48 protein-coding genes and 1 pseudogene are annotated in these 57,671 nt (G+C 66.2%); 25 read left to right on the top strand and 24 right to left on the bottom strand.

The annotated features are described in order from the left end of the window. The first annotated feature begins 322 nt into the window (after nucleotides 1–322). A complete protein-coding gene (locus tag AB0J29_RS26770; RefSeq protein WP_364791870.1) occupies nucleotides 323–913 on the top strand; it encodes an NlpC/P60 family protein in 591 nt (196 codons plus the stop codon). 162 nt (nucleotides 914–1,075) lie between these two features. After that, a pseudogene (locus AB0J29_RS26775) lies at nucleotides 1,076–1,306 on the top strand (hypothetical protein); the annotation flags it as partial. Between the two features lie 28 nt (nucleotides 1,307–1,334). On the opposite strand, the gene AB0J29_RS26780 reads toward AB0J29_RS26775, so the two are convergent. Further along, complete coding sequence (locus tag AB0J29_RS26780) at nucleotides 1,335–2,210, bottom strand: UTP--glucose-1-phosphate uridylyltransferase (protein ID WP_364791873.1); 876 nt, start codon at nucleotides 2,208–2,210, stop codon at nucleotides 1,335–1,337. A gap of 352 nt (nucleotides 2,211–2,562) precedes the next feature. Between AB0J29_RS26780 and AB0J29_RS26785 the strand changes: the two genes are divergently transcribed. The 3 genes from AB0J29_RS26785 to AB0J29_RS26795 all read left to right on the top strand — a co-directional run bounded on the left by AB0J29_RS26785 (nucleotide 2,563) and on the right by AB0J29_RS26795 (nucleotide 8,085). Next, nucleotides 2,563–4,032, top strand: coding sequence for a DNA polymerase IV (locus AB0J29_RS26785; protein ID WP_364792080.1), 1,470 nt, complete (start codon nucleotides 2,563–2,565; stop codon nucleotides 4,030–4,032). A gap of 96 nt (nucleotides 4,033–4,128) precedes the next feature. Further along, nucleotides 4,129–4,632 (top strand): hypothetical protein, encoded by a 504-nt coding sequence (locus AB0J29_RS26790; RefSeq protein ID WP_364791876.1) that lies wholly within the window; start codon nucleotides 4,129–4,131, stop codon nucleotides 4,630–4,632. A 189-nt stretch (nucleotides 4,633–4,821) separates the two neighbouring features. Continuing rightward, a complete protein-coding gene (locus tag AB0J29_RS26795) occupies nucleotides 4,822–8,085 on the top strand; it encodes an arabinosyltransferase domain-containing protein (protein ID WP_364791879.1) in 3,264 nt (1,087 codons plus the stop codon). Between the two features lie 347 nt (nucleotides 8,086–8,432). On the opposite strand, the gene rarD is transcribed toward AB0J29_RS26795, so the two are convergent. Beyond that, nucleotides 8,433–9,404 (bottom strand): EamA family transporter RarD, encoded by a 972-nt coding sequence (gene rarD, locus AB0J29_RS26800; RefSeq protein ID WP_364791882.1) that lies wholly within the window; start codon nucleotides 9,402–9,404, stop codon nucleotides 8,433–8,435. On the opposite strand from rarD, the gene AB0J29_RS26805 reads away from it, so the two are divergent. Then, the gene (locus AB0J29_RS26805) at nucleotides 9,384–11,810 is read left to right on the top strand and encodes an HAD-IC family P-type ATPase (RefSeq protein WP_364791885.1); all 2,427 of its coding nucleotides are present in this window, start codon (nucleotides 9,384–9,386) and stop codon (nucleotides 11,808–11,810) included. The genes rarD and AB0J29_RS26805 overlap by 21 nt on opposite strands. Nucleotides 11,811–11,889: 79 nt before the next feature. Next, entirely contained in the window at nucleotides 11,890–12,708 is an 819-nt protein-coding gene (locus tag AB0J29_RS26810) for a PhzF family phenazine biosynthesis protein (protein WP_364791888.1), read from the top strand. Between the two features lie 17 nt (nucleotides 12,709–12,725). Here AB0J29_RS26810 and AB0J29_RS26815 read toward each other — a convergent pair whose 3' ends face one another. The 3 genes from AB0J29_RS26815 to lspA are packed head-to-tail and all read right to left on the bottom strand — an operon-like array spanning nucleotide 12,726 to nucleotide 14,999. Continuing rightward, nucleotides 12,726–13,385: a hypothetical protein gene (locus tag AB0J29_RS26815; RefSeq protein WP_364791891.1), complete on the bottom strand. Its 660-nt coding sequence runs from the start codon at nucleotides 13,383–13,385 to the stop codon at nucleotides 12,726–12,728. Further along, nucleotides 13,378–14,304, bottom strand: a complete 927-nt coding sequence (locus AB0J29_RS26820) for an RluA family pseudouridine synthase (RefSeq protein WP_364791894.1) — start codon at nucleotides 14,302–14,304, stop codon at nucleotides 13,378–13,380. The genes AB0J29_RS26815 and AB0J29_RS26820 overlap by 8 nt, the downstream gene beginning before the upstream one ends. Further along, a complete protein-coding gene (gene lspA, locus AB0J29_RS26825; RefSeq protein WP_364792083.1) occupies nucleotides 14,301–14,999 on the bottom strand; it encodes a signal peptidase II in 699 nt (232 codons plus the stop codon). Before lspA ends, AB0J29_RS26820 begins: the two co-directional genes overlap by 4 nt. Before the next feature lie 89 nt (nucleotides 15,000–15,088). Here lspA and AB0J29_RS26830 point away from each other — a divergent pair, with 89 nt between their 5' ends. Together AB0J29_RS26830 and AB0J29_RS26835 are read left to right on the top strand one after the other, a co-directional pair. Continuing rightward, a complete protein-coding gene (locus AB0J29_RS26830) occupies nucleotides 15,089–16,030 on the top strand; it encodes a hypothetical protein (protein WP_364791898.1) in 942 nt (313 codons plus the stop codon). 92 nt (nucleotides 16,031–16,122) lie between these two features. Beyond that, nucleotides 16,123–16,590 carry a VOC family protein gene (locus AB0J29_RS26835; protein WP_364791901.1) on the top strand — a complete coding sequence of 156 codons (468 nt, stop codon included), beginning with the start codon at nucleotides 16,123–16,125 and terminating at the stop codon, nucleotides 16,588–16,590. Between the two features lie 67 nt (nucleotides 16,591–16,657). Here AB0J29_RS26835 and AB0J29_RS26840 read toward each other — a convergent pair whose 3' ends face one another. Continuing rightward, nucleotides 16,658–17,047 carry a Rieske (2Fe-2S) protein gene (locus AB0J29_RS26840; protein WP_364791904.1) on the bottom strand — a complete coding sequence of 130 codons (390 nt, stop codon included), beginning with the start codon at nucleotides 17,045–17,047 and terminating at the stop codon, nucleotides 16,658–16,660. Nucleotides 17,048–17,151: 104 nt separating this feature from the next. Further along, the gene (locus AB0J29_RS26845) at nucleotides 17,152–20,430 is read right to left on the bottom strand and encodes a BTAD domain-containing putative transcriptional regulator (RefSeq protein ID WP_364791907.1); all 3,279 of its coding nucleotides are present in this window, start codon (nucleotides 20,428–20,430) and stop codon (nucleotides 17,152–17,154) included. Between the two features lie 109 nt (nucleotides 20,431–20,539). Here AB0J29_RS26845 and AB0J29_RS26850 point away from each other — a divergent pair, with 109 nt between their 5' ends. Together AB0J29_RS26850 and AB0J29_RS26855 are read left to right on the top strand one after the other, a co-directional pair. Next, nucleotides 20,540–21,439, top strand: coding sequence for an alpha/beta hydrolase (locus tag AB0J29_RS26850; protein WP_364791910.1), 900 nt, complete (start codon nucleotides 20,540–20,542; stop codon nucleotides 21,437–21,439). Continuing rightward, nucleotides 21,436–22,065, top strand: coding sequence for an NAD(P)H-dependent oxidoreductase (locus AB0J29_RS26855; RefSeq protein ID WP_364791913.1), 630 nt, complete (start codon nucleotides 21,436–21,438; stop codon nucleotides 22,063–22,065). The genes AB0J29_RS26850 and AB0J29_RS26855 overlap by 4 nt, the downstream gene beginning before the upstream one ends. On the opposite strand, the gene AB0J29_RS26860 is transcribed toward AB0J29_RS26855, so the two are convergent. From AB0J29_RS26860 to AB0J29_RS26895, 8 genes are all read right to left on the bottom strand, one after another. Beyond that, complete coding sequence (locus AB0J29_RS26860; protein WP_364791916.1) at nucleotides 22,062–23,006, bottom strand: PHB depolymerase family esterase; 945 nt, start codon at nucleotides 23,004–23,006, stop codon at nucleotides 22,062–22,064. The genes AB0J29_RS26855 and AB0J29_RS26860 overlap by 4 nt on opposite strands. Before the next feature lie 121 nt (nucleotides 23,007–23,127). After that, a complete protein-coding gene (gene acs, locus AB0J29_RS26865) occupies nucleotides 23,128–25,056 on the bottom strand; it encodes an acetate--CoA ligase (protein WP_364791919.1) in 1,929 nt (642 codons plus the stop codon). A 53-nt stretch (nucleotides 25,057–25,109) separates the two neighbouring features. Beyond that, nucleotides 25,110–26,747 carry a cation acetate symporter gene (locus AB0J29_RS26870; protein WP_364791922.1) on the bottom strand — a complete coding sequence of 546 codons (1,638 nt, stop codon included), beginning with the start codon at nucleotides 26,745–26,747 and terminating at the stop codon, nucleotides 25,110–25,112. 76 nt (nucleotides 26,748–26,823) lie between these two features. After that, entirely contained in the window at nucleotides 26,824–27,186 is a 363-nt protein-coding gene (locus AB0J29_RS26875; RefSeq protein WP_364791926.1) for a DUF485 domain-containing protein, read from the bottom strand. Between the two features lie 139 nt (nucleotides 27,187–27,325). After that, nucleotides 27,326–29,083 (bottom strand): cation acetate symporter, encoded by a 1,758-nt coding sequence (locus tag AB0J29_RS26880; RefSeq protein WP_364791929.1) that lies wholly within the window; start codon nucleotides 29,081–29,083, stop codon nucleotides 27,326–27,328. A gap of 33 nt (nucleotides 29,084–29,116) precedes the next feature. Continuing rightward, on the bottom strand, nucleotides 29,117–29,485 hold the full coding sequence (locus AB0J29_RS26885; RefSeq protein WP_364791932.1) for a hypothetical protein: 369 nt from the start codon (nucleotides 29,483–29,485) through the stop codon (nucleotides 29,117–29,119). Next, nucleotides 29,482–30,279, bottom strand: a complete 798-nt coding sequence (locus AB0J29_RS26890) for a LytTR family DNA-binding domain-containing protein (RefSeq protein WP_364791936.1) — start codon at nucleotides 30,277–30,279, stop codon at nucleotides 29,482–29,484. The genes AB0J29_RS26885 and AB0J29_RS26890 overlap by 4 nt, the downstream gene beginning before the upstream one ends. A 106-nt stretch (nucleotides 30,280–30,385) precedes the next feature. Continuing rightward, nucleotides 30,386–31,585: a histidine kinase gene (locus tag AB0J29_RS26895; RefSeq protein WP_364792086.1), complete on the bottom strand. Its 1,200-nt coding sequence runs from the start codon at nucleotides 31,583–31,585 to the stop codon at nucleotides 30,386–30,388. A 173-nt stretch (nucleotides 31,586–31,758) separates the two neighbouring features. Here AB0J29_RS26895 and AB0J29_RS26900 point away from each other — a divergent pair, with 173 nt between their 5' ends. Both AB0J29_RS26900 and dnaE read left to right on the top strand, forming a co-directional pair. Next, nucleotides 31,759–32,034 carry a hypothetical protein gene (locus AB0J29_RS26900; protein WP_364791939.1) on the top strand — a complete coding sequence of 92 codons (276 nt, stop codon included), beginning with the start codon at nucleotides 31,759–31,761 and terminating at the stop codon, nucleotides 32,032–32,034. 273 nt (nucleotides 32,035–32,307) lie between these two features. After that, nucleotides 32,308–35,859: a DNA polymerase III subunit alpha gene (gene dnaE / locus AB0J29_RS26905; protein WP_364791942.1), complete on the top strand. Its 3,552-nt coding sequence runs from the start codon at nucleotides 32,308–32,310 to the stop codon at nucleotides 35,857–35,859. 143 nt (nucleotides 35,860–36,002) lie between these two features. Here the strand turns inward: dnaE and AB0J29_RS26910 are convergent, their stop codons facing one another. The 3 genes from AB0J29_RS26910 to AB0J29_RS26920 form a co-directional block, all read right to left on the bottom strand. Then, entirely contained in the window at nucleotides 36,003–37,199 is a 1,197-nt protein-coding gene (locus AB0J29_RS26910; RefSeq protein ID WP_364791945.1) for a Cmx/CmrA family chloramphenicol efflux MFS transporter, read from the bottom strand. A 112-nt stretch (nucleotides 37,200–37,311) separates the two neighbouring features. Beyond that, entirely contained in the window at nucleotides 37,312–37,884 is a 573-nt protein-coding gene (locus tag AB0J29_RS26915; RefSeq protein WP_364791948.1) for a TetR/AcrR family transcriptional regulator, read from the bottom strand. A 48-nt stretch (nucleotides 37,885–37,932) separates the two neighbouring features. Beyond that, nucleotides 37,933–38,547 (bottom strand): methyltransferase domain-containing protein, encoded by a 615-nt coding sequence (locus AB0J29_RS26920; protein ID WP_364791951.1) that lies wholly within the window; start codon nucleotides 38,545–38,547, stop codon nucleotides 37,933–37,935. A gap of 107 nt (nucleotides 38,548–38,654) precedes the next feature. On the opposite strand from AB0J29_RS26920, the gene treZ reads away from it, so the two are divergent. Both treZ and AB0J29_RS26930 read left to right on the top strand, forming a co-directional pair. Further along, the gene (gene treZ, locus AB0J29_RS26925; protein ID WP_364791954.1) at nucleotides 38,655–40,379 is read left to right on the top strand and encodes a malto-oligosyltrehalose trehalohydrolase; all 1,725 of its coding nucleotides are present in this window, start codon (nucleotides 38,655–38,657) and stop codon (nucleotides 40,377–40,379) included. 100 nt (nucleotides 40,380–40,479) lie between these two features. Beyond that, on the top strand, nucleotides 40,480–41,730 hold the full coding sequence (locus tag AB0J29_RS26930; protein ID WP_364791958.1) for a serine hydrolase: 1,251 nt from the start codon (nucleotides 40,480–40,482) through the stop codon (nucleotides 41,728–41,730). Between the two features lie 78 nt (nucleotides 41,731–41,808). Here AB0J29_RS26930 and ilvA read toward each other — a convergent pair whose 3' ends face one another. Further along, nucleotides 41,809–43,167, bottom strand: a complete 1,359-nt coding sequence (gene ilvA / locus AB0J29_RS26935) for a threonine ammonia-lyase IlvA (RefSeq protein ID WP_364791961.1) — start codon at nucleotides 43,165–43,167, stop codon at nucleotides 41,809–41,811. Between the two features lie 85 nt (nucleotides 43,168–43,252). Then, a complete protein-coding gene (locus AB0J29_RS26940; RefSeq protein ID WP_364791964.1) occupies nucleotides 43,253–43,687 on the bottom strand; it encodes a nitroreductase family deazaflavin-dependent oxidoreductase in 435 nt (144 codons plus the stop codon). An 86-nt stretch (nucleotides 43,688–43,773) separates the two neighbouring features. On the opposite strand from AB0J29_RS26940, the gene AB0J29_RS26945 reads away from it, so the two are divergent. The 4 genes from AB0J29_RS26945 to AB0J29_RS26960 all read left to right on the top strand — a co-directional run bounded on the left by AB0J29_RS26945 (nucleotide 43,774) and on the right by AB0J29_RS26960 (nucleotide 46,648). Further along, entirely contained in the window at nucleotides 43,774–43,989 is a 216-nt protein-coding gene (locus tag AB0J29_RS26945) for a hypothetical protein (RefSeq protein WP_364791967.1), read from the top strand. A gap of 4 nt (nucleotides 43,990–43,993) precedes the next feature. Next, entirely contained in the window at nucleotides 43,994–44,134 is a 141-nt protein-coding gene (locus AB0J29_RS26950) for a hypothetical protein (protein WP_364791970.1), read from the top strand. Between the two features lie 381 nt (nucleotides 44,135–44,515). Beyond that, entirely contained in the window at nucleotides 44,516–45,334 is an 819-nt protein-coding gene (locus AB0J29_RS26955; protein WP_364791974.1) for an MspA family porin, read from the top strand. A gap of 129 nt (nucleotides 45,335–45,463) precedes the next feature. Then, entirely contained in the window at nucleotides 45,464–46,648 is a 1,185-nt protein-coding gene (locus AB0J29_RS26960) for a DUF2235 domain-containing protein (RefSeq protein ID WP_364791977.1), read from the top strand. On the opposite strand, the gene treY is transcribed toward AB0J29_RS26960, so the two are convergent. Genes treY through AB0J29_RS26975 form a run of 3 tightly spaced genes read right to left on the bottom strand, consistent with a single transcriptional unit; the run spans nucleotide 46,634 to nucleotide 51,824 of the window. Beyond that, nucleotides 46,634–49,048 carry a malto-oligosyltrehalose synthase gene (gene treY / locus AB0J29_RS26965; RefSeq protein ID WP_364792089.1) on the bottom strand — a complete coding sequence of 805 codons (2,415 nt, stop codon included), beginning with the start codon at nucleotides 49,046–49,048 and terminating at the stop codon, nucleotides 46,634–46,636. The genes AB0J29_RS26960 and treY overlap by 15 nt on opposite strands. 50 nt (nucleotides 49,049–49,098) lie before the next feature. Beyond that, the gene (gene glgX, locus AB0J29_RS26970; protein ID WP_364791980.1) at nucleotides 49,099–51,219 is read right to left on the bottom strand and encodes a glycogen debranching protein GlgX; all 2,121 of its coding nucleotides are present in this window, start codon (nucleotides 51,217–51,219) and stop codon (nucleotides 49,099–49,101) included. Nucleotides 51,220–51,278: 59 nt separating this feature from the next. Continuing rightward, complete coding sequence (locus tag AB0J29_RS26975; protein ID WP_364791983.1) at nucleotides 51,279–51,824, bottom strand: cupin domain-containing protein; 546 nt, start codon at nucleotides 51,822–51,824, stop codon at nucleotides 51,279–51,281. Nucleotides 51,825–51,854: 30 nt separating this feature from the next. On the opposite strand from AB0J29_RS26975, the gene AB0J29_RS26980 reads away from it, so the two are divergent. After that, a complete protein-coding gene (locus tag AB0J29_RS26980; RefSeq protein ID WP_364791986.1) occupies nucleotides 51,855–52,292 on the top strand; it encodes a MarR family winged helix-turn-helix transcriptional regulator in 438 nt (145 codons plus the stop codon). 129 nt (nucleotides 52,293–52,421) lie between these two features. Beyond that, nucleotides 52,422–53,690, top strand: coding sequence for an adenosylmethionine--8-amino-7-oxononanoate transaminase (locus AB0J29_RS26985; protein ID WP_364791989.1), 1,269 nt, complete (start codon nucleotides 52,422–52,424; stop codon nucleotides 53,688–53,690). A gap of 8 nt (nucleotides 53,691–53,698) precedes the next feature. On the opposite strand, the gene AB0J29_RS26990 is transcribed toward AB0J29_RS26985, so the two are convergent. Beyond that, nucleotides 53,699–54,019, bottom strand: a complete 321-nt coding sequence (locus AB0J29_RS26990; RefSeq protein ID WP_364791992.1) for a hypothetical protein — start codon at nucleotides 54,017–54,019, stop codon at nucleotides 53,699–53,701. Nucleotides 54,020–54,153: 134 nt separating this feature from the next. On the opposite strand from AB0J29_RS26990, the gene AB0J29_RS26995 reads away from it, so the two are divergent. From AB0J29_RS26995 to AB0J29_RS27010, 4 genes are all read left to right on the top strand, one after another. Beyond that, nucleotides 54,154–55,302 carry an 8-amino-7-oxononanoate synthase gene (locus tag AB0J29_RS26995; RefSeq protein ID WP_364791995.1) on the top strand — a complete coding sequence of 383 codons (1,149 nt, stop codon included), beginning with the start codon at nucleotides 54,154–54,156 and terminating at the stop codon, nucleotides 55,300–55,302. Further along, entirely contained in the window at nucleotides 55,299–55,976 is a 678-nt protein-coding gene (bioD, locus tag AB0J29_RS27000; RefSeq protein ID WP_364791998.1) for a dethiobiotin synthase, read from the top strand. The genes AB0J29_RS26995 and bioD overlap by 4 nt, the downstream gene beginning before the upstream one ends. A 92-nt stretch (nucleotides 55,977–56,068) precedes the next feature. Then, nucleotides 56,069–56,245 (top strand): SRPBCC domain-containing protein, encoded by a 177-nt coding sequence (locus tag AB0J29_RS27005; RefSeq protein WP_364792001.1) that lies wholly within the window; start codon nucleotides 56,069–56,071, stop codon nucleotides 56,243–56,245. A 206-nt stretch (nucleotides 56,246–56,451) separates the two neighbouring features. Then, the gene (locus tag AB0J29_RS27010; RefSeq protein ID WP_364792004.1) at nucleotides 56,452–57,618 is read left to right on the top strand and encodes an alpha/beta hydrolase; all 1,167 of its coding nucleotides are present in this window, start codon (nucleotides 56,452–56,454) and stop codon (nucleotides 57,616–57,618) included. The last annotated feature ends 53 nt before the right edge of the window (nucleotides 57,619–57,671 follow it).

The raw sequence follows: 57,671 nt of genomic DNA on the forward strand, positions 1-57,671 counted from the left end.
CGTTGCCGATGACGTTCGTCACGCCCGGGGTGAGGATGCCGGACGGGATCAGATGCAGTGCGAACCTCGAGATCCCGCCCCGACTTGCGTCTGCAGGCCCATCCCGGCTCTATGTGACATAGATCACACGCTGGAAAATAGCTGATTTTCTTGCTGTGGTCGCACAATGCCCGGCACAATCGGCATGTTGCTGCTGGTGCGCAGATGGACTCCCGTGACAGCAGTGAATGTTCGTGCTTGAACTGCTCTACCTGAAATACCTTGCGCCGCATCCGGTTACCTGTTGCTGCGCAGGTGCAGTGACGTGCGGTTTCCTCCGTCGATGACGGGGCCGGTACCGCGCGTTGGCCGGGTCGACGGAAAGGGCGAGCATATGACCAACGCGCACAAAAAGACGTTGCGCCGGATAGCTGTTGGGATTCTGTTATCGATCGTCGTGACGCTGGTACTGGCCGGACCGGTGCGTGGTGATACCGGAAGCGCCTCCGGTTCGGGCGGCTCCGGCTCCGCATCCGGCAGTTCCGGCAGTTCCAGCGGCTCCGCGGCCCTGGCCCTTCCGCTGCCGAGTATTGCCGGACTCGGCGCACTCACCGCGGCCTACACCCAGATCGGCAAACCCTACGAATGGGGCGCCACCGGCCCGTTCTCCTGGGACTGTTCGGGCCTGGTCCAGTGGGCGTTCCGTCAGGTCGGGGTGAAGCTGCCGCGTACCACCTGGGAGCAGGCCAAAGTCGGTGCGGCGGTTCCATTCTCGGCCCTGGCACTGGGCGATGTCGTCATCCTCAACGACGATGCTTCGCACGTTGGCATCTACGCGGGCCGCGGGCAGATCCTGGATGCGCACGACTGGGGCGTTCCGGTCGGCCTGCGCCCACTGAGCAAGTTCGACATCTACACGATCCGTCGTTTCTGATCCGGATCGGCTACCGAAATGTGGGCTGGTACTCCGCCCTTCGTCGGCGGGCCAAGGCCCACACGGCACGGCCGCCAAGGCCCGAGTGCGCCCTACACCGGATGCTCGTTGCCTCGATGTACGGTGGCAGATGTGCTGTTGCGGTACACCTTTCGCGTCTACCCGATACCGGTTCGGACCCGGACGTGCCTGTGCGGTGCGGTCCAGGACCGGGATCGCAATGCCGCGGACAATATTCTCGCCGCTGGGCAGGCGGAGAGGCTGAACGCTTGGACCGGAACCTGGTGCAGCAGGAACCTACCGACAGGCCGTAACGGTCCAGTAGGAATCGCCTCCGTACCCGGAGACGAGGATGTCAAGTTTCCATCGACCAGCTGGCCGACGAGGTCGTGATCGTCGCCCCGCCTGGTCGAACCCGAGTTCAGTCGATGAGCTGGCGCAGTCGGGGTCCGTACTGCGGATGCGCCAGCGCCGAGGCGAACTGCGCGACCAGGTAGTCGGCCGGATTGCCGGTGTCGTACCAGCGGCCCTGGATGACCTGGCCGAAGACCGGGTTGTCGGCGGCGTACACATTGATCGCATCGGTGAGGTACACCTCGCCGGTGCGATGTTCATACCAGTGCTCGGTCTGTCTGCGCAGTTCGCAGATGATGCCGGGGGTGACGACGTAGCCGCCGATCGCGGCGTAGTTCGACGGTGCGTCCTCGGGCTTGGGCTTCTCCCGCAGCCCGGTGATGCGCAGCAGGCCGTTGCCGTGGTCGTCCGCGACGACCGGGACGCCGTAGCGCTGGGATTCGGACGGATCCATCGGCATCAGTGCGAGCACCGGCGCGCCGGTCGCCTCATAGGCGTCGATCAGCTGCTGGGCGCGTGGCACCCCGGCGACGAAGACGTCGTCGGGCCACAGCACAAGCATCGGCTCGTCGCCGAGATTGCGGGCGGCATTGAGCACCGGCGTGCCGTTGCCGTACGGCCCGTGCTGATCGAGGTAGGTGATATGGCCGAGCCGGGACAGCTCGCCGACCTCTTCCACCGCATCGGCGTAGGCGTCCTTACCATCGGCCCTGAGCTGGGCCACCAGCGCCGGATTGGGGCGGAAATGGTCCTGGATCAAGGATTTTCCGCTGCTGACCACGATGGTGATATCGGTGATTCCGGATGCGACCAGCTCGCGGACGGTGTGCTCGATGACCGGCTTATCGCCGACCGGCAGCATCTCCTTGGGGATGGCCTTGGTCAGTGGGAGCAGCCGGGAGCCGATTCCGGCGGCCGGTATCACGGCCTTGCGGATCTTCATGGTCCGATCATCACATACCCGACCGGGTCCGAACCGGCGATCCCCAGGCTTGGCCCGGGCATGTCGAGGCGGCAACATATCGGTATCGGGCCTGGTCACGGGCGGTTGTGCAGGGCAGGGCACGGTACCGGCCCCGCTACCGCGCCCGCACGATCGGTAGCAATCTCGCAGAAACTACCCGGCTGACGTACATCTCGCACGCAGGTAAGCCGCCGGTGCGCACAGGTGCCCGTGCATGCACGGGTGGGCCGACCTGTCGGTAAGGCGGCGTAGATTTCCGTGCGTGAGCACCGACAACACCGCTGAGGACGCCGGGGTGGGGCCCGCGTCCCTGCGCACGGCTCGGCGGTGGGTGCTGCATATTGATATGGATGCCTTCTTCGCTTCGGTCGAGCAGTTGACCCGGCCGACGCTGCGCGGCCGCCCGGTGCTGGTCGGTGGTACCGGTGGGCGCGGTGTGGTCGCGGGGGCGAGTTATGAGGCTCGGGTCTTCGGTGCGCGCTCGGCGATGCCGATGCATCAGGCGCGGCGGTTGGTCGGGGTGACCGCGGTGGTGGTGCCGCCGCGCGGCGCGGTATACAGCGTGGTCAGCGGGCGGGTGTTCGATGCGCTGCGCAGCCGCATTCCGGTGCTGGAGACGCTGTCGTTCGACGAGGCGTTCGGTGAGCCCGCCGAGTTGGTTGGCGCGACCGTCGAGCAGGTGCGCGAATTCTGCGCGGAGTTGCGTGCCCTGGTGCGCGAGCGCACCGGGTTGGTCGCCTCGGTCGGTGTCGGCACCGGTAAGCAGCTGGCCAAGATCGCCTCCGGAATGGCCAAACCCGATGGAGTGCGGGTGATTTCGCCGGATGAGCAGCAGCAACTGCTGGCCGGGCTGCCGGTGCGCAAGCTGTGGGGGATCGGTCCGGTGGCCGAGGGCCGGCTGCGTTCGCTCGGAATCGAGACCGTCGGCGCCTTCGCGGCCCTGCCGGAATCGGAGGCGGTGTCCATCCTCGGCGGCAGTGTCGGCGCGGCGCTGCACCGGCTGGCCCGCGGCATCGACGACCGGCCGGTCGCCGAGCGGGCCGAGGCCAAGCAGATCAGCGCCGAGAACACCTACGAGACCGATATCGTCACAATGGCCCAGCTGCGCCCGGCGATCGAGACCATGGCCGCGGCCGCGCACCGTCGGCTGGAAAAGGACGGCCGGGCCGCACGCACCGTGGTGCTGAAGCTGAGGAAATCTGATATGAGCATCGTGACCAGGTCGTTCACCTTGCCGTATGCGACGACCGAGCTGGCCACGCTGACGACGGCGGCGCAACGCTCGGCCATCGATCCGGCCGAGCTCGGGCCGATCCGGCTGGTCGGAGTGGGCTACGGCGGGCTGTCGACCATCCGGCAGGAGTCATTGTTTCCGGAACTCGATCAGGCGCACGTCGAGGACGCGGGCATCGGGGAAGGCGACGCGCCGCACTCCGACGATGGGGGGCCGTCGGAAGCCGAGGACGGCACGTCGCAACCCGGCGCGGGTGTGTCGGTCGGGCCGGTGGGCGCCGAGGTGGGAGATACCACGACGGCATTCGGTGCAGCATCGGTCGACACCACCGTGCAGCCGAGCGTCGGTGCAGCTCAGGGTGATTCGCAAGTGCGGAACACGACGCTGTGGTATCCCGGACTGGATGTCTCGCACCCCGAATTCGGACATGGGTGGGTGCAGGGCGCCGGGCTCGGTGTGGTTACTGTTCGGTTCGAGACCAGCTCGACAGGGCCCGGTCCGGCGCGTACCTTTGCCGCCGACGACATCAGTCTGTCCCGGGCGGATCCGCTCGGCAGTCTCCATTGACAGGTAGCCTGGGTCATTCGTGCAGCGTCGCCGGTTCGGGTGACGGCTGCCGTTGGTGGAACGACCTGTACCTACTCGAACGCAAAGGACGAGCAGTTGAAGCTTCGTAAGACTGGACGCATCGCCATCGCTGGCTTGGCCGTCGTCGCCGCACTCGGCATGACCGCCTGCAGCGATGACAAAGACAGCAAGCCGGCCGCGAAGACCAGTACCAGCGCCAAGGCCTCGGCCGGCGCGAGCTCGATCACCAATCTGCCGCCGGTCCCCTCCGTCGCCGAACTGAACACGCAGCTGCAGCGTGCGCTCGATCCGTCGGTGCCGAATGCGGACAAGCTCGACGGCGTGCAGGGCGCGGAGGCCGATCCGGAACTGCCGAACCGCCTCGCCGAGGCCGCCAAGAGCGCAAACATCAATGTGACGGTCACCGATGTGACCAGCTTCGGCGACAGCGTCAATGCCAAGGCCAAGGTCGTGCTCAACGGCCAGGAGAACATCGTCGACGTGCCGTTCGTCGCCGAGGACGGCAAGTGGAAGATCCAGAAGTCCTGGGCCTGCACCATGCTGACCAACCTCGGCCAGCAGTCGGCGGCCTGCGGCTGAGTTGATTCCGTAGCGACTGCTTGCAGGTCGCTCGAAAGGGCCAGCAGCGATTGCTTGCAGGTCGCTCGAAAGGGCCAGTTGTCACGGCCGACCCGGTGTCGGCCGCGGCAACTGTGCACTTGCTGTGAATCAATGCCGCACGCCGGCAAGAACTTTCCTTTGAAATAGCTACCGTTAGGATCAGGCCTCGTGGCTGACACGATGGTGTGGGCGGGGCAGCCGTCCGTCGAGGAATCCGAACTCGGGACGGCGCAATCGACGACACGGCGGGGTTGGGCCGGGCCGATCGCGCTGTTCGCGGGTCTGTTGGGCGCCTTGTTCGCCGTGGCCGTGCCACTGCTGCCGGTTCGGGTTGACGCGGCGACGCTGACCTGGCCGCAGGCGGGTTCGGCGCGCAGCATCGAGGCGCCGCTGATCTCCTATGCGCCACTGACTTTTGACGTCACTCTGCCGTGTACGGCGATCAACCAGCTCAGTGCGAACGGCGGCACCCTCGCGGCGACCGGACCCAATGGCGCGCCCGATCTCGAGCGCTACGGATTCGTCGCCCGCGTGCAGGCCGGAGCCGATATGCCGGCGCGGCTGGATGTGGTGCTGCGCAATCAGGCGTTGCTCAGTGTGCCGGTGGCCGAACTGGTTCCGGGCTGTGAGCTCACCGTGCACGCCGATAACACCAGCGCGACCGCCACGCTGATCGGATTCGAGGCACCCGGATTCCCGGTGGTGCTCAACGGCGACTACCGGCCGCAGATGGTGGGTGTCTTCAGTGATCTGGCCGCCGCCGATGGGGCGCGCGTCACTGCTGAACTCGACACCAGGTTCTCCTCGACGCCCACTCCGGCCAAGCGCGCGGCGATCTGGCTCGCGGTGCTGTGCACGATGATCGCCCTGGTCGCGCTGTATCGACTCGATCGGCTGGACGGTCGCCGGGTGCACCGCTTCCTGCCGCAGCGCTGGTGGACGTTCTCGCTGCTCGATGCGGTGGTGCTGGGCACCATGGTGGTCTGGTACTTCATCGGGTCGACCACCTCCGATGACGGCTATCAGTTCGGGATGGCCCGTGCGTCGGGTGTCGCGGGCTATATGGCCAACTACTTCGCCTACTTCGGCGTGCCCGAAAATCCGGTCGGCACACCGTATTACGACCTGATCCGGATCATGGCGGAGGTCGACACCGCCAGTCCCTGGGTGCGGCTGCCCGCGCTGTGCTGCGGTGTGTTGATGTGGCTGCTACTCAGCCGCGAGGTGGCACCGCGACTCGGGGTCGCGGTGCGGCGCAACCGTGTTGCGATGTGGACCGGTGCGCTGGGCTTCCTGACCATCTGGTTGGCCTATGACAACGGGCTGCGTCCGGAACCACCGGTCGCGCTGGGACTTCTGCTCACCTGGTGTCTGGTCGAGCGTGCCATTGCCACCCGCCGGTTGTTGCCCGCCGGATTCGCGATATTGGTCGCCGCCTTCACCTGCACGGCTGGGCCGTCGGGTGTCATCTGTATCGCGGCGCTGCTGGCAGGCATGCGGCCGGTCGCGCGAATCATCATGGACCGCACCGGAACTCGCGGAACATTGGGTGCCCGCATGGTCGGCTATGCGGTGCTGCTCGCCCCGCTGCTGGCCGCCGGAACCGTGGCGCTGGCGATCATGTTCGCCGATCAGCCAATAGCGGCCATGTTCGAGATGAAGCGAATTCACCACATCGTCGGCCCGGATGTCGAGTGGTTCAACGACTATCTGCGCTATCAGTACCTCTTCCAAGGCGAGACCGATGGCTCCGTCGGCCGCCGGATCGGTGTGCTCGCAATGTTCGCGGGGCTCATCGTGTGTGTCATCGTCCTGCTGCGCAAGGGCGGTCGGATTCCACTGCTGGCCGCGGGGCCGACCCGGCGCATTCTCGGTGTCACGGTCGGCGCGCTGCTGCTGATCATGGTCACGCCGACCAAGTGGACCCACCACTTCGGTGTGTATGCGGGCGTGGCCGGTGCCGTCGCCATGGTGACCGCGATGGCGGTGGCCCCAAGGGTTTTGCGGGCGCCGCGTTACCGTGCGCTGTTCGCCGCGATGGTCGCGTTCTTGCTCGCACTTGTGTTCTCCGGCCCCAACAAGTGGTGGTACGTCTCGTCCTACGGCATTCCGTGGTGGGACAAGCCGCCGGTGGTCGCCGGTGTCGAGCTCAACAAGCTGTTCCTGCTCGCCGCTGCCGCATTGCTCGCCGTGGCCGCGTGGTGGCATGTGCGGGCACCGGAACCCGGTACCCCGCATCGGGTTTCGCGTCTCGCGTGGCGGGTGTCGGTGCTGCCGCCGCTGACCATCGCGCTGGCGCTACTCGTGGTCTGGGATGTCGGCTCTTTCGCCAAGGCCGCCGTGGCCCAGGGCCCGGCATTTTCGTTGGCGCGCTCGAATATCGAGGCGCTGACCGGGAAGACGGCGGGTCTGGCCGGTCATGTGCTGGTGGAGACCGATCCGAATGCCGGCATGCTGCGCCCGCTGACCGGCGATGCGGTGAGCACACTTTCGGGCACCGGAACCGGATTCACCGGGTCGGGTGTGGCCGCCGATCTGCGCCCCGACGACGATTCGAGTCCGACCGGCAGTATCGCCGACGCGCTCAGCAGTAAGTCCGCCTCGGAGAACACCGCCGGAACCGCAACCGCCGCACTGCCTTTCGGACTGAACCCAGCGACAACCCCGGTGCTCGGCAGCTACGGCTCCGGCGATGCCGGGCCCGCCGATCTGACCACCGGCTGGTATCGACTTCCGGACTCCGGTGACCGCCACGGCATTATCGCGCTGACCGCGGCGGGCCGGATCCGCTCGGTCGACGCCGACGGTATCGTCACCCCGGGGCAGACCCTCGAAATCGAATACGGTGCAACCGATTCCGCGATCACCGCGCAGCCGATGGGCAAGGTCACCCCGATCGATATCGGACCGGCGCCGTCCTGGCGCAATCTGCGTGTACCGTTCAGCGAAATCCCGACCGGCGCGGACGTTATCCGCATCGTCGCCGTCGACCGCGACCGCAATCCCAAGCAGTGGCTGGCCGTCACCCCGCCCCGGCTGCCGCAGACCAGAACGCTGGACGATGTTGTCGGATCACAGGTCCCGGTCCTCACCGACTGGATGGTCGGCCTGCAATTCCCGCACCAGCGCCCCTATGACCACCACGACAATATCGCCGAGGTCCCGGCCTACCGCATCCTCCCGGACCGCCCGGGTGCCGAAATCACCACCCTCTGGCAAAGCCACGACGGCGGCGGCCCGCTCGGCTGGTCCAATATGCTCCTGCGCCCCCGCACCCTGGCCACCTACCTCGACCAGGACTGGCGACGGGACTGGGGTGAACTCCAACAACTGGTGCGCATCGACCCCGAGGCCGACCGTGCCAAACCGGAGATCACCCAACAGGACCACTCCGGCCTCTGGACTCCGGGCCATATCAATACGTCGTACTAGCGGTTGCTGCTGTCGGTCGCTATGCGGGTGGCCCAAGGCGGTCAGGTATCGCGGCGGTCAGGCTCGGGTAGCCGTGCCGGGGTTCGCGCGCCAGGGGTCGGTGCTGGTCGTGGCGCCCAGCGGGTGCCGAGGAGTCCGCCCCGCGATGGCTGCGGTGGTATCGGTGTCGCCGCCCGCGCGGACACAGAGTTCGAGGCGCGGCAGATGGTCCGGGCCGAAACCTGACGCCGCCTACGGTTTTTCGCGGCCGATGTACGCGAGGACAAGGGCAGGTCCGTCCTGTCGATATCGACAGGCGATCGCGGACACAACTGTGCCCCTACGAAGCCATGGCGGGGAAGGGGAGGTCAGCGGCTGGCTGCCGAATTTGCGGGTTCGGGCTGCGCGGTCTTGGTGCGCCGCCGGCCACGCACCAGCGCGTCGGCGGTGAAAATCGCCAGCGCTGCCCAGATGAGCGCGAAACCGGCCCACCGCGACGCGGGCATCGGCTCATGCGCGACGGCCACACCCCAGGCCATCTGCAGCGCGGGGGTGAGGTATTGCAGCAGCCCCATGGTCGAGAGCGGAACTCGTTGCGCGGCAATGGCGAACAGCAGCAGCGGCAACAGCGTGACCGGACCGGTCGAGACCATCAGTCCGGAATGTGCGATGCCACTGGCGAATTCGCTGCGTCCGGTCACCGTGCAGACAATCACGAACGCCAGTGCGAACGGTGCGGCGACCAGACCCTCCGCCGCGATTCCGTGCAGCGCGTCCAGCGGAATCACCTTCTTCACCAGCCCATAGGTGGCGAATGAACAGGCCAGTGCCAGTGCGATGAGCGGCGGTCGGCCGTAGTCGAAGGTGAGCACGGCGACCGCAACCGCACCCAGCCCGAGTGCCGCCCACTGCGCCCTGGCCAACCGCTCACGGAAGATCAGTACGCCGAAGGCCACCGTCACCAGCGGATTGATGAAGTACCCGAGTGCGCATTCCACCACATGCCCGGAAGTGACCCCGTAGACGTACACGCCCCAGTTGATCGATAGCGCCGCGCTGGCCACCGCCGCCATCCGCCAGGTCCGCGGGGCGACTCCGCGCAACCCACCGAGCTGCCCTGTGATCGCCAGCACGACGAGCACCAGCACCAATGTCCACAGAATCCGCTGTGCCACCACCTCGGCCGGATCGGCGAAGGCCAGCAACCCGAAGTACGCCGGAAACAGCCCCCAAATCAGAAATGCACCTGTACCAAATACAACACCTGGGACCGCCCTGCTCTGCACCCTCCGACGATAGTTCTCGGTAGCCTGGCGGTCATGTCGATTACCGTGCCCCATACGGCCGTCGCCGGGCTGACCGCTGCGGAGGTCGAGCAACGTCGCCGCGACGGGCTGACCAATGACGTGCCGGACCGGGCGAGCCGATCCGTACGCGACATCGTGCGCGCCAATATCTTCACCCGGATCAACGCCATCCTCGGTGTGTTGTTCATCCTGGTGCTGGCGACCGGCTCGATTATCGACGGCATGTTCGGACTGCTGATCATCGCCAATAGCGCGGTCGGCATCATCCAGGAGGTCCGGGCCAAGCGCACGCTGGACCAGTTGGCGATTGTCAGCCAGGCCAAGCCGACCGTGCGCCGCGACGGGCAGTCGCTCGCGGTGGCGCCGAAGGAGGTCGTCCTCGACGATCTGATCGAACTCGGCCCCGGCGACCAGATCGTCGTCGACGGCACGGTTGAGGAGTCCGCCCTGCTCGAGGTCGACGAATCGCTGCTCACCGGTGAGGCCGATCAGGTGGACAAGCCGATCGGCGCGGCGGTGATGTCGGGCAGCTACGTCGTCTCCGGATCCGGCGCCTATCGTGCGACGAAGGTCGGTAAGGACGCCTACGCCGCCAAGCTGGCCGAAGAGGCGAGCAAGTTCTCACTGGTGAAGTCCGAATTGCGTAGCGGTATCGACACCATCCTCCGGGTCATCACCTATCTGTTGATCCCGGCGGGGCTGCTGAGCATCTACAACCAGTTGGTCTCCAGTAAGGAATCTTGGCGGCCCGCGGTCACTGGCATGGTCGCGGCGCTGGTGCCGATGGTGCCCGAGGGCCTGGTGCTGATGACTTCGGTCGCCTTCGCGGTCGGTGTGGTGCGGCTCGGCCGGCGTAAATGCCTGGTGCAGGAGTTACCCGCCATCGAGGGGCTGGCTCGCGTCGATGTGGTGTGCGCGGATAAGACCGGCACCCTCACCGAGAACGGGATGCGCCTGTCGGACATCAAGACGCTCGGCACGTTCGACGACGCCGAGGTGCGACGGGCCTTGGCCGCCATGGCCGCCGACGATCCGCGCCCCAATGCGAGCGTGCAGGCCATCGGCGAAGAACTCACCGATAAGCCGGATTGGCAGTACACCGCGGTCGCGCCGTTCTCCTCGGCGAAGAAGTGGAGCGGATTCTCCTACGGCGGGCACGGCGACTGGCTGCTGGGCGCGCCCGATGTGCTGCTCGACCCGAGTTCCGAAGATGCCCGCGTCGCAGAGGAACTCGGCTCCTCGGGTCTGCGCATTCTGCTGCTCGCGCGCAGCGACCGTCCGGTCGACGCCGCCGACGCACCGGGCACCGTCGAACCCGCGGCCCTGGTCGTACTCGAGCAGAAGGTGCGCCCCGATGCGCGCGAAACCCTCGATTACTTTGCCAGCCAGCAGGTTTCGATCAAGGTGATCTCCGGCGACAATGCCGTCTCGGTCGGTGCGGTGGCCTCCTCACTCGATCTGAGCGGCAGCGATCACCCGGTCGACGCCCGCGAGTTGCCCGCAGATCGTGCCGCACTCGCCGATGTGCTGGAGCGTGAGACCACCTTCGGTCGGGTGCGTCCGGACCAGAAGCGAGCCATGGTGGGCGCCTTGCAATCTCGCGGCCACACCGTCGCCATGACCGGTGACGGCGTGAACGACGTACTGGCGCTGAAGGATTCCGATATCGGTGTGGCCATGGGTTCGGGCAGTCCGGCCACCCGGGCGGTGGCTCAGATCGTGTTGCTGGACAACAAATTCGCCACCTTGCCGTATGTGGTCGGCGAAGGTCGCCGGGTGATCGGCAATATCGAGCGCGTCTCGAATCTGTTCCTCACCAAGACCGTGTATTCGGTGGTGCTCGCCTTCTTGGTCGGTATCGCCGGTATCGGTTCGCAGATCTTCGACTACGAATCGCTCGGATATCCGTTCCTGCCAAGGCATGTCACGATCGCGGCCTGGTTCACCATCGGCATCCCGGCGTTCATTCTCTCGCTGGCTCCGAACAATGAACGTGCCCGTTCCGGATTCGTGTCGCGGGTCATGCGTTTGGCGATTCCGTCCGGTGTGGTGATCGGCGTCGCCACCTTCGTTGCCTACCTGATCGCCCACGCTGGGACGTATGACACCCTGGAGCAGCAGAAGGAGCAGACGGGTACCACCGCGCTCATCACCCTGATCATGATCGCGGTGTGGGTGCTGGCCATCGTGGCCCGGCCGTATGTGTGGTGGAAGGTGGTGCTCATCGGCGCCTCGATCCTCGCCTATGTGCTGTTGTTCACAATCCCGTTCACCAGGCATTTCTTCAAACTCGATCCCTCGAATATGGGGCTCACCGTCGCCGCGTTCATCTGCGGCGCCGTCGGCATCGTGCTCGTCGAGGCTGCCTGGTGGATCGCGGCCGCAGCTCGAGGCGAGAAGCACACGCTACTTCCGAGCTCACCGGGCGGGGGCGCCTGAACCGCTGGACGCCTGACCCGTCGCGCCGCGAGATACCTTGTGCGAAGCGATCATTCAGGGTTGGAGTACCTTCTCGACTATGGAGGTATTGCTGCATCAGATCGACGCGTTCGCCGACGCACCGTTCTCGGGCAACCCGGCGGCGGTCATGCCGCTGTCGGTGTGGTTGCCGGACGAGCTGTTGCAACATCTGGCCGAGGAGAACAACCTCGCCGAGACCGCCTTCTACACCTCGCAATTACCCGTCGAGGCCGGCGGTCCACCCGGCGAGTGGCCCGCCGTCCACCTGCGCTGGTTCACCCCGACCAGGGAGGTCGAGATGTGCGGCCACGCCACCATGGCGACGGCCGCGCAGATTCTCGAGGACATCCATCCCGGCGAAGACCGGGTGAGTTTCTTCACGCGCAGCGGCTGGCTGCACGTCGACCGCACCGATGACGACGAATACGTACTCGACCTACCCGCGCTGGAATCCAGGGAGGTCACACCCGATCCCGCGCTGGTGGATGCCCTCGGTGTGCGCGCGGTGCGCGCCTACACCGGATTCGACGAGGTGATCGTGGTTGGTTCCGAGCGCGAGGTGCGCGACGCGCTGCCGAATTTCGCCGCCTTCCCGCCGCTCGCCTTCGATGCGGTGATCACCGCGCCCGGCGATACCGTGGACTTCGTCTCCCGGGTCTTCGGCCCGGATCTCGGCGTGGTCGAGGATCCGGTCACGGGGTCGGCACATGCACAGCTGGTTCCGTTGTGGAGCCGCGAATTCGGCCGGTCCGAACTCAGCGCCCGTCAGCTATCGCGGCGCGGCGGCAGGCTGCGCTGTGAACTCGCCGGCGACCGGGTACTGCTCATCGGCCGCTGCCGCCGGTACCTGGATGGTGTTGTGACACTGCCGGATTGACCAGCTCGGTGCCGGGGCTACGGATCCGGGACGGGACCGTCATCGGTACCCGGCAGCGCGAGGTCCTGGTACTCCGGCAGTAATGGAACGATGGCGAAAGTGGTGGCGACCGCGTCGGCTGGCAGGGCCTGTACGGCGCGGATTCCGTTCTGGGCGGTGAGATTTCGCAGTTGCGGGAGCAGGCCGCGGACCACGAGGCCGACGGTGCATGCGCAACCGGCGCGCAGCCGAGCCGCCGACACCGTATTGATGCGGTTGGCGCGATCATCGGCCGCGGGCTGCGCCAGCAGTTGCCAGGCGGCATTATCGGCAGACGCCACGGCTACCGCATTTCCCGCGGGCAGTTGAACCGTGACGATCGGGGTGCGCACCCGCGGGATCGACACATGGTGGCTTGCCGCGGCAATGCGCAGGCCGCCACTGTGTGCCGGAATCTGGCCCGGGGTAAGGGGTTCGGTGAACGAGACCAGCGCCCAGTGCTCGTCGTTATTCGAACCGGACAGCGAATCCTGTGCCCGCGCAAGATAATCCGCGACCGGCTCACCGCGTTCCGGCCCGAGCCGGTCGGTCGAAATGCCGGACGGTCGTGGGGGATTGAGCACCCCGAGCACCACGATCAGCACCATGAAACCGACGGCCCCGACGGCAATGGCAATGCGGCGCAATGTTTCAGGCATTACGCAACACGTCGAGCGCGTGCGTCAGATCGTCCGGATACTCGCTGGTGATCTCCAGATACCGGCCGTCGGCCGGGTGGTTGAACCCCAGCGAACGCGCATGCAGCCACTGCCGTTCCAGCCCCAGCCGCTCGGCCAGCCGCGGATCCGCACCATAGGTGAGGTCCCCGCAGCAGGGGTGTCGAATCGCGGAGAAATGCACCCGGATCTGGTGGGTGCGCCCGGTTTCCAGATGAATATCGAGCAGGCTGGCGGCCTGGAACGCCTCGACGGTGTCGTAGTGGGTAATGCTCGGGCGTCCGTCCGCGGTGACCGCGAACTTCCAGGCATCGCCGCGTGCCCGGCCGATCGGCGCATCGATCGTGCCGCTGCTCGGATCCGGATGTCCCTGTACCAGCGCGTGATAGCGCTTATCGATGGTGCGCTGCTTGAAGGCCCGCTTGAGCATCGTGTACGCGTGTTCGGACTGTGCGACGACCATGACTCCGGAGGTACCGACATCGAGCCGGTGCACAATGCCCTGCCGCTCGTGCGCACCCGAGGTCGAGATGCGATAGCCCGCCGCGGCCAGGCCGCCGACCACCGTCGGCCCGGTCCAACCGACGCCGGTATGCGCCGCGACGCCGACCGGCTTGTCGACCGCCACGATGTCATCGTCGGCGTAGAGGATCTTCATACCCTCGACCGGCTCCGGCTCGATGGTGAGCTCGCGCTTCGGTTCCGGGAACTCGACCTCGAGCCAGGCGCCCGCCACGAGCCGATCCGATTTCCCCGCGGCGGCGCCGTCGAGCTGCACCGAACCCTCCTCGGCCAGCGCGGCGACAGCGGTGCGGGACAGGCCGAGCAGTCGGGCCAGTCCGGCGTCGACGCGCATGCCGTCGAGTCCGTCGGGTACCGGCATGGTCCGCGTTTCCCTCATGCCGCATTCCCCTTGCTCGCCGTACCGTTCGCACCGTTGTCCGAGGGCTTGTCGGGCTCCGCGGCGGTTTCGGTGTCTGTTTCTTCGGTGTGGCCGTGTCCGGTGCGCGTGCCATCGGGTTCGAAACCGAAGACCGTCAACACCACCAGCAGGATCGCGCCGCAGACGATCGAGGAGTCGGCCAGATTGAATACCGGCCACCAGCCGATGGCGATGAAATCCACCACATGTCCCTGCAGCGGCCCGGGCGCACGGAACAATCGGTCGACCAGATTGCCGAGCGCGCCGCCGAGCACCATACCGAGCCCGATCGCCCACCACAGCGAGCGCAGCGTGCGGCCGATACGGATCACCCCGATCACCACCGCCGAGGCGACCAGGGTCAGCAGCCAGGTCATGCCGGTGGCCATGGAGAACGCCGCGCCCGGGTTGCGTACCAGCGACAACCGCGCGAAATCGCCGATGATCGGCACCGGGTGGCCCGGGGTCAGCTCGGCCACGATGATGGTCTTGGTGAGCAGGTCCAGGCCGAGCAGTACCACGGCGATGATCAGCAGCGCGCGTAGCCGCAGCGGTGCGGCCGACTTCGCCGGATCGGTGGTTCGGATTCGATTTTCTGCGTCGTCGCCGGGTGGTACGGCGTTCTCGGCGGGGTTGTCCTCGGGCGGCCGGTCGTCACTCACGCCGACCATCATCTCTCGAGCAACGACATGCGCTACGCACGCGGTCACCTGCATGTCCCAGCTGACACTCAGGAAGCGGTCGTACTCTGATGCTCGTGACGGTGTTGTCTTCCCCCCACACACCCCGAATCGCGCGCTCGGGTGTGCTGCTGATGGTGCTCGCGGTCGGATTGTCCGCGTTCGGTGTCGGCTGTAGTGACGGTGCCGAGTCGCGCGTCGAGTCCGACGGCACCGAGCCGGTCGGCATCGGCAAGGAAGTGACCGTGCCGATTTCGGCCGCGGTCGCCACGGTCATCTCCGCGGGTGAGGAGCCGCGATCGCTGCTGCGTCCCGACTATCCGCCGGGCACGATGCAACAGGTGACGCTGCGTACCGAGCACCACATCGAGCAGCAGATCAATGATCAGCCGCCGAGTGACTTCTCCACGCCCGCTTTGACGATTCCGATGACAGCGCAGACCGCCGGCGACGGTGTCGAGCTGACTCTCGGCACCATCTCTACACCGGATCCGGCGCTGGCCAAGGCGCTCACCGCCGCCGACGGTTCGCGCGCCGGATTCGATATGAGCGAACTCGGTGGGATCACCGCGCTGCGCCTCGCCCCGGCACCGGATACTTCCAATACCGCCCGCGCGGCCTTGGAACAGGCCTTCTACCAGGCGGTCTACCGTTCGATCACTTTCCCGGATCAACCGGTCGGTGAGGGTGCGGTGTGGACGGTGCGGCAGGAGGTCGACGGTGGCGTCGCACTGGATCAGGTGACCACCGCGACGCTGACCAAGCGCGAGGGCGACCGGCTGACCATCGAACTCGACGTGACCCAGAAGCCGAAGTCGCCGGTGTGGTCGTTGCCCAATGATGCGGGCACCCTCGACATCAAGGATTACGTCATGCAGGGCTCGGGCACGATCACCGTCGACCTGGGCCTGCCGCTGCCGGTCGCGGGCTCCATCACCGTCGGCGGACATCAGGCCTACCGCGACCCGCGCAGCGCGAGCATGCTGCAGCAGACGATCAACACGCAGGTGACCTGGAACGAATGAGTCCGTAGCGGATTGTGCCGATCAGGCATGTCGCACTCGGGTGGGGAATAGGCTCGCACCTGTCCGACAAACGCCTCGATCGGAGGTATCCCATGTCCGATGTGAAACCGATCCCCGAGGGTTATCCGGTCGTCTCGCCCGGATTGGCAATCGATGGGGCTGCCGCCGCCATCGACTTCTACAAGAATATTTTCGGCGCATCGGAGCGGATGCGCACGCCGGGACCGGGCGGCAAGATCGCGCACTGCGAACTCACTTTCGGCAATTCGCTCATCATGGTCGGCGATCCGGCCCCTGATATGGATTTCCTCGACCCGAAGACGGTCGGCGGCACGCCGGTCAATCTCTATGTCTATGTCGAGGATGCCGATGCCGCCTTCAGTGCCGCCCTCGCCGCGGGTGCCAAGGAGCTGACCCCCATGACCACCCAGTTCTACGGTGATCGCAGCGGTGCGTTCGAGGATCCGTGGGGCCACCGGTGGACCGTCGCCACACACGTCGAGGATGTGCCGCCGGATGAGATGGACCGGCGGATGGCCGAATTGTTCGGCGGGGCCTGAGCGTTCGTGGGGTATGAGCCGCATGGTCGCAGTGCCGCGCGGTCGATTGTTCGCGGTTTCGGGTGGGCTAACCCGCGACGATCGAGTCACCCTCGACGTGCACGGGCTGCTGCGGGAGCGGCTGGGTGGCCGGGCCGTTCACGACCGAACCGGCGAGGCCGAATTTGCTGCCGTGGCAGGCACAGTTGATGGTGCCGCCGGAAACCGACGCGACCTTGCAACCCGCGTGTGTGCGGGTGGAGGACAGGCCGACGAATGAGCCGACATTCGGCTGAGTGACCACCACATCACCCTTGATCACACCACCGCCGACCGGCACTTCCGAGGTCGAGGCGATGGTATTCGGCTGTCCAGCGGCCTTGGGTGGTTCGGCCGCGGTGGCGTTGTCCTCGCCGTAGGTGGTGCACGCGGTCAGCGTGGCCACAGTGGCCGCCGCACCGGCGCCGGCGACTACCACGCTGCGACGTGTCGGTTCTTACCGCCGGGTTAGTGCGGCAGAGCTGTCAGTAGGAGAAATTCGTCCTGCCTGGCGGTACGGGGCTTGTTGTCGACCGTGCTGTGTCAGCAGTCGAGCCGGGGTGTGGTGATGGCGGCGGCCAGGTCTCTGGCTTGTGCCGGAGCCAACTCGGTGCCTGCCGTATGGGCGGTGATGAAGGCCGAATCACCCAGTATGGTGCGGACTTTGATGGTCGGGCGATCTATGTCGGGGCGTTCGGCGGGCAGGAGTGGGATGCCGTTGGCTATGCGAACGGCCTCGGCCGTTCCCAAAAGGGTTGCGGCGGTTTCATATTCGCCGAGCTCGGCGGCCACGGCGGCCAAGGCCGCAATGGCGAAGGTGGTGTCGCGTGGTGCGGCGATACGTTGGGCACCGTCGAGGGCGGCCAGATGCAGGGCGAGGGCGGCGGCCGGGTCGCGAGGTTCGAGGACGTAGCCGAGTTCGACCTGGAGCATGGGCAGGAACAGAGGTGTTTCGTCGCCGTCGGACGGGGTGAGCTCCAGCAGTTCGCGCAGGATGCGTTCGGCGGCCTCGGATCGGCCGTCGCGTCGGGCGGTAAAGGCGGCGACGACGGCTGCGAACAGGCGGCCGGGGGCGTAGCCGTGCTCGGCGGCGACGCGCTGCGCTTGATCGGCGAGGACGGTGGCGCGGTCGAATTCGGTCTGCTGCATACAGATCCAGCCGAGCCAACACAGATGGGTACAGACCTGGCCCCACAATTCCAACTCCCGGGCCAAACCGAGTGCGTCGCTGTGGATTTCCATCGCACCGATCAGGTCGCCGGTCAATTCGGCGAGACCACCGAGCCATTCGGCCGCCTGCAGCCGACCCCAGCGGTCATCGATTTCGGCGAATATCCGCCGGGCGGCGCGCGCGTGCTCTCCCAGCGCGGACAAGTCGACTCGACTATGCGCCGCCTTGGCCAGCGCCACATGCGCGGTGGCGACGGCCCAGCGATCGCCGAGTTGCTCGCCGCCCAGGAGCGCCTGTTGGATGACCGCCTCCAGTTCGGGGAGGTCACCGGATTCCAAGGCGGAGAACGCGAGGAACAGTACCGCTCGCGCCCGCCCCGCCGGATTGTCGACGCTATCGAAGGCAGTGAGCACCTCGGCCCGCCGCGCCGCGCCATCGGCGAACTCGCCCTGCTGAAACGCGAACCCGAGGTCCCATGCCAGCGCCCGCGCACGCAATTCCGCCGAACTGCGCTGGCCGGAACCGGTCAACGCCAGTGCGGCGGCGAGCCAGCGTCGCGCTTCGCCGAATCGGCCGCGCAGGAGCCAGTACCACGCGAGAGCGTTGACCATGCGCAGGGCATGTTCCACATCCGCCGCGCGCAGGAATCCATCCAGTGCGGTGCGCAGATTCGCGCTCTCGCTGTCGAGTCGGCGTAGCCAGCGCCGCTGGTCCGCGCCGTAGAGTTCGGGTTCGGCCTGCTCGGCGAGGTGCAGATAGTACAGGTGGTGAGCGCGGCACACCGCCTCGAGTTCGCCCGCCTCCACCAGTCGGTCCACACTGAAGGCCGCCACCGATTCCAGTAGCCGGTACCGCCGTCCGGACGCGTGCACCAGTGAGCGGTCCACCAACCGTGCGACCACATCGGCGATCGTGGCCGGAATTATGCCACCAGTGGTGACCGCTGCGGTGGCGTGACGGCCATGCGAGGCGGCCGTTGGGTTTGCGGCACAAACGGTTTCGGCGGCATCGAGGGTGCATCCGCCCGCATGCACTGCCAATCGGCGCAGCACCGTGCGTTCGGTGTCGTCGAGCAGCCCCCAGCTCCAGTCGATCATGGCGGTGAGCGTCTGTTGTCGCGGCGGGGCACCGCGATGACCGGTGGCCAGCAGGCGGAAGCGGTCGTCGAGCCGGGCCACCATTTCGTGTACGCCGAGTGCACGGACTCGGGTTGCCGCCAGCTCCATAGCTAGTGGGATGCCGTCGAGTCGACGGCACAGGGTGGCAACCGATTCGGCGGTATCGGCGTCGAGGGTGAAATCGCGGTCGCTCGCGCGGGCGCGGGCGACGAAAAGCTGGACGGCACTGAATTTTTCGAGTTCGGAGAGCTCAACGTCGGCTGCGGGCACGGTCAATGGCTCGACCGCGACGATATCTTCGCCGGGCAGCCGCAACTGTTCGCGGCTGGTCGCCAGGATGTGCAGCTTCGGTGCCGCGCCGAGTAGCAGTTCGGCGAGGTCGGCCGCGTGGTCGACGACGTGTTCGCAATTGTCCAGGACAAGTAGCAGTTCCTGATCGGCCAATACCTCGCACAGCAGGTCCGTCGGATCGGCGCCGTCGGTGGCGCGAATACCGAGCACCTGCGATACCGCCTCGGCCAGCCAGGAGGTGGCGTCGGTCGAGGTCGGCTGCAATGGTGCGAGCTCGATCAGCCAAGTGCCATGTGGGAAGCGCTCTTTCAGCGCCGCGGCGGTCGTGAGCGCCAGGCGGGTTTTACCGACGCCGCCCGGTCCGGTCAGCGTCACCAGCCTGGTCTGGGATACCGCATCGCGCAGCCGCGCCACATCCTCGTCGCGTCCGATCAATGCGGTGCGCTGGGCCGGAATATTGGAGTTGCGCCGCCGGATCACCTGCTCTGGTCGCGGCGCGGCGATCTCCAGCTCTTGGCCGAGGATCGAGCGCTGCAGCGCAACGAGCTCCGGACTCGGATCCAGACCGAGTTCATCATCGAGATGGCGGCGCAGATCCTCGTAGCTCGCCAGTGCCTCGGCCTGACGTCCGGCGCCGTACAGTGCGCGCAATAGCGCGGCCCGAAGTCGTTCGCGCAGTGGATGTTCGTGCACGAAGACCGTGAGATCGCCCGCGACCTCTCGATATTCCCCCAGCGAAAGCCGCGCCTCGGCCAACTCCTCGACCGCGACCAGACGCTGCTCCTCGAGCTGTGCGATAACGGGTTTGGCGAATTCGGCGTCACGGAAATCGGCGAACGCTGGTCCACGCCACAACCCCAGCGCCTCGGTGAGCGCCGCCACGCGGGCGGCCGTATCGGTGGCGGCACGCGCCGTGGCGATCAGCGAGCGAAACCGCAGTGCGTCCACCTCGGCACTGGCCAGCCGGTACCCGGGCGGCGGTGACACCACCAGATCGCGCCCGCCGGGTTCGGCATCCGCGAGCGCCCTGCGCAACTGTGACGCCTTCGCGGCCAGCGTGCCCGCCGGATTGCCCGGTGGATCCTCGGCCCAGATGTCGTCGACGAGCCGGTCCGCCGACACCGGCCCACCACCCGCGACCAGCAGATCCGCCAGCAGTGCACGCACCTTCGCGCCGGGAATCGGCACCACGGTGCCGGTATCGGTCCACACCGTCAACGGACCGAGCACACCAAAACGCATGTGCGCAGCTTAGCGGGGGGCCGGTGACCGGAATCGGACCGTAAAAAAACCGGAAGCCCATGCGCCCAGAGTTGGTGACAACGCAGCAACACCGACCAAGGAGCCCGATATGAAACTCACCACCGCGATCACCACCACCATCGCAGCCACCGTCGCCGCATTGCTCACCGGCTGCGGATCCGATACCGCGAACGCCCCGGCCCCGGGCGCCTATGCCGACGTCAACGGCCTGCACATGTACTACGAGGTGCACGGCCCCGCAACCGATCAGCCCCCACTCGTCCTGCTGCACGGCGCCCTCTCCGGCATCGGGACCGATTTCGGCCAGCTGATTCCGGAATTGTCCAAGACCCGCCGTGTCATCGCGGTCGAACAGCAGGCGCACGGCCACACCGCTGATATCGACCGCCCACTGCGCTACGAACAGATGGCCGAGGACACTGTCGCTCTGCTGCACAGCATCGGTGTGCGGCAGGCTGATATCTTCGGCTACAGCATGGGCGGCGGCGTCGCACTGCAGATCGCGCTCACCCATCCGGACCTGGTGCGCAAGCAGATCATCGCCGCGGCCAGCCTTGATGTGAACGGCGTGAAACCCGGTCTGATGGCAGACATCGCCGAAATGCAGCCCGAAATGCTGTACGGCACATCGTTCCATAACGACTACATCGCGAATGCGCCTCGCCCCGAAGACTTCCCGCGCTTGGTCGCCAAGGTCGGCGAACAGGACAAGAACGCGACCCCGACCTTCCCGGTCGAGGCCGTCCGCCGGATCACCGCACCGACCTTGACGATGGTCGGTGACGCCGACATCATCCGGCCCGAGCATGCCGTCGAAATGTTCCGCGTCTTCGGCGGCGGCGCGATGGGTGACACCCCGGCGGGTTTGCCGAACGCACAACTGGCCATCCTGCCCGGCACCTCGCATATCACCCTGGTCCACCGCCCCGACCTGCTGCTGTCGATCATTCCGGCATTCCTCGACGCACCGATCAAGGCCGCACAGTGACCGAGCACTCGATCGAGGCGCTACCTTGTGCGCAGTCCGAGGTAGCGCGGCAGCGCCTGCGCATCGCGATGATCATCGGCAGCACGCGGTCCGGCCGCTTCGGCCCGACCGTCGCCGACTGGCTGGCGGGCCGTGTCCAGCGTCGCCGTGATCTCGACCTGGACACCATCGACCTCGCCGGCGCCGGGCTGCCCGATGAGCTGGCCGATCATGACGATCCGACTCCCGCACCGGTGCGCGAAATCGGGCAGCGCCTGGCCGCCGCCGACGCCTTCATCGTCATCACGCCCGAGTACAACGGCAGCTTCCCGGCCGCGCTGAAGAACGCGATCGACTGGTTCGATGCGGAATGGGCGGCCAAACCGGTCACCGTCGTCAGCTACGGCCACGACTCTGACGGCAGCCGCGCCACCGCTCAACTGCGGCAGATATTCGCAGAACTCAATGCCGTCCCGATCCGCCGTACGGTTGCGGTCGCGCGGGCCTGGCAGCGCTTCGGCGCCGACGGTAGTTGGCCCCGTCGCGACCCCGAACTCGAAGCGGCAGTGTGCGCTGCGTTGGATCAAATCACCTGGTGGGCAACGGCTTTGCGGGCAGCCCGTGCGCGGGGCGACTTCGTCGCCTAACAGGCATGATGCGGTGCGGTCATCCGGTGGGCGAGCAGAAAACGCATCAGGTTGCGCTGGACCTCGATGCCCCCGTCGTCCTGAACGATGCGCGCCCCGATCGAGTGCTCGGCAAGCAGCGGCGTCGTGAACTGCGCCATTTCACATCCGCGCGGACTGTCGTAGTGCTCGATGGTGAGCGGGATCGGGACACCCGGTCCGGCGAGCTGAACCTGCAGACCCGTCGGCAGGGTCGGCACCGAATCCGGATCCGCGAGGTTGCCGGCCTCGCGCCACAGCGCCAGATTGCTGCGGCCGATCGCGTAGTTGCTGATCTGGTCGAAGAGGGTCTGCAGGAAGTACGTCGGCATCGGGCGGGCGCGTGCACCCATCGTGTCGATGATCAGTTGGCCGCCGAGTTGGGCTCGATACGGCGCAACGGCCATCGGGGCGATTGCCGCGTAGAGGTCCGGGTAGGCGGCGCCGAGATTGGTGGTCATCGCCCCACCCGCGGAGTATCCGCCGAGATAGACGCGCGAGCGATCGAGTGCGAATGTGTCGATGAGCGTGGTGGTGATGCCCGCGATGATGGACGGCTCGCCTTGGTCGCGTTCGCGGTTCTCGGCCTCGTCCCAGTTCCAACAGACGTGCTCATTGGCCGCCTGGTCCTGGATCGGATAGGCGAGGACGAAACCCATTTCGTCGGCGACGCGGGTGAGCGAGAATCCGGTCGGCTGGGTATCGGTGAGCGGGTCGTCACAACCGTGCAGGTACACCATCAGCGGCCTACCCGCACTGCCGCCCGGCGGTATATGCAGGTAGTAGCAGCGGGTGCCCGCGGTGTTGGTATAGCAGCGTTTGTCTGTCTGGGCTTGCGCGCGCGGTGTACCGAGCAGCACGGCAGTGGTGGCGATCAGGAAGGCGCCGAAGACAGCGCCGAAACGGAGCGCGGCTATTCGCACGTCGGGATTGTAGCCGGGTGCGCCGGGTTTCGGCCGCGGATCTCGGCGCCGAGTCCGCGACGCGGCGGGACGGACCCGGTCCCCCTCATCATTGTGGTCCGGGTCCGCCCGAGGGCGTCGCCTATCCGCGGGCGATGGCCTCGAAGACCTTCGGATCGACGAGGGTCGACGTATCGCCGAGTTCGCGACCCTCTGCGACATCGCGGAGCAGGCGGCGCATGATCTTGCCGCTGCGGGTTTTCGGCAGTTCCGGGACGATATGGATCTCCCTCGGTCGGGCGATGGGGCTGATCTCCTGGGAGACAGCGGCTTTGAGCTCACCGATCAGCGCATCGCCGCTGTTGTGCGCACCCGCGGTGAGGATGACGAAGGCGACGATGGCCTGGCCGGTGGTGGCGTCGTTCGCGCCGACCACCGCGGCCTCCGCGACCGAGGCGTGCCCGACCAGTGCGGATTCCACCTCGGCGGTGGAGATCCGGTGGCCGGAGACGTTCATGACATCGTCGACCCGGCCGAGCACCCAGAGGTCGCCATTGTCGTCGAGCTTGGCGCCGTCACCGGCGAAATACCAACCGCGGTCAGCGAATCGGTCCCAGTAGGTCTCGCGGAACCGATCCATATCGCCCCAGATGCCGCGCAGCATCGATGGCCACGGCTGATCCAATATCAGCAACCCGGAACGGCCGTGGTCGAGTTCGACGCCGTAATCATCGACGATCTTCGCGGAGACGCCGGGCAGCGGTGTCATCGCGGCGCCTGGCTTCGCGGCGGTGACACCGGGCAGCGGGGAGATCATGATGGCGCCGGTCTCGGTCTGCCACCAGGTGTCGACAATGGGAGTCCGATTGCCGCCCAACACCTCTCGGTACCAGCGCCAGGCCTCGGGATTGATCGGTTCGCCGACGCTGCCGAGCAGCCGCAGCGAGGTGAGGTCGTGCGCATCCGGAATATCACGACCCCACTTCATGAAGGTCCGCACCAGGGTGGGGGCGGTGTAATAGATGGTGACGCCGTACTTTTCGATGATGTCGAAATGCCGGTGCTCATCGGGGGAGTTGGGGGTGCCCTCGTAGACGACCTGGGTCGCGCGATTGGCGAGCGGTCCGTAGACGATATAGCTGTGTCCGGTGACCCAGCCGATATCGGCGGTGCACCAGTAGACGTCCTGTCCCGCTCGGTGATCGAAGACGTTGTGGTGGGTGTAGGCGGCCTGGGTCAGATAGCCGCCGGTGGTGTGCAGGATGCCCTTGGGCTTTCCGGTCGTGCCCGAGGTGTAGAGGATGAACAGCGGATGCTCGGCATCGAAGGCCTGCGCCTCGTGATCGGGGGACGCGGCGGAGACGGTGTCGTGCCACCACAGATCACGGCCCTCGGTCCACGGCACCTCGATATCGGTGCGCCGCACCACGAGCACGTGCTCGACGGTGTGTTCGCCATCGGCCAGCGCCTCGTCGACCGCGGCCTTCAACGGCGCGGCGGTACCGCGTCGCCACTGGCCGTCGGTGGTGATCACCAATCGGGCACCGGCATCATCGACCCGTTGGCGCAGGGCGGTCGGCGAGAATCCGGCGAATACCACCGAATGGGTGAGCCCGAGCCGGGCACAGGCCAGCATGGCGACGATCGCCTCCGGCACCATCGGCATATAGATGGCGACTCGATCGCCGGTCTGCAGCCCGAGCTCGGTGAAATAGTTCGCCGCCCTGGATACTTCGGCGAGCAACTCGCCGTAGGTGATATCCCGGGAGTCCCCCGGCTCACCCTCCCAATGGATGGCCACCTGCTCGCCGAAACCATCGAGTACATGCCGGTCCACACAGTTGTAGGCGACATTGAGTTTGCCGTCGACGAACCATTTCGCGACCGGCGCGCCGCTCCAGTCGAGGACTCGCGTCCACGGTTGATGCCAGTGCAACCGCCGAGCCTGTTCGGCCCAGAACTCCAGCCGATCGGCGGCGGCGCGCTCATACAGTGCCGCATCGGCATTGGCGTTCGCGGCGAATGCCGGATCCGGCGGGTAGGTGGTCGGGTCGGTGGTTGCGCTGGTCAACGTCTATTCTTCCTCTCGAAATAACAAGGGCGGCAGGCTCTGCTCGGATGCGCTCAGTGCACGACCGCCTTTTCCGCACCGACACCGGTGAGCGAACGAACCTCCATCTCGGCCTGCTTCGCCGGATCCTCCGGTTTACCGCCGCCGAGGAAGGTGCCGATCACACCGAGCGCGAAAGCCAATGGGATGGAGACGATTCCGGGGTTCGACAGCGGGAACCAATCGAAACTCGAACCCGGAATCATCGAGGTCTTCGTCCCGGATACCGCGGGGGAGAACACGATGAGCACGATGGTCGAGATCAGGCCGCCGTACATACTGAACAGGGCGCCGGTGGTGTTGAACCGTTTCCAGAACAGCGAGAACACGATGGTCGGCAGATTCGCCGCCGCCGCGACCGCGAAGGCCAGCGCCACCAGGAACGCGATGTTCTGGCCGTTGGCCAGGATGCCGAGGCCGATGGCCAGCGCACCGATCACCACCGCGGTGATCCGGGACACCTTGACCTGCTTGTTCTCGTCGACCTGCCCCTTCTTGAGCACGCTCGCGTAGATATCGTGCGCAAACGATGCCGAGGCGGTGATGGTCAGCCCCGCGACAACCGCGAGGATGGTGGCGAAGGCGACCGCGGAAATAATGCCGAGCAGGATGACGCCGCCGAGTTCGAAGGCCAGCAGCGGCGCTGCCGAATTCTGGCCGCCCGCGGCGGCGAGAATGCGATCCGGTCCGACAATGGCGGCCGCACCGTAGCCGAGCACCAGGGTGAACAGGTAGAACGCGCCGATCAGGCCGATTGCCCAAACCACCGAGCGCCGTGCCTCTTTCGCGGTCGGCACGGTGTAGAAGCGCATCAGCACATGCGGCAGACCCGCGGTGCCGAGCACCAGCGCAAGGCCGAGCGAGACGAAGTTCAGCTTGGAGGTCGCGCTGCCGCCGTACTGGGCACCGGGGGCGAGCACGTCACGGGCGGCCACGCCCTTGGTCTTCGAGCCGTGCACCGCGTCCTGTGCCGAGCCGAGGATGTCGGAGAAATTGAAGCCGAACTTGGCTAATACCATCACCGTCATCAGCGCCGCGCCGGCAATGAGCAGCACCGCTTTGATGATCTGCACCCATGTGGTGCCCTTCATGCCGCCGACCAGCACGTAGACGATCATCAGTACTCCGACGACGGCGATGACGATGCTCTGTCCGGTTCGATCGGAGATATCGAGCAGCAGCGCGACCAGACCACCCGCGCCCGCCATCTGGGCCAGCAGATAGAACAGTGACACCGCGAGCGTGGTCAGTGCGGCAGCGGTACGTACCGGACCTTGCTGCAACCGGAAGCTCAATACGTCGGCCATGGTGAATTTGCCGGTGTTCCTGAGCATTTCGGCGACCAGCAGCAGTGCGACCAGCCAGGCCACCAGGAAGCCGATCGAGTACAGAAACCCGTCGTAGCCGTACACGGCGATGGCGCCGGCGATGCCGAGAAAGCTTGCGGCGGAAAGGTAATCGCCCGCGATGGCGATGCCGTTCTGCGGGCCGGAGAACCCGCGGCCGCCGGTGAAGTAGTCGGCGGCGGTGCGGTTATTGCGGCTGGCCCGGATCACCACGATCATGGTGATCGCCACGAACAGGCCGAAAATGGCGATATTCGCGGCGGGATTGCCGACCGCCTCGGCAGCGGACAGATAGTGAATGCTCATGCCTGCGCCTCGCTGACGCTCGGCTCCGGCATGACCATCCCGATGGCTGTGTTCATTGTTCGCTCGCTACGCTCGCTCATGCCCGGTCTCCCTCGAGATAGTTGCGGATCGACGCGGCGCGCGGATCCAGTTCCTTAGTGGCGAACCGGACATACAGCCAGGTGATCACGAACGTCGAGACGAATTGCCCGAGGCCGAGCAGCAGGCCGAGGTTGATATTGCCGATGACCTGGGTGGCCATGAAGTCGTGCGCGTAAGCGCCGAGCAGCACATAGCTCAGGTACCAGACCAGGAACAGTGCGGTCATTGGAAAGATGAAGCGGCGCAACCGACTTCGCAATTCCTGGAACTGGGGACTCGACTGGACGGCGGCGAACTCCTCCGCCGTCGGCGTGCGCCGCGGCGGCGTGCCATCTTTGTCGAGGTCGATACTGGTCATCGCAGGGTCCTAGCGTGTGACGTGGCTTACTACCCGCCGACCATAAAGGGTGGCCCGTGAAGGATTCATGATGTGGCGTGGATCACTCTGTGAAGGCGCCGGTTTATGCGGTGAACGGTCGGCTGGCCGCGACGAACGGTCAGTGGCGCAGCCCGATGGCGCGCTCCCGATCCGCACCCATGCCGAGCCGCTCCGGCGCGTGCATCCGGACGAATATGTGCCCGACCGTGCGGGCGCTCTGACCTCGCGTCAGCATGCTGACCAGGATCATCGCCGCGAATGCCAGCGGTACGCTGAGCGCCGCCGGATAGCCGAGGACGGCCGCGAGCCAGCCGCCCGCCAGCTCGTCGGAGATGCCGCCGGTCACCGAAACCACGGTCGCACCGCCCGACGCCAGACCGCCCGCGATCAGTCCGCTGGTTGCCCCCTTGGCTGTCAGGCCGCGCCACCAGATGCCGAGCACGAGCAGCGGACACAGTGTCGAGGCGGCCACCGAAAAGGCCAGGGCGACGGTGCGGGACAGATCCAGCGACACCACCATGACCGAAATGCCGAGGGGCACAGCACCGGCGAATACTGCGGCGGCGCGGAAGTCGCGAATTCGTCCGCGCAGCATATCCGTACTGAGCACGCCCGCGATACTGACCAACAGTCCGGACGAGGTGGAAAGGAATGCCGCGATCGCACCCGCCGCGACCAGTGCCGCCAGCAGTTGTCCCGGCAGGCCCGCCAACACCGACCCGGGCAGCAGCACCACGGCGGCGTCGGAGGTGCCGGTGATCAACAGTTGCGGCACGTACAGCCGCGCGAAAACCCCCAGCAGGACGGGAAAGAGGTAGAACACTCCGACCAGGCCGATCACCGCGAGTGCGGTCGTGCGTGCCGCGCGGCCATCGGGATTCGTATAGAAACGCACCAGCACGTGCGGAAGACCCATCGTGCCCAGGAAAGTGGCGATGATCAGCGAATACACCTGATAGGTTGGATGGCCGCCGCCGAATCCGCCACCGGGTGCGAGCCAGGCCGCACCGTTCGCCGGTGCTCCGGCCACCACCGGCACAGCCGAGCCCGCCGCCAGGGTCAGTTCGGTGCCCGCCGCCAGTTCGTGTGTGCCGGTGGTGAGCAGGACCGGACCGTCCACCGCGCGATCGTCGAGCGTCCCGGTGATCGAAACCTGTTGCGGTGCACCGACCCGCACCACCACGCCGGTGCTGACATCCACCGTGGTGCGCTCGGTGACCACCGGGGGAGCGGGGGTGCCGAGTTCGCGATCCTCGGCCAGGAAATGGCCGAGCAGCACCAGCGCCGGAATCGCCACCGCGGTCAGCTTCAGCCAATACTGGAAGGCCTGCACCAGCGTGATGGACCGCATGCCGCCACCGGCCACATTCGCGATGATGATCGCGCCCACCGCCACCGCGCCCACCCATTTCGGCACATTCAGCAGGATGTGCAGTGTCAGCCCCGCGCCCTGGAACTGCGGAATCAGATACACCCCGCAGACCAGCACCACCACCACCGCCGCCAGTCGGCGTAGCCGCAGCGAGCCGAGCCGGAACTCCGCGAAATCGGGCACCGTATACGCGCCCGACCGGCGCAGCGGCGCGGCCACGAACAGCAGCAGCCCGAGATATCCGGCGGTGAACCCGACCGGATACCACAGCGCGTCCGCGCCGTATTTCGCGATCAGGCCCGCGACACCAAGAAATGAAGCGGCCGAGAGGTATTCACCCGAGATGGCCGCGGCATTCCAGCGCGGCCCGACGCTGCGTGAGGCGACCAGGAAATCGGAGGTGGTGCGCGCCAACCGAACACCGTAGACGCCGATCGCGACCGTGGCGAGGGCGGCGAACAGCAATGCGAAAACGGTGAGCGCTGGTGTCGACGCGGTATTCACGGCACGTCACCTGTCGCGGCGCTGCACATCGGGTCAGTCCTCGGCCAATTCCAGGAAGTCCTGCTCATTGCGTTCGGCGAGTCGGACGTACAGCCGCCCGACGCCGTACAGCACCGGATATACGGCAACGCCGAGCAGCAACCACGGCAGCCGCACCCCGAGCAGCACGAACGATCCCACCGACCCGAGCCGGAAAAGCATCGGGAGCGAACACAATACGAGCACCATGACCAACCCGGCCCGTACCGCCAACCCCAACTGCGCCCGAATCAGGCCGCCGATCAGCGCCTCGCCGATCTCGGTCTGCTCGACCACTTCGGTACGGGTCCGCACGCGCCGCGCGCCACGGCGTTCGGCGAGCACAACGCGCTGTCTGGTCGGACGCTGCTGCGGCGTTGTCACGGATTCGTCCACTGCTGTCGTGGCCCGTGCACCAACCGCTGCTTCAGCTCACGCACCTGCCGACGGCTGACCGGCAGTTCCACCGCCGCGGCATTGCCGTCGGCACGCAGCCGGACCACCGTTCCGGTGCCGACCGTGCGCAGTCCGGTCACTGAGCGCAGCGCCACCAGATAGGACCGGTGCACCCGCAGGAATCCCGCATTCTCCCACCGGGATTCCAGCGCCGACAGGGGAATTCGCACCAGATGCGATCCGCCACTGGTGTGCAACCGGGCGTAGTCGCCTTCCGCCTCTACCCAGCTCACACTCGATCGGTGCACCAGCGTGGTGACCCCACCGAGCTCTACCGGAATCACCTCATTGGGATCGGTGCGCGGTGCCGCGACGGCCGGGGCCGGTGTCGCGCGTGCCGTGGCGATCCGCCGCACCGCCTCCGCCAGCCGCGCCTCCCGCAGCGGTTTGAGGAGGTAATCCACCGCCCCCAGATCGAAGGCCGCGATCGCCTGATCATCGTGGGCCGTCACGAACACCACCGCGGGCGGGTTCGCGAACTCGGACAGGATGCCGGCCAATTCCATGCCGTCCAGCCCGGGCATATTGATATCGAGGAATACCGCGTCGATCGGATGCGCCCGCATCAGCCGCAATGCGCTGGTCGCATCGTTCGCGCTGTGGATATCACCGACCCCCGGCTGCGCGCGCAGCAAATACACCAGCTCGTCCAGAGCTGGCTTCTCGTCGTCCACGGCGAGCACGCGCAGTGCGGCGGCGGACTGGTCGGTGGTCCGGGTCACAGTCGTTTCATCGTAAACGGAGCCGCTTCACGCTCGACCCGGATACCTACACCGGGACGAATCGGGCGCTGACCGCAGCCATGTACAGGTGTGTGCCGTGCGAAGCTCAGGCCTGGATGCCCGCGCGGAATTTCGGCACGCGCAGGCTGACCTTGGTGCCCGCACCAGGGCCGGTCTCCACGATCAGGCCGTAGTCGTTGCCGAAGGCGGCCCGCAGCCGGTCATCGACATTGGCCAGCCCCACATGGGCGGATTCGCCGGAACCCGCCGGGCCGGTCCCGGTTTCGATGGCATCGAGAGCGCCGGAGCGCAGCAGATCCGGATCCATCCCGATGCCGTCGTCCTCGACGCTGATCACGCAATCGGTACCCGCGTCGGCAGCGACAATCGTCACCGTGCCGCCGCGCGTCGCCCCGGCCAAACCGTGCCGAACCGCGTTCTCCACCAAGGGCTGTAGTGCCAGGAACGGAAGTACGACGCCGAGGACCTCCGGCGCGATCCGCAAACGTACCTGCAATGCGTCACCGAAGCGGGCGCGCTCCAGCGCCAGATACCGCTCGATATTGCGTAGTTCGTCGGAGAGCACCGTGAATTCGCCCGCGGCACGGAAGGAGTACCTGGTGAAGTCCGCGAACTGCAGGATCAACTCGCGCGCCCGATCGGGATCGGTACGCACAAAGGACGCAACGGTATTGAGCGCGTTGTAGATGAAGTGCGGACTGATCTGCGCCCGCAACGCGCGCACCTCGGCTCGGTCGAGCCGGGCCCGCGAGGCGTCCAATTCCGCCAATTCCAGCTGTCCGCAGGCATATCGCGCCACCTCCGCGACCGCCCCCAGCCGGCCCGGTTCCGGCTTGCCGGTGGTCACCACCCCCAGGGCCCCTGCTACCCCGGCATTTTCGATGAGCAGCGGCTGCGCGATCAGCGTGCGCCCGGCGTGTTCAGTGCGACCGGGCCCTGATACCAGCACCGGCCGCTCGGTCGCCACCGCCCGTCTGGCCGCATCGGCGAAGGGTTCGGCCAGATCCGAATGCGGCCCATCCCACGCCAGCAGCGTGCCATCGGGATCCGCGACGCCCAACGCATCGGCTCCGGTGAGTGTCCGCAGGTGCGGCGCGGCCTCCTGGGCAGACCGATCGGTCAACCCCTGTCGCAACGGCCGCGCGGCCAGTGACGCCGTATGCAGCGCGCTGAACACCGCTCGCTCGGCCGGTGTGGTCACCACCCGCCGCGTCCGCGACCACACCAGCAGCGCGCCGACGATCAGCACCGCCCCGGCCACCGCCGCGAAACCGACGGTCGTCATCGCACCCTCACCGATCGTCTGCATCGCGGCCACCTCATCGCCTGATTATCGCGGCGTCCCACCGAATCCGCGCCCAACAGCGCCGATCGGTGCCGGATACCGTCGTGTCCACGACCGCAGGCTACGCGGGGACGCCGCTGGCGAAGTAGATCGGAATCACATCCGGCCACCGGGTGGTGCTGTGGCATCCGCCCGCGCGCTGGCGGATTCCGGATCCGCCACCGGATGGCACGATCGCCGCCGATGCACCCGAATCCGCGGACGTCGTCCTCGCTGGCTATCGCGAACTCGCTGACGTGGCCGACGAGGCTCCGGCACTGGCCGCCGGACCGACACCGGGCGCGACGGGTGTGGATCGCCTGGCCGCGCAAGGCGGGCGGGCACGTCAGCGATATCGCCGAGAACGAATCTGCGCGAGCTGTTGTTTGCTATCGGCGTCGTCGATGTGAAGGTGGGCGCGTTCGACAACGCTTGGTCCGGTCTGAAGATCGTCCGGGCAAGCGCACTTGATCTAGGACGCGTAGTGTCGAGCGATCCGCGGAACACCCCACTGTCGCGGAAATCGGACAGCCGCATAGGTGGGTCGCAGGACGCGCCGGTGATCTTCACCACCGACACGCCGGGCACCTGCGTGAGCCCGGTGTGCCAGGCCGTACTCGTCGGTGGGGACCCCTAGAATCGCTACACCAACCCCCGTCGAGACCTTGGGAGGAAGGACCGTCTTGGCCGCCTCGTCCGGATCGTTCGTTCACCTGCACAATCACACCGAGTACTCCATGCTCGATGGTGCGGCCAAAATCTCTCCGCTCTTCGCCGAGGCAAAACGGCTGGGGATGAACGCCGTCGGGATGACCGACCACGGCAATATGTACGGGGCCTCGGAGTTCTACAACTCCGCCAAGAAGGCCGATATCAAGCCGATCATCGGCATCGAGGCCTACATCGCACCGGGTTCCCGGTTCGACACCAAGCGCGTGCAGTGGGGTGATCCCAGCCAGAAGGGCGACGACGTCTCCGGCTCCGGCGCCTACACGCATATGACCATGGTCGCGGAGAACGCGACCGGCCTGCACAACCTGTTCAAGCTGTCCTCGCTCGCCTCGTTGGAAGGTCAGCTCGGCAAGTGGGCGCGCATGGACGAGGAGATCATCGCCGAGCACGCCGAGGGCATCATTGCCACCACCGGCTGTCCGTCGGGCGAGGTGCAGACCCGTCTGCGCCTCGGCCACGACCGCGAGGCCCTGGAGGCCGCGGCCAAATGGCAGGAGATCTTCGGACCGGACAATTTCTTCCTCGAGATCATGGACCACGGCCTGTCCATCGAGCGCCGGGTCCGCGAGGGGCTGCTGGAGATCGGCAAAAAGCTCGGGATCCGGCCGCTGGCCACCAACGACTGCCACTACGTCACCAAGGACGCCTCGACCAATCACGAGGCGCTGCTGTGTATCCAGACCGGTAAAACACTCAGTGACCCAACGCGTTTCAAGTTCGACGGCGACGGCTACTACCTGAAGTCCGCGGAGGAGATGCGGGCGATCTGGGATATGGAAGTGCCCGGCGCCTGCGATTCCACCCTGTTGATCGCCGAGCGAGTGCAGTCCTACGACGAGGTGTGGCAGCACCGCGACCGGATGCCGATCTTCCCGGTGCCGGAGGGATATGACCAGGCCAGCTGGCTGCGTCGCGAGGTCGACCTCGGGCTGCGGCGCCGTTTCCCGGACGGCGCGCCCCAGGACTATCTGGACCGGGCCCAGTACGAGATCGGCGTCATCCTGGAGATGGGCTTCCCGGCCTACTTCCTCGTCGTCGGTGACTTGATCAACCACGCCCGCGAGGTCGGTATCCGTGTCGGTCCGGGCCGTGGTTCCGCCGCCGGTTCGCTGGTCGCCTACGCGCTCGGCATCACGAATATCGACCCGATTCCGCACGGCCTGCTCTTCGAGCGCTTCCTCAATCCCGAGCGTGTCTCGATGCCCGATATCGATATCGACTTCGACGATCGCCGCCGCGGTGAGATGGTCCGCTACGCGAGTGAGAAGTGGGGCACCGACCGCGTCGCCCAGGTCATCACCTTCGGCACGATCAAGACCAAGGCCGCCATCAAGGACTCGGCCCGAGTGCTCTTCGGTCAGCCCGGATTCGCCATCGCCGATCAGATCACCAAGGCGCTGCCGCCGCCGATCATGGCCAAGGACATCTCGGTGTCCGGTATCACCGATCCGGAGCATGAGCGGTACAAGGAGGCCGCCGAGGTTCGCGAACTCATCGCGAGCAATCCGGATGTCGCGAAGATCTACGAAACCGCGCGTGGCCTCGAGGGCCTGATCCGCAATGCGGGTGTGCACGCCTGCGCGGTCATCATGTCCTGTGATCCGCTCACCGACGCGATCCCGGTCTGGAAGCGGCCGCAGGACGGTGCGCTCATCACCGGCTGGGACTATCCGTCCTGTGAGGCCATCGGCCTGCTGAAGATGGACTTCCTCGGCCTGCGCAACCTGACCGTGATCGGCGACGCGCTGGAGAATATCCAGGCCAACCGCGGTGTCGATCTGGATATGGACCGGTTGCCGCTGGACGATCCGCTTACCTACGAATTGCTTTCGCGCGGTGACACTCTCGGCGTATTCCAGCTCGATGGTGGGCCCATGCGCGATCTGCTGCGCCGCATGCAGCCGACCGCCTTCGAGGATATCGTCGCCGTCGGCGCGCTGTATCGCCCCGGCCCGATGGGCATGAACGCGCACAACGACTACGCGGACCGCAAGAACAACCGGCAGGACGTCAAGCCGATCCATCCGGAGCTGGCCGAACCGCTCGCCGACATCCTGGGCGAGACCTACGGCCTGATCGTCTACCAAGAGCAGATCATGCACGTCGCGCAGAAGGTGGCCGGCTACTCGCTCGGCCGAGCAGATATTCTGCGCCGCGCGATGGGTAAGAAGAAGGCCGAGGTGCTGGCCGCGGAGTTCGAGGGCTTCGAGGCGGGTATGCAAGCGAGCGGCTTCTCCAAGCCCGCGATCAAGGCGCTGTGGGACACCATCCTGCCGTTCGCCGGTTACGCGTTCAACAAATCGCATGCCGCCGCCTACGGCCTGATCTCCTACTGGACCGCATATCTCAAGGCGAACTATCCCGCCGAATATATGGCGGCCCTGCTCACCTCCGTCGGCGACGATAAGGACAAGGCCGCGGTCTACCTGTCGGATTGCCGCCGCCTCGGCATTACCGTGCTGCCGCCGGATGTCAATGAATCCGAGCAGAACTTCGCCTCGGTCGGCAAGGACATCCGCTTCGGCCTCGGCGCGGTACGCAATGTCGGTGCCAACGTGGTCGCCTCGATCATCCAGGCGCGCAAGGAGAAGTCGAAGTTCACCGATTTCTCCGACTATCTGAACAAGATCGACGCCATCGCCTGCACCAAGAAGGTCACCGAATCCCTGATCAAGGCTGGCGGATTCGATTCCCTCGGGCATCCGCGCAAGGGTCTGCTGCTGGTGCACTCGGATGCCATCGATGCGGTGATGTCCACCAAGAAGGCCGAGGCGATCGGCCAGTTCGACCTGTTCGGCGGGCTGGACGACGGCGACGAGTCGGTGGCCTCGGTCTTCAATGTGAAGGTGCCCGAGGACGAGTGGGAGACCAAGCACAAGCTCGCGCTCGAGCGGGAAATGCTCGGCCTGTACGTGTCCGGACATCCGCTCAACGGTGTCGAGCATGTGCTTGCGGCACAGGCGGATACGGCGATTCCGGCCATTCTCGAGGGCGATGTCAAGGATGGCGCTCAGGTGACCATCGGCGGCATCCTCGCCTCGGTCAACCGCCGCATCAATAAGAACGGCCTGGCCTGGGCCTCGGCGCAGATCGAGGATCTGACCGGTGGCATCGAGGTGCTGTTCTTCCCGCAGGCCTATTCGGTATACGGCGCGGATGTGGTGGAGGATGCGGTCGTCCTGGTGAAGGCAAGGGTGTCGGTGCGTGACGACCGGATCTCCTTGATCGCCAACGATCTCGCCGTCCCCGACCTCTCCTCGATCGGTGTGGCCAAGCCGCTGGCGGTCGTCATGCCGACCCGCCTGTGCACGCCGGACAAGATCGGCGAACTCAAGCGCATCCTGTCCAGACATCCGGGTACCGCGGACGTCCACGTCCGCCATGTGGGTGCACGCGAAAACACCTCACTGTGGAAATTGGATGACAGCCTGCGAGTTTCACCATCCTCGGCGCTGATGGGCGACCTCAAGGCCCTGCTCGGTCCCGGCTGCCTCGCGGGCTGACGCTACGTACGGGCCGGACGCGTCGGCGAATGCTACGGCCTCGCGAACGTTCTCGTGTGCCGCGCGTGATTTCGGTGCGGCAGCGAAGACGGTGCGCGGACCCGAGCGGGACCGAGCAGTTGTGCTCGAGCAGTGTTGCGGAGTCAGCGGGTGAGTTCGGCCATGGCCCGGTCCACCGGGACGACCGTGACTTGCTGGGCCCGCCGGTGTAGCGCCGCCGCCCAACCGACGGTGGCCAGTGCAGCGATGCCGAGGGCCACGCCGATCCAGGCGACCGACGAGTAGCCGAGGCCGCTGCCGATGGCCAGGCCGCCGAGCCAGGGGCCTACGGTGATGCCGACATTGAATGCGGAGAAGTTGACCGCGGTCGCGAGGGTGGGGGCCGCCCCGGCCAGTGCGAATACGCGGGTGTTCAGTGCGGGATTCGTGGCGAATCCGAAGGCACCCAAGAGGAATACGAGGACTACGACCGGTGCGGGCATCGTCGCGGTCAGTGCCAGTACCGTCGAGACGATGATCAATCCGATCATGCCGATGGTCAGTACGCGGAAGGGATGGGCATCGGCGGCCCGGCCGCCGACGGCGATACCGATCAGGGCGCCGATGCCGTACAGCGTGAGTACCAAGGGAATCCAGCTCTCGGCGATTCCGGTGGTGCGGGCCAGGAGTGCGCCGAGGTAGGCGAAGATGACAAGTTGCGCGCCGGTCGAGAGTGCGGTTGTGCTGTAGGACAGCCATAGGCGCGGATTGATCATGGTACGCAGTTCGCGGCGCAGGTCCGGCACCTCGGCGGGGCGTCCGCCCGGAATCTTGGCCGCCACCCCGGCCATGGCCAGCGCGGACACAATGGCAACCGCCCAGAACGCGGCCCGCCAGCCCAGGTACTGGCCGAGCACCGTACCCGCCGGAAGCCCGACGATAGTGGCCACGGTGAGCCCGCCCGCCACAATGCTCATTGCCCGCCCGCGGGCATTCTCCGGCACCAGACTCAGTGCCGTGGTCGCGGCGACCGCCCAGAATCCGGCGTAAACGAAGGCGCCGAGCACTCGGGTGCCGAAGAGCACCCAGTAGCCCGGTGTCAAGGCGGCCACCACATGTGTGGCGATGAACACCCCGAGGAAGGCCAGCAGTGCGGTGCGGCGCGGCCAGCGCAGGGTGAGCACGGCCAGCGCGGGCGCGCCCACCAGCATGCCCACTGCGAACGCCGAAATCAGCAGGCCCGCTTGGGGTATCGAGACGCCGAGGTCGGTGGCCATTTGGGTGAGCAGGCCGGAGAGCATCAGCTCCGAGGTGCCCTGGGCGAAAATGGATAGCCCGAGTATGTAGACAGCGAATGGCATCGGAGCCCTCTCTGGTTTTAGATTGATCAGTTCAAAATTCAGGCAAAAAGAAACGACGTTGTGCCGCATTGTCGAACGTCATATATGCGGCCGAATGGGTTTCCGGGTGACACTAGAGGACGCTCAATGCTGTCGTGGCGATAGCATCCAAGGTGTCCTTATCGGCTCCGCCGCGCGCTGCGACGCGCATGCCGCCGATTGTGGTGATCACGAAATGGGCCAGCGTGCGGGCATCTTTGCTCGCATCGATCTCACCGGACCGCTGGCCGGCGCGGATGACGGTGGTCAGTGCGTCGAGTCGCCGCTCCAGGTCGGCGCGCAATGTCGCCGCCACGGCCGGATCGCGCGGCGCCAATTCGATCGTCGAGTTGACCACGAGGCAGCCGATGGGGTCGTCGGCCGGTGCGTCGATGGTTTGGCGCAGCAGTGTGCGGACCTTCGCCCGAGCGGGCAGGTCGCCGTCGAGCACTTCGAAAATCGAGGCGTTCTTGGTGGTGATATACCGCCGCAGTGCCCGGTCGAAGAGTTCGCGCTTGCTGGTGAAGGTGTTGTAGATGCTGCTGCGGCCCAGACCTGTTGCATCGCAGAGGTCTTGGGTCGAGGTGCCCTCGTAGCCTGCGGACCAGAACGCCCGCATGGCCGCGTCCACCGCCCGGTCCTCGTCGAATGCCTTCGGTCGTGCCATGGGTTCAAGCTAGCATGTTTTGAACTAATCGGTCCAATACCGGCGGTGCTACGGCGAGACCGCGACGCCTAGCGAGAGTGCGGCGAGGAACTTGGGTCCGTCCGCGTAGAACTCGTCGAGCTCGTGGATCTCGAATCCGGCGCTCTCGACGGCTCCGCGAATATCGCGATCGAGGTTGCAGCCGCCCGCGATCGCCTTCTCGATCGGATTCAAACGGTGCTGCCATGCCTGGACGCCCGGATCCGGCGCGAGCCCGTGTTCGACGAAATGCAGGGTCCCGCCGGGGACGAGCACCCTGCGCACCTCGGCCAGCGCGGCCGCGATATCCGGAATGGTGCACATCGTCCACGTCGAGAGTGCGGAGTCGAAGCTGTCATCGGCGAACGGCAGCGACTGGCCGTCGAGTCCGGCCCGTTCGATCGGCACGGTGGCCGCGGCGAGCCGCTTATCCGCCAGCCGCCAGCCGAGGTCGGCGGGTTCCACGGCGCTGACCGACTCGACGGTGGCCGGATAGAAGGGGATATTGAGTCCCGATCCGAAGCCGATCTCCACCACCCGTCCGTGTAGCCCGGCACAGGCGCGCTCGCGCTGCGAATTGTTGATCTCGGCCCCGCAGACCAGATTCACTAGCCGAGGCACGATCTGAGCGTTGTAGATACCCACGTACTCACTCTGTCAGGGGCCGTGCACCGCGGGCAATGGTCAGCCGGTCGAACGAACGCGTCTGCTCTCGGCGGGCCGCACTATCGGTGACGTGCGATGCTGGCTCGGTGACCTTGTTCGAGGTGTGGGCCCCGCGACCGGAACGGGTACGTATCGAGGTCGATGGCGCCGTGCATCCGATGACGAGATCCGGCGATGGTTGGTGGCGGGCCGAGGTGTTCGCCGCACCGGGTACGCGCTACGGCTATCTGCTCGACGACGATCCGACCGTCCTGCCCGACCCGCGCTCGGCTCGGCAGCCCGACGGGGTGCACGGCCGCTCGGCGCTGCACGCGCTCGATCCGGCCAGGTGGACCGATGCGGGCTGGACCGGTCGCCCGCTGGCGGGGGCGATCATCTACGAACTGCATCTGGGCACCTTCACCCCCGAGGGCACCTTCGACGCCGCCGTCGAGCGTCTCGACCACCTCGTCGAACTCGGCGTCACCATGGTCGAATTGATGCCGGTCAACGCCTTCGACGGCATCCACAACTGGGGCTACGACGGTGTGCTCTGGTATGCCGTCCACGAGCCCTACGGCGGACCCGATGGTTTGCAACGCTTCGTGAATGCCTGCCACACAAAGGGTTTGGCCGTCGCCCTGGATGTCGTCTACAACCATCTCGGCCCCTCCGGCAATTATCTGCCCCGCTTCGCGCCGTATCTCACCGAGGGCCGCAATACCTGGGGACAGAGTCTCAATCTCGACGGTCCCGCCTCGGATCCGGTGCGCCGCTTCATAATCGACAATGCCCTGCGCTGGCTGCGCGATTTCCACATCGACGCACTGCGACTCGATGCCGTACACGCACTCGTCGACCGCACCGCCACCCACCTGCTCGCCGAATTGGCCGCCGATACCGAATCCCTTGCCGCACATGTGCGTAGGCCGCTGTCGTTGATCGCGGAGAGCGACCTCAACGATCCGCGGCTCATCACCCCGCGCGCGGCCGGCGGCTATGGCCTGACCGGACAGTGGAACGACGATCTGCACCATGCGGTGCACACCGCGGTCTCCGGTGAACGTCAGGGCTACTATGCCGATTTCGGTTCGCTGCGCTGTCTGGCCCAGACACTGACACACGGATTCTTCCACGCCGGAACGTATTCCAGCTTCCGCGGCCGCATCCATGGTCGTCCGATCGATACCCGACTCATTCCGGCGAGTGCGTTGCTCGCCTACACCTGCACCCATGATCAGATCGGCAATCGGGCGATCGGGGACCGGCCCAGTGCCTACTTGACCGACGGACAACTGGCGATCAAGGCCGCGCTGGTGCTGTTCTCGGCGTACACGCCCATGCTGTTCATGGGGGAGGAGTGGGGCGCACGCACCCCGTTCCAGTTCTTCACCTCGCATACCGATCCGGTGATCGCGGCCGCCACCGCCACCGGACGCAAGGACGAATTCGCCGAACACGGCTGGGACAGCGACGACGTCCCGGACCCGCAAGACCCGGAAACCTTCCTGCGGTCGAAGCTCGACTGGTCCGAATGCGAGCAGCATCCGCACGCTCGGTTACTTTCCTGCTATCGCAGACTGATCGGTTTGCGTCGCGATCGGATCGAAGTCGCGAACCCGTGGCTCACGCGTGCGTCAGTCGACTACGACGAGAACGCCCGCTGGATCGCGGTGCATCGCGGCTCGCTGACATTGGTGTGCAACCTCTCTGAAGAGCTGGTCAATGTACCTATTGCCGGTGTTTCGGTGCTGTCGTGGGAACGTGCCACCGAAGGTGTCTCCGCGACGGAGATACCGGGCCGCTCGTTCGTGATACTCGAGAGTTCGTAGTGGAGTCTCGGCTCGAATATCGATTGCTGGAAACTCACTGGATGCAACTGTCCGAGACACAATTATTGCCGAGTGTGACCTGCGCCATTAACGTTGAAGTATGAGCAACGTGGCTTCACCCGGGGACCTGGCGAATCTCCCCGATGGGGTGGGTGGCAGCGCAGCCACCGAATTCGCACCATTGGTACGCGCATTCGCGAAGGTTTTCGGCCGCCGTAGAGGGGCGGGCGGCGCGTTGGCCGTACATCGGCACGGTGAGCCACTGGTCGATATCTGGACCGGGAGCGCGGGCAATAAGCCTTGGACCCGGCACACCGGCGCGATCATCTTCTCCGCCACCAAGGGCATCACCGCGACCGTCATCCACCGGCTGGCCGATCGCGGTCTGCTCGACTACGAAGCGCCGATGGCGGAGTACTGGCCGGAGTTCGGCCAGAACGGCAAGGGCAATATCACCATTCGTCAGGTGATGACGCACAGCGCGGGACTCGGTGGCCTCAACCCGATCGCGGCCGGACTCGAGGATGTGCTCGACCACCAGCTGATGGAGAAGCGCCTCGCCGCCGCGAAACCCGATCGGTTGCTCGGCACTCCGGCCTATCACGCGCTCACCTTCGGCTGGCTGCTCGCCGGACTGGCCCGCGCCATTACCGGCCAGGGGATGGCGGACCTGTTCCGTACCGAGGTCGCCGAACCGCTCGGCATCGACGGCCTGTACCTGGGCCGGCCGTCCGCGCACTCGTCGACCGTCTACGCGCCGTTGGCGGGCTCCCAGCTCAGCATGATCGGAAACCCGTTCAGCGCACGGGTTTTGGGTCGGAGCTATGGTCTGCCCGGTGTGTTCGGCGCCGCAGCCCGATGCCTGTTCCTGCCCGGGCTGGAGACCATCCTGGAGGGCGAAATCCCACCGATCCTCGATACCGAACTCGGTGCGGGCAACGGCGTCTGCACCGCCTCCGCCCTGGCCACCATGTACGGCGCGCTGGCCAATGGCGGCATGGCGGGCGGCGTGCAATATCTGACACCGCACACCATCAAGGCGCTCAGTCGAATTCGGACCTACCGGCTCGACCGCACCTTGTTCTACGCCCCGATGCTCTGGCGTCTCGGCTATCACTCGGTGCCGATGCCGGGTGCGCACGGCGGCTTCGGCCACATCGGTCTCGGCGGCTCCTTCGGCTGGGCCGAACCCCGCCTCGGCCTCTCCGTTGGATTCGTGCACAATCACCTCTCGGCCGCGCAGCTGAGTCTCGACCAGGCCACGGCCGGTTGGCTGTTGCCGATGGTCATGTCGGGGGTGCGCACGACCCGCCGGTCTGCAACGCCGGTGCGGACGCCCGAGGCCGCGTAATCGGCCAGTCGGATAGGACGCGTACAGACCGGCCGCGCGGACAATGTCTGCGCGGCCGGTTCTGGTCGAGTGGATTGGTCAGGTGAGGTAGCGGTAGGCGGGGGAGTCCGGTTCCAAGCGCTCGCACTGGATCGGCGACTCTTCCATCCGCTTCAGCAGCGGGCCGAGCCCCTCCGGCGCCCCGAGTTCGATACCGACCAGCGCGGCACCGGTTTCCCGGTTATTGCGCTTGACATATTCGAACAGGGTTATGTCGTCGTCGGGGCCGAGCACCTCGTTGAGGAACCGCCGTAGTGCGCCCGGCTCCTGCGGGAAGTCGACCAGGAAATAGTGTTTCAAGCCGCGGTGCACCAGTGAGCGCTCGATGATCTCGCCATAACGGGACACATCGTTATTGCCACCGGAGACCAGGCACACCACCGTCGAACCCGGTTCAATGGCGATATCCGCCAGCGCCGTCACCGACAGCGCGCCCGCGGGTTCGGCGATGATGCCCTCGTTCTGGTACAGCTCGAGCATGGTGGTGCAGATCGCGCCCTCGTCGACCTGCATCATGCGGAAAGCGCCCGCACCCGTTGGTGATTCGGTCGCGGTCAGCAGCGGCAACGAGCCGTGCGAGATGGCCCGGCCGCCGAATGCGGCGATCGCGGTGTAGGGCACCTGGCCGATCCGGCGCACCGCAGCGCCGTCGACGAACGGATCGATCTCGGGCAGCGTCACCGGGCCGCCCGCGACCAGCGCGGCGGTCATCGAAGCCGCGCCCGCCGGTTCCACACCGAGGATTCCGGTGCTCGGCGAGCGTTCCCGCAGGTAGGTGCCGATGCCCGCCAGGCAGCCACCGCCACCGACCGGGATCACCACCAGGTCGGGGGTCCGACCGCCGAGCTGTTCCAGGAATTCGGGCGCGATGGTGCCCTGTCCCGCCGCGGTGCGCGGATCGTCGAACGGCGCCACCATGGTCGCGCCGGTGCGCTCGACATCCTCGGCCGCGGCCGTGGCGGCGGCGTCATAGGTTTCCCCGACGGCTATCAGTTCGACGAACTCGCCGCCGTGTACCCGGATACGGTCGCGCTTCTGCTTCGGCGTGGTGGTCGGCACGTAGATGCGGCCCTTGATACCCATCGCATTGCAGGCGAAGGCCACGCCCTGGGCGTGATTGCCAGCGCTGGCCGCGACCACGCCCGCGGCTCGCTCGGAGTCGGTGAGCTGCACGATCAGGTTGTAGGCGCCGCGCAGCTTGTAGGAACGGACGGCGGTGAGGTCCTCGCGCTTGAGATAGACCTGCGCCCCGGTCAGCGCGGAAAGCCGGGGACTGTGCTGGAGCGGGGTGGGCTCGATAATGTCGGAAATTCGCTTGGCGGCGGCGTCGATCTCGTCCGCGGTCAGCGCGGGCCGAGATGTGGACTGGTCGTCGAGGAGTTCAAGCGGATTGGACACCCGAAATATGCTGCCACCCGCCGCATCGGCCGGACGCGGCGGGTGCGCGTGAGAGGTGGGCAAACGATCGGTCTACCGGTCGGAGCTATCGAGGCGTAAGGACGAAAACCGGGATCTGACGGGGCGTCTTGGTCTGGTAGTTCGCATAGTCGGGCCAGACCTCGACCGCCCGCTCCCACCACAGCGCCTTCTCCTCGCCGAAGACCTCGCGCGCGGTGTAGTCCTTGTTCGCGGTGCCGTCGCGCAGCTCGACATGCGGCTCGGCCTTGATATTCCAGTACCAGACGGGGTGCTTCGGCGACCCGCCCAGCGAGGCGACGATCGCGTATTCGCCGTCGTGCTCGACCCGCATCAGCGCGGTCTTGCGCAGCAGGCCGGTCTTCGCGCCCTTACTGGTCAGGACGATCACGGGTTTGCCCTCCAGTGTCAGCCCGTCGGTCCCGCCGGAATTCTCGATCTGCTCAGCCTGCTCGCGAGCCCAATCGGATGTGCTCGGTCCGTACTCACCTGTCAATGGCATGACACCAGCAACGCCGCAGCATCCGCCGCTGTTCCCGCTACAAATGTTAGGTAGCCCGAACTTCATGATCCGTGTACCCTGACTACATGGCAGTGGTCCCCCTTCCGACCCGTCCCGCGACGGTAGATATCGCCGGGAGCGCGTGGCCGATGTACAAACTCGAGGCGATCGCCCTAGGGCTGGTCATGTGCGTTGTCCTCGCGCTGATCACCGGGTCGCTGCAGGTGGCGGTGCTGGTCGCCGCCGGGGTCGGGGCAGGCCGTTGGGTCGTCGGCCAGGTTGGCGCGAGCCACCGAACGTAGTCGGATGGCACCAGAGCTAGGCGACGTCGAGGATGAGGTCGGGGCGGGTGCGTTCGGCTCGCGGTGCGGCATCGAGATGGTCGAAGGTTTCCAGGGCGGGCTGAAGTTGGTTGCGCGCCTCGGACTTTCGACGGTTGCGCCCTAACCGTTCACCGAAAGCAGTGGGGTTCCGACCTGTTCGAAGGGATACCCGCCGCGTTCCAGCGCGACGTGAAAGTGGCTCTCCGCCTCGGCTTCCGGTCTGGTCGGAGCCGGGCAGCGCTCGACGAGTGCGGTGACTCATCCGATCCGCCGGATCATGCTGCGCCTGGCCGGACGCACCGCATAGCGCATCACGTTGCAGGCACCACGATCGCCCACCGCGGCCCGCCCGCGCCTGCTCGAGAAGTCGATCGATCTGTGCTTGTTCGGCTTCTCTTTCATCGAGCGTCTGCCTACCGTAACCCGTTGCCGACGACGCTGCTCGATCGGACAGGAGGCCGTGTCACACCCCATTTTCATAGCCACGTGCTACTACAGTGCGGATATGCCCTCGAAGCTGACGAAGGTTGCGCTTGTAGTCGGCAGTGTCCTGGGCGTCGCAATGTCATCGATGGCGTCCGCGCAGGCCGAAGTCATCTCGATGCCGTCGCATGAGAAGAGCTTCGCATCGCCGATCGGTGGCGACATCATGGTGGGCAGCAGGGACGAGACCATCAACCGGATCGCGCCGCTGAACATGGTGGGCACTACCCGCGAGGCTTTCGTCACCACTACCGCCTACGGTCAGATCAATGCGGCGGCCACAGGCAAGCTGAAGGTCGGCTACCACGTCGGCTGTGCCGTGACGATCGGTACGGGCACCCTCGGCGCGACTCCCGACTTGATCATCCCTATACCCCTCAATGGACCCAATGGACCCAATGGGCCTGTTGGACCCAATGGCCCCAACGGGAACAATTACCCCAATCAGCCTAATTTTCCCAATTTCCCCAATTACCCTAACCGCCCCAACTGGCCCAACTGGCCCAATGCGAACTGGAACAACGGGAACGGGGGCAACGGGAACGGGAACAATGGGAATGGAAATAACGGGAACGGGAACAACGTGAACAACGTCCCCATCTTGGTCAATCCCAACCCGGTGGTCACGCTGAACCTCCAGGCGGGTGAGGTCGCGGAGGTTGAGCTGGCGGAGAAGGAGATGATCCCCGGCAAGCTCATCCAGATCGTCGTCCGGGACTTCCACATCAAGGTCGATACCTGCACCGGCCCGGTTACCCTGCGGCAATTCGCCTATGTCTATGCCACCTCGCCCGAGGTCGACGATTCGGGTGCGGTCTTCGGTGACCCCACCTGGTTGTAGCCGCGCCAGGATACTCGCGAAAATCGCGTCCAGCGCCCGTCTTTCCATTAACGTCCCCGATTGGACGGTCGATGATCCGGGTAGTCGAGTATGCGGGTTTCGACGGTAATCGGGGCGGAGGCTTTACCCATGAAACGACTGGTGGTCTGCTGCGACGGCACCTGGAAGGCCGAATCGAGCAACACGGTGTCGAATATCATCAAGATCGCGCAGACGATCCGGTACCAGGCGCCGGGACCGTCGGGGGAGCCGATCCAACAGTGGGTCAGCTACGTTTCCGGGCCCGGCGCCCGCGGTTTCCTGGCCGACCGCTTGATGGGTGGTGCGTTCGGACTCGGACTCGAGGCGAATCTGTCCTCGGCGTACTGGCATCTGGCACTGAACTGGCAACCGGGGGATGAGATCTACATCTTCGGCTTCAGCCGTGGTGCGTTCACCGCGCGTAGCCTGGCCGGCCTGATCGGCCGCATTGGGATCATGACCCCCGATGCGATGATCGAGGGAAAGTACCCGCAGGCATTGCGGATTCACCATCAGCGCGCGCCGCGGCGGACCCCGGAGAATCCGGATCCGAAGGAGCCGCGGGAGTGGATCGAGTTCCGCAAGCAGTACTGCTGGGACGTTCCGGCCAAGATCGACTTCATCGGAGTCTTCGATACCGTCGGCGCCCTCGGCGTACCCGGGCTGACCTCGCTGCGGCACCGGTTCCACGATGTGAAGCTCGGGCGCAATGTCTACTGCGCGCGGCACGCGCTCGCACTCGATGAGCGGCGGCGCAACTTCGAACCGTGCCTCTGGGAAGTGCCGAACGAGCCGGATGTGCAGTACTCCCGGGACTACGACCGGGTGAAGCAGGTCTGGTTCGAGGGCGTGCACAGCGATATCGGCGGCGGCTACCAGGAATGCGGACTCTCCGACATCACGCTGCGCTGGATGATCGACCAGGCCGAGGCGGTCGGGCTCGTCTTCGACGACGACCGGCTGGAGGGGCTGTCCCAGCGGTGCGCGGCCGCGGGCGTGAAGCATATGGAATTGCACCGCTCGCTCGGCATCGCATACCGAATCCTCAACGTGCTGCGCACCATTCGCCGGCCGCGCAACCCGCGGTTCTACTGGGACTCCTGGCGGCGGCTGTACACCGACGGGGACCGCGGCGTCCGCCTGGCCTCCACCGTGCACGACGCCGCGGACTACCGGCCGACGAATCTGCGTCGCTGGCTGAAGGATAACGACGGGGTGGTGCCCGAGACGTTGATCGAGAAGACCGGCACGGTAACGGCGATGACGCCCGAGGAGCCCTCAGCGCACCAGTAGCGCCACCGGCAGCCGGGCGAAGAGCTTTTCCAATCGGGCCCGGCCCTGGAAGGTGTGGCCGGTCAGCCGATCGGTCCAATTGCCCTGCGGCAGCTCCAAAGTGGTATCGCCCCATCCGGTTTCGGTCAGGGCGAGGCTGTGTCGGGTGGCGGCCACGATCACCTCGGGTGTCTCGGCGGCCCGGCCGCGCGCATAGGCGACCAGCCTGCTCTCCTGCTCGCCGGTGGCGAACAGCGGCAGATAGGCGCCGCCGACGAAACAGTCCGGGCGTTCGCGGCGCAACCACAGCGCATAGGCGACAATCCACATCTTCGCCGCGCCGGTGGTATCCAGAGCCGGTGTGCCGGTGAGTGATTGCAGTAGTCCGGCACGGGCCGCGAAGTCCACCGGGCGTCGGTTGTCCGGATCGACGAGCGTGTCCTCCCACAGCTCGCAGCCCTGATAGATGTCGGGAATTCCGGGCCCGCACAGCTGCAGCAGTTTCTGCGACAGCGAATCCGACCAGGCGTGCGGGGCGAGTTCGTGTACTAGATCACCGATTTCGGAGCCGACCGGTCCGTCGATCACCGCATCCAGCCAACCGTGCACCTTCGCCTCGAATTCGGCATCCGGTTCCTCCCAGGAGGTGTGGACACCGGCCTCGCGAATCGCCTTCTCCGCGAAGACATGCAGTCGCTCGCGCAGTCCGGCCACCGAGGAGGCTGGACGGCCGTCGGCGGGCCAGACGCCGAACATGTTCTGCAACAGGAACAATGCCGTCGCACCGTCGGGACCGGGCGTGATTTCCTGCCAGGATTCGACAGCACGCGCCCAGGTATCCGCGGCCTGGGACAGCACTCCGATCCGGGCCCGCACATCCTCACCGCGCTTGGTGTCGTGCGTCGACAGCGTGGTCATGGTGGCGGGCCAGCGTTGTGCGCGCTCGCTATTGGACAAGTGGAATTCGTTGAGCGAGTGGCCGAATCGGGCCGGATTGCCGCCCACCTCCTGCAGCGATACCAGCCGCGCCGCCTGATAGAACATGGTGTCCTCGACGGCTTTGGCGGTGATCGCACCACAGACCTGACTGAATCGAACGCCCGCCTCGCCATCGGTCGCCAACGCCCTTACCAGCACACTCAGTGGCACCGTCAGTTCGCTGTTGCGCTTCTCCACCTCGGCGACCACCGCACCGGTCATACCCGCCAGCGGTGCGTAATCGACCCGATATACCGGCATGAAGGCCAGCACCTCGATGGTGGCATTGGTCAATGCCATGGTGTCGAAGCTTTCGGCGTGCGCATCGCGCTTGATCGCGACGACCAAGCGCCGGATCTCCGGGGCCAGAATGTTCTCCGCCACCGCGCGTTTGATCCGGTGTTCGGTTTCGCCGATCCAGGCGCGGTCGCTGCCATGCCCGGCGATTTTGCGCGACAGTTCGGTCAGCGTCTGTTCGCCGTCGGGGTCGATCAGTACGCCGCCGTAGTCGGACAGGGCGTCGTAGCCTGTGGTGCCGTCGACCGGCAGCGTCGCGTCCAGCGGTTCGCGATTGGCGAGGATCTTTTCCACAAGTAGTAGCCGGCGCGGGCCGATGAGCCGGCGCAACTTCGTCAAATATGCTGTGGGATAAGACAATCCGTCCGGATGGTCGACCCGGACACCGTCGATCAGGTCGTGTTCGCACCACGCGGCCAGTTCGCGGTGCGTCATCTCGAAGACCTCGGGATCCTCCTGGCGCACCGCGGCCAGGCTGCTGACCGCGAAGAACCGCCGGTAGGTGCACAGCCCCGCCTTCCAGCTGACCAGCCGGTAGTGCTGCTTATCGTGGATGCGCAACGCGTTGTCGCCGTCGGTGCCCGCCGCGATCGGGAAGCGCAGATCGTGCAGTGCCAGCATCGGTTCCGAACCGGATCGGTCCACCGTCAGTGCGGCCGGATCGTTTTCGCTCTGCAGCACCGGCAGCGCCAACCGACCGCCCGCGCCATTGCCCGCACTCCAGTCGATATCGAAGAAATGCGCGAACTGCGAACCGCGGCCGTTGCGCAGCACATCCCACCACCACGGGTTCTGCCGGGGATCGGCCACGCCGACGTGGTTGGGCACCAGATCGATGATCAAACCCATACCGCGGCTGCGCACTTCGTCCGCGAGCGCCTTGAGTCCGGCCGGGCCACCGAGAGCCGCCGACACCGTGGTGGGATCGGTGACGTCGTAACCGTGCGTCGAACCGACCGCCGCGGTCAGGATCGGCGACAGGTACAGATGCGAAATGCCCAGCTGCTGTAAGTATTCCGCGATTACGCGGGCATCGGTGAAGGTCAACGCGTCGGGGCGCAGCTGGAGTCGGTAGGTGCTGCGGACCGCTGTCGGCCGGGCCGGCTTGCGGCCACGGGCGATGGGGTCGGTGTGGTGGGTCTGCATATCGGACTTGCGCGTCTCGATCTTCGGCGTCTCGGTCATCGGCGTTTCGGTTATGCGGGGCAGTGGAGGACGAGCAGACATCGGGCGGGAACGGCGATGATGCTCGCCGCAGGATAGGTGACGTCGGCGCGGCCGTCGGGTACCGAACAATCCAGCGCGACAGCCCATTCGGCACCGTAAACCGGATCGGGCAGTGCGAAGTCGAGGCCGCTGTCGTGGGCGTTGAAGCACAGCAGGAACGAATCGTCGGTAATGTGCTCGCCGCGCGGGCCGGGTTCGTTGATGCCGAGGCCGTTGAGATATACCGTCAGCGACTTGCCGAAACCGCTGTCCCAGTCGGCTGGGGTCATCTCCTCACCCGCTGGGGTGAACCAGGCGATATCGTGGGCATGATCTTTCGAACGGATCGGCCGGCCCGCCAGGAAGCGGCGGCGGCGGAATATCGGGTGCGCGGTGCGCAATGCGATCACTCGCTTGGTGAATTCGAACAGGTCCGAATTCGTGTGCCTCAGCGACCAATCCATCCAGGCCAGCGGTGAATCCTGGCAGTAGACATTGTTATTGCCCTGCTGGGTGCGGCCCATCTCGTCGCCGTGCGCGAGCATCGGGGTGCCCTGACTGAGCACCAGCGTGGCCAGCAGATTGCGACTCTGCTTGGCGCGCAGCGCGAGTATGTCTGGATCGTCGGTGGGGCCCTCCACCCCGCAGTTCCATGACCGGTTGTAGCTCTCGCCGTCGCGATTGCCCTCGCCATTGGCCGCGTTGTGCTTCTCGTTGTAGGACACCAGATCCCGCAGGGTGAAGCCGTCGTGTGCGGTGATGAAGTTGATGCTCGCGCTCGGCCTGCGCCCGGTGGCCTCGTACAGATCCGAGGAGCCGGTGAGCCGGGAGGCGAATTCGCCGAGAGTGGCGGGTTCACCGCGCCAGTAGTCGCGAACGGTGTCGCGGTACTTGCCATTCCATTCGGTCCACAGGCCGGGGAAGTTGCCGACCTGGTAGCCGCCCTCGCCGACATCCCATGGCTCCGCGATGAGCTTCACTTGACTGACTACCGGATCCTGTTGCACCAGATCGAAGAAGGTCGAGAGCCGGTCCACATCGTGCAGTTCCCGGGCCAGGGTGGCGGCGAGGTCGAAGCGGAAGCCGTCGACGTGCATATCCAGGATCCAGTAGCGCAGCGAGTCCATGATCAGCTGCAGCGTATGCGGATGGCGCACGTTCAGGCTGTTACCGGTGCCGGTGTAGTCCATATAGTGCGACGGGTCCTCGTCGGCCAGGCGGTAGTAGGCGGCATTGTCGATACCACGGAAGGCCAGGGTCGGCCCGTAATGATTGCCCTCGCCGGTATGGTTGTAGACCACATCGAGGATGACCTCGATGCCCTCGGCATGCAGTGCGCGCACCATCGCCTTGAATTCTGTCACCGCCGCGCCGCCGCGCGGGCTGGCCGCGTATTCGTTGTGCGGCGCCAAGTAGCCGAAGCTGTTGTAGCCCCAATAGTTTCGCAGGCCCTGATCCAAGAGGACACGGTCGTGCAGGAATTGGTGCACCGGCATCAGCTCGATCGCGGTAATGCCGAGTCCCTTCAGATGTTCCACGATCGCCGGATGCGCGATGCCGGCGTAGGTGCCCCGCAATTCCTCCGGAATATCCGGATGCGTCATCGTCATGCCCTTGACGTGCGCCTCGTAGATGACCGTCTCGTGGTAAGGCCGATTCGGTGGACGGTCGGCGCCCCAGTCGAAGAACGGGTTGATCACCACGCCGGTCATGGTGTGCCCCAGCGAATCCTGGCCATAGGTGTAGAGCGAGGAGTCGTTGTCGAATTCGCCGTCGAACGCCTTGCCATAGGGATCGAGCAGCAATTTACTTGGATCGCAGCGCAATCCGTGCTCGGGATCGTAGGGTCCGTGCACCCGGAAACCGTAGCGCTGGCCAGGTCCGATGGTCGGGAGATAGGCGTGCCAGACGTAGGTGTCGACCTCTTCCAGCGGCACTCTGGTTTCGGTGCCGTCCCTGGCGATAAGGCAGAGTTCGACCGTGTCGGCAACCTCGGAGAACACCGAGAAATTGGTGCCTGCGCCGTCGTAGGTCGCGCCCAGTGGGTAGGCGGTGCCCGGCCAGACACCGAGGGGTGTCACCTCACCGGTCGCTGCGTCGGGCTGAGCCATGTCAAAAACACTAGCGCCAGCCGGATCGCAGTCCGTGTGGGTGGTTGCCGCCGGGCGAGTCAGTCCTGGTCGGGGCCGGTTTCGAGCCAGCGCCGCGGGTAGCCGATCCGGGTGGCCAGCCGGGCGAGTCCGCCGATTACCGCATGCTGCAACCAGACCGGGATGCCCGCGAGGTAGCCGTCCTGGTAATCCCACAGCAATGCCAGCGCCAACGGGTTGCGTGGCATCCGTGAGCGCACGGTGGTCTTGTGCGTGGCATCGAGGTTGTGCCACAGCTGGAACATCTCCCAGTGCCGCAGCGGCGGGCGGATCTCATGCTCGAAGACGGTATCGGGCGCCTCACTCCAGAACTCGTGTACCGCGCGCGGGGGTGCGGTGAGCGAATCGCCCGGATGCACCACGATTTCCGTGCCATCGATCTTGAAGCGGAGCCGACCGTGCCGCAGGGTCCACGATTCGCTGAGCACCGGATGCCAATGCGGGCCCGCCTGCCGGTCCGCTTCCGGCAGTTGATGTTCCAGCCGCAGGTAGGGGCCGCGCTCGTCCGCGCCGCGTGCGACGAGGGTGATGCGGTGGCCGTTACGAAAGGTGAGTGTGTCGCGCATATCTCCAGATATAAAGGTATCCTTTGTAATGTGTCAACAGTTGAACCGCGCACCACGTTGTTGAAGCTGCTCGGTCAGGCGACGCACGCCTTCGAACGCGAGCTGAATCGGGAACTGCGGGCGGCGCTGCGCGACGACCTGCGCCCGGCGCACTACGCGGTGTTCCGCTACCTGGCGCCGGAGGGTTCGCGGATCAGTGCGCTGGCCGAGGAGGCGGGCATGACGCAGCAGTCGATGGGGGAATTGGTGACGCATATGGAGCGATGCGGATATGTGGAGCGGCAGGTCGACCCGGGTGATCGGCGGGCGCGGCTCGTCGTGCTGACCGCCGAGGGGCATGCGGCGCTCGGCGTGGCGGCGGCGCGGATCAGGCAGCTCGAGCGGAAGCTGGAGGCCGCTCTCGGCGAGCGCGCGTTAGCTGATCTGCGGCGATCGCTGAGCCGCGTGCACGGGGCACTGATCGACTGAATTCACCGCCCGGTCGAGGTGCGCATGCGGGTGGACTTCGACCGGGATCGTGCGCGCGCAGCTCGAGTGGTAACTTGAACACCGTTCAAGCCCCGGTTGGCCGGGCCCGTCGCGACCGCGAGGAATCCTGTGGCATTGACCCCCGACGAGATCACCGCCATCGACGCCGAACATGTCTGGCATCCCTACGGCGGCTTTCCCGCGACGACCGAACCGCTGGTGGTTTCCGGTGCTTCCGGAACCCGGCTGACCCTCGCCGACGGTCGGGAATTGGTCGACGGGATGAGTTCGTGGTGGGCCGCCATCCACGGTTATCGGCATCCGGTATTGGATGCCGCGCTGGTGGCGCAGTCGCAGCGGATGAGTCATGTGATGTTCGGCGGGCTCACCCATGAACCGGCTGCCCGATTGGCCGCGTTGCTCGTCGAGCTGACGCCCGCCGGTCTGGACAAGGTATTCCTGTGCGACTCCGGTTCGGTATCGGTCGAGGTCGCGACGAAGATGTGCCTGCAGTACTGGCGCGCGATGGGTAAGCCGGCGAAGCGGCGGCTGCTCACCTGGCGCGGCGGATATCACGGCGATACCTTCACGCCGATGAGCGTGTGCGATCCGCAGGGTGGCATGCATGCGCTGTGGACCGATGTGCTCGCGGAGCAGATCTTCGCCCCCGCGCCGCCGCGCGAATATTCGGACGAATATGTGGCCGAGTTCGAACGGCTGCTGGCCGCGCATGCCGACGAACTCGCGGCCGTCATCGTGGAGCCGGTCGTGCAGGGCGCGGGTGGGATGCGCTGGCACGATCCGCAGTATCTGACCGACCTGCGGCGCCTGAGCGACGAGTACGGAGTGCTGTTGATCTTCGATGAGATCGCGACCGGATTCGGCCGCACCGGAACGCTTTTCGCGGCCGATCATGTCGGGGTGAGTCCGGATGTGCTGTGTGTCGGCAAGTCGCTCACCGGCGGGTATCTGACCTTGGCGGCCGCTCTCTGTACCTCCCGGATCGCGGCGACCATCAGCGCGGAGCACGGCGGACTCATGCACGGCCCGACCTTCATGGGTAACCCGCTGGCGTGCGCGGTCGCGGTGGCCTCGATCGAGCTGCTGTTGCAACGGGATTGGCGCGCCGAGGTGACCCGGATCGAATCGGAACTGGAAGCCGGTCTGGCCCCGGCGCGTTCGCTGCCCGGGGTGGCGGACGTGCGGGTGCTCGGGGCGATCGGCGTTGTGCAACTCGATCATCCGGTAGATATGCGCAAGGCCACCCACGCCGCCGTCGAAGCGGGCGTCTGGCTGCGCCCCTTCCGCGATCTGATCTACACCATGCCGCCCTTTATCAGCACGACCGAGGACATCGAACGCATCACCGCCGGTATGGTCGCCGCCGCTCGGGCGTAATGCAGGAATCAGGCACGTTTGCGGGCGTTGTGCTCGCTGCCCGCACTTTCGGGGCGGTCGGTGTCGGAGACGATCTCCCAGACCCGGAAGACGTAGTGGTAGTCGTCGGCCCAGCCGCAGGCGATCAGCAGATAGGTGTCGCCGTCGCGCAGCAGGATCCGGCGACCCGGCAGTCTCGGATGCTGCGGGGTGAATGTGGGCACGAGCGAACGCAATTTGGTCAGTGCTTGCTCGCGAGTGCCGACGACCTCCGCGAGTACTCGCGGCGACCAACGCTTGTGATCACCGGAACCTGTTGTCTCTTCGACGACTATCGCCCACCGTGGCATTCGGCCCTGCTCCCTTTGGCGGAAATGCCGCGCCACCGTTGGTCGGTGGCGAACCTTCAACGATTGGTTTCCACGGTACCAGCACTCACCCCCGCACATGCGGCTTGAACGGTGTTCAAGTATGCTGCGGAGCTGTGATTACCGATCCGTTGGGCTGGCTTGACGAACGCGCTGCCGAGCGTGTGCGCGTGGGATTGCGCCGCGAGCTGCGGCCACGCGCGGCCCAGTCGCTGTCGATCGACCTCGCATCCAATGACTACCTCGGGCTGGTCCATCATCCGGAGGTGATCGAGGGCGCGATCGACGCCGTGCGACGTTGGGGTGCCGGATCGACCGGATCCCGGCTCGTCACCGGGACCACCGCCGAACACGAGCAGCTCGAGACCGAACTCGCCGAATTCGTCGGTGCCGAGGCCGGTTTGGTCTTCGCCTCCGGTTATGCCGCCAATCTCGGCGTGGTGACCGCGCTCGCCGGGCGGGATGCGCTGATCGTCTCCGATGCGGGCAGTCATGCTTCGCTGGTGGATGCCTGCCGGCTGTCGCGCTCGCGCGTAGCGATCGCCGCGCATTGCGATGTGCAGGCGGTCGAGCGGTTGCTGGCCGAGCGGACCGAGGAACGGGCACTGGTGCTTACCGATTCGGTGTTCAGCGCCGATGGTGATCTGGCGCCGCTGGCCGAGTTGCACCGGGTCACCCGGGCCAATGGTGCGGTACTGATCGTGGATGAGGCGCACGGGCTCGGTGTGCGCGGTGCGGGTGGGCGCGGGCTGGTGCACGAGGTCGGTTTGGCCCGGGAACCGGATCTCGTTGTCACCGCGACCCTGTCGAAAGCCTTTGCCGCACAGGGCGGTGTGGTGTTGGCCAGCGAGCGGGTCCGTGCACATCTGATCGATGCGGCACGCACATTCATCTTCGATACCGGGCTCGCGCCCGCCGCGGTCGGTGCGGCGCGGGCGGCGCTGCGGTTGTTGCGTCAGGAGCCCGCGATGGCGGGTCGGGTGTTGGAGCGGGCGGCCGATATCGCACGCATCGCCGGTGTGGCGGAACCGGATTCGGCGGTGGTGTCCGTGGTGCTTGGCGACGCCCAGCGTGCCCATGACGCCGCGCAAGCCTGTCGCGCGCGCGGGCTGGAGGTGGGTTGCTTCCGTCCGCCATCGGTGCCGGAGGGGACCTCGCGGCTGCGGCTCACCGCGCGGGCGAATCTGACTTCCAACGAACTCACCACCATCGCAACGGTTCTCACCGAGGTGCTCGCGCAGGCGCGTGGCTTGGTGATCGCATGAGTGTGCTGTTCGTGACCGGTACGTCGACCGATGTCGGCAAGACCGTCGTCACCGCCGCGCTCGCCGCGGCCGCGCTGGCCGCCGGTCGGTCGGTGGCCGTGTGCAAACCGGCCCAAACCGGTGTGGCGCCAGGTGAACCCGGCGATCTTGCCGAAGTCGAACGCCTCACCGGTGTGACGAGAACGCTCGAGATCGCCCGATATCCCGATCCGTTGGCGGCGGATACCGCCGCGCTTCGGTGCGGGCAGCCGCTGTTGACGCTGAGCGAAACCGCCGCTGCCATCGACTCGCTCGCCGAGGCGGATCTGACCTTGGTGGAAGGGGCGGGCGGATTGCTGGTCCGACTCGGCGAATTCACGCTGCTCGAGCTGGCGCAGAAGCTCGACGCCCCGGTGGTCGTGGTCGCGGCGGCCGGGCTCGGGACCCTCAACCACAGCGAATTGACCACGCGCGCACTGTCATCTGCCGGCGTCCGCTGTGCGGGGCTGGTGATCGGCTCCTGGCCCGATGATGCCGGGCTGGCCGAGCAGTGCAATCGCGCTGATCTGCCGCGGGTTACCGGAGTCGAATTGGTCGGGGCGGTGCCCGCGGGTGCGGGTGCGTGGGATCGTGAGCGCTTCTGCGCTGCCGCACCCAGGTGGTTCACTCCCGGTTGGGCCGTGCTGGGCCGGTAGTTCTCTGCTGAATCGGGCTCGGAACGACTATCGTTCGACCCGTGGCTTCCACTCGGATGAGCTGGCATGTGAAAGCGCCGTAGGCGAGGCGTTTGGTCCCCGATGAGCAGGTGGTTCAGCTCGTCGAATTCGAGACCGACAATTCCTCGATAACCGGCGAAATGACCATCACCATCGACCTCGTCGACGCCGACGGCGGCACCCGGATCAGCGCTGTGCACGACGGACTGCCCGAGGGCGTCCCGCCCGACCAGAACGAACTCGGCTGACGCATCTCACTCGGCAAGCTCGCCACCCTGGCCGAAACCGGCGAACTGCCCGGATAGCACCTACCGACCCCCAGCGTCCGCGTACGGCTCAATGCTGTTGGCGGGCAGTGTATTCCAGCGCTCGAGCTGTTCGCGGATCTGCTCGGGCCGACTGCCGCTATCGGGTTGCCTGGCAGCACTCGGGAACCGTACCTAGAGTGGAAAAGGTGTCGCCGTTGGACGATCGGCACCCGTCCACCGTCTCGGACTGGGACGACGCGCGACGGACGGCCCGGCTTCGGGAAACTCGTCTCGGGCACGGGTGGCAGACGTTGCGCCGTACCAGGTTGGCGCTGCTGCGGGTCGCCTTGGTATTGCTCGCTGGGCTCGTCGTGTTCGCCCAGTACTGGGTGTACGACGTCACCCCGGAACGCGATCGCCTCGCGCGCACCGAACCCGCCGTCCTGCCGATCGCCACCCCCGTGCACGATCGCGACTGGGACACCGTTGTCGTCGATATGGTCGGACTCGGCGGCCTCAATGCCAGCAATACCGCGGCCGCACTGCCCGCCCTCAGCGACATGGGCGTGGTCTGGGCCATCAAATACGACAATCAAGGTATCGACACCAAGGTGATCGCGGATCTGATCATTCGCGCCGCCGAGATGTCGGGGCTGAAGAACATCGTGCTGGTCGGACACAGTATGGGCGGGGTCATCGCGCTCGAGGTCGCGCGGCATATCCATCTGGAAAGCGATCGGCAGTTGGTGGGGGTGATCCTGGACTGCACACCGGTGGATTTGACTGCGGTGCGTCCGGAGAGTCGCGGTGCGGGCGAGGATATGGTGCGCTGGATGGGCTGGCTGCCCGGGGCACGGGAAAGCCGCACCCTGCGGTTGGCGGTCGAAACCTACGCGCGCCGTGACCGATTCGTCGATCGCGGGGCCAAGGGGTTGCCCGGGATCCGGCTCGAGCCATTGCGCGATGTCGTCGAAGAAGTGTTGCGCGAGAAGGTTTTCTCCCACGACGCGGCCAGCAACGGCCTGATCGAAACCCAGTTCCTGGCGATCGTGGCGGGCGGCGCCATCAACGATCTGCGCGCGCTGTCCCGGCCTGCCGACGGCACACCGCGCCCGGCCATCGTCTTCATCCGACCGCGCGATCCGGATAACGACCGGGTGGTGGATGTCGAGTACTCCCATCAGGTGCTCATCGAGCGGGCCGGTGGCGTCGACGGCTCACTGCTCGTCGTCATGCCGCGAAATACCGGGCACGCCAATCCGATGCAGCGCCCCGATGCCTACAACCAGATCATCGAACAGCAGATCGTGCCGTTCATCCAGCGATACCAGGAACAGGTGCGCGCGACGTCCGCGGCGGCGGCACCGCGCTGAGGAGGATGGCAGCCGGCGGGGGTGGGTGAACACAGTTGGAATCAACCTAAGAC

Source organism: Nocardia sp. NPDC049707 (assembly GCF_040674855.1).
GTDB lineage: Bacteria > Actinomycetota > Actinomycetes > Mycobacteriales > Mycobacteriaceae > Nocardia.

What these genes read in the sequence shown, in the direction of transcription:
- AB0J29_RS26895 (WP_364792086.1), bottom strand. Translation starts at nt 31,585, where the DNA reads ATGACGACCGTCGGTTTCGCGGCGGTGGCCGGGGCGGTGCTGATCGTC.
- AB0J29_RS26820 (WP_364791894.1), bottom strand. Translation starts at nt 14,304, where the DNA reads ATGAGGGAAACGCGGACCATGCCGGTACCCGACGGACTCGACGGCATG.
- AB0J29_RS26975 (WP_364791983.1), bottom strand. Translation starts at nt 51,824, where the DNA reads ATGCGCGACACACTCACCTTTCGTAACGGCCACCGCATCACCCTCGTC.
- lspA (WP_364792083.1), bottom strand. Translation starts at nt 14,999, where the DNA reads ATGATGGTCGGCGTGAGTGACGACCGGCCGCCCGAGGACAACCCCGCC.
- AB0J29_RS26845 (WP_364791907.1), bottom strand. Translation starts at nt 20,430, where the DNA reads ATGCGTTTTGGTGTGCTCGGTCCGTTGACGGTGTGGACCGATACCGGC.
- AB0J29_RS26875 (WP_364791926.1), bottom strand. Translation starts at nt 27,186, where the DNA reads ATGACCAGTATCGACCTCGACAAAGATGGCACGCCGCCGCGGCGCACG.
- AB0J29_RS26770 (WP_364791870.1), top strand. Translation starts at nt 323, where the DNA reads ATGACGGGGCCGGTACCGCGCGTTGGCCGGGTCGACGGAAAGGGCGAG.
- AB0J29_RS26910 (WP_364791945.1), bottom strand. Translation starts at nt 37,199, where the DNA reads ATGCCATTCGCTGTCTACATACTCGGGCTATCCATTTTCGCCCAGGGC.
- AB0J29_RS26960 (WP_364791977.1), top strand. Translation starts at nt 45,464, where the DNA reads ATGAAACGACTGGTGGTCTGCTGCGACGGCACCTGGAAGGCCGAATCG.
- AB0J29_RS26945 (WP_364791967.1), top strand. Translation starts at nt 43,774, where the DNA reads ATGGCAGTGGTCCCCCTTCCGACCCGTCCCGCGACGGTAGATATCGCC.
- bioD (WP_364791998.1), top strand. Translation starts at nt 55,299, where the DNA reads ATGAGTGTGCTGTTCGTGACCGGTACGTCGACCGATGTCGGCAAGACC.
- AB0J29_RS26990 (WP_364791992.1), bottom strand. Translation starts at nt 54,019, where the DNA reads ATGCCACGGTGGGCGATAGTCGTCGAAGAGACAACAGGTTCCGGTGAT.
- AB0J29_RS26955 (WP_364791974.1), top strand. Translation starts at nt 44,516, where the DNA reads ATGCCCTCGAAGCTGACGAAGGTTGCGCTTGTAGTCGGCAGTGTCCTG.
- AB0J29_RS26810 (WP_364791888.1), top strand. Translation starts at nt 11,890, where the DNA reads ATGGAGGTATTGCTGCATCAGATCGACGCGTTCGCCGACGCACCGTTC.
- AB0J29_RS26835 (WP_364791901.1), top strand. Translation starts at nt 16,123, where the DNA reads ATGTCCGATGTGAAACCGATCCCCGAGGGTTATCCGGTCGTCTCGCCC.
- AB0J29_RS26940 (WP_364791964.1), bottom strand. Translation starts at nt 43,687, where the DNA reads ATGCCATTGACAGGTGAGTACGGACCGAGCACATCCGATTGGGCTCGC.
- AB0J29_RS26915 (WP_364791948.1), bottom strand. Translation starts at nt 37,884, where the DNA reads ATGGCACGACCGAAGGCATTCGACGAGGACCGGGCGGTGGACGCGGCC.
- glgX (WP_364791980.1), bottom strand. Translation starts at nt 51,219, where the DNA reads ATGGCTCAGCCCGACGCAGCGACCGGTGAGGTGACACCCCTCGGTGTC.
- treY (WP_364792089.1), bottom strand. Translation starts at nt 49,048, where the DNA reads ATGCAGACCCACCACACCGACCCCATCGCCCGTGGCCGCAAGCCGGCC.
- AB0J29_RS26930 (WP_364791958.1), top strand. Translation starts at nt 40,480, where the DNA reads ATGAGCAACGTGGCTTCACCCGGGGACCTGGCGAATCTCCCCGATGGG.
- AB0J29_RS26870 (WP_364791922.1), bottom strand. Translation starts at nt 26,747, where the DNA reads ATGAGCATTCACTATCTGTCCGCTGCCGAGGCGGTCGGCAATCCCGCC.
- AB0J29_RS26780 (WP_364791873.1), bottom strand. Translation starts at nt 2,210, where the DNA reads ATGAAGATCCGCAAGGCCGTGATACCGGCCGCCGGAATCGGCTCCCGG.
- AB0J29_RS26815 (WP_364791891.1), bottom strand. Translation starts at nt 13,385, where the DNA reads ATGCCTGAAACATTGCGCCGCATTGCCATTGCCGTCGGGGCCGTCGGT.
- AB0J29_RS26950 (WP_364791970.1), top strand. Translation starts at nt 43,994, where the DNA reads ATGGCACCAGAGCTAGGCGACGTCGAGGATGAGGTCGGGGCGGGTGCG.
- AB0J29_RS26850 (WP_364791910.1), top strand. Translation starts at nt 20,540, where the DNA reads ATGAAACTCACCACCGCGATCACCACCACCATCGCAGCCACCGTCGCC.
- AB0J29_RS26805 (WP_364791885.1), top strand. Translation starts at nt 9,384, where the DNA reads ATGTCGATTACCGTGCCCCATACGGCCGTCGCCGGGCTGACCGCTGCG.
- rarD (WP_364791882.1), bottom strand. Translation starts at nt 9,404, where the DNA reads ATGGGGCACGGTAATCGACATGACCGCCAGGCTACCGAGAACTATCGT.